The 57,671-nt window shown below is 44.3% G+C and carries 53 protein-coding genes, 2 tRNA genes and 1 pseudogene (1 of these 56 running past the window's edge); 35 read left to right on the top strand and 21 right to left on the bottom strand.

Features of this window, described 5'->3' with window-relative positions:
* Window positions 1-439 precede the first annotated feature (439 nt).
* The 3 genes from B4K11_RS01790 to B4K11_RS01800 all read right to left on the bottom strand — a co-directional run bounded on the left by B4K11_RS01790 (window position 440) and on the right by B4K11_RS01800 (window position 1,327).
* Entirely contained in the window at window positions 440-613 is a 174-nt protein-coding gene (locus B4K11_RS01790) for a hypothetical protein (protein ID WP_292959203.1), read from the bottom strand.
* The gene (locus B4K11_RS01795; RefSeq protein WP_292951537.1) at window positions 588-1,070 is read right to left on the bottom strand and encodes a GGDEF domain-containing protein; all 483 of its coding nucleotides are present in this window, start codon (window positions 1,068-1,070) and stop codon (window positions 588-590) included. Before B4K11_RS01795 ends, B4K11_RS01790 begins: the two co-directional genes overlap by 26 nt.
* A gap of 74 nt (window positions 1,071-1,144) precedes the next feature.
* Entirely contained in the window at window positions 1,145-1,327 is a 183-nt protein-coding gene (locus B4K11_RS01800; RefSeq protein ID WP_292951534.1) for a CopG family transcriptional regulator, read from the bottom strand.
* A gap of 96 nt (window positions 1,328-1,423) precedes the next feature.
* On the opposite strand from B4K11_RS01800, the gene dauA reads away from it, so the two are divergent.
* The 3 genes from dauA to nhaD all read left to right on the top strand — a co-directional run bounded on the left by dauA (window position 1,424) and on the right by nhaD (window position 4,778).
* The gene (dauA, locus tag B4K11_RS01805; protein WP_292951531.1) at window positions 1,424-3,193 is read left to right on the top strand and encodes a C4-dicarboxylic acid transporter DauA; all 1,770 of its coding nucleotides are present in this window, start codon (window positions 1,424-1,426) and stop codon (window positions 3,191-3,193) included.
* A complete protein-coding gene (locus B4K11_RS01810; protein ID WP_292951528.1) occupies window positions 3,190-3,420 on the top strand; it encodes a hypothetical protein in 231 nt (76 codons plus the stop codon). Before dauA ends, B4K11_RS01810 begins: the two co-directional genes overlap by 4 nt.
* Before the next feature lie 128 nt (window positions 3,421-3,548).
* Window positions 3,549-4,778, top strand: coding sequence for a sodium:proton antiporter NhaD (gene nhaD, locus B4K11_RS01815; protein WP_292951525.1), 1,230 nt, complete (start codon window positions 3,549-3,551; stop codon window positions 4,776-4,778).
* Between the two features lie 205 nt (window positions 4,779-4,983).
* Here the strand turns inward: nhaD and B4K11_RS01820 are convergent, their stop codons facing one another.
* Window positions 4,984-6,429, bottom strand: coding sequence for a GGDEF domain-containing protein (locus B4K11_RS01820; RefSeq protein ID WP_292951522.1), 1,446 nt, complete (start codon window positions 6,427-6,429; stop codon window positions 4,984-4,986).
* 206 nt (window positions 6,430-6,635) lie between these two features.
* On the opposite strand from B4K11_RS01820, the gene B4K11_RS01825 reads away from it, so the two are divergent.
* On the top strand, window positions 6,636-7,781 hold the full coding sequence (locus B4K11_RS01825) for a DUF3095 family protein (RefSeq protein WP_292951519.1): 1,146 nt from the start codon (window positions 6,636-6,638) through the stop codon (window positions 7,779-7,781).
* 48 nt (window positions 7,782-7,829) lie between these two features.
* Entirely contained in the window at window positions 7,830-8,225 is a 396-nt protein-coding gene (locus B4K11_RS01830) for a DUF2391 family protein (RefSeq protein ID WP_292951516.1), read from the top strand.
* Window positions 8,226-8,398: 173 nt separating this feature from the next.
* Here the strand turns inward: B4K11_RS01830 and B4K11_RS01835 are convergent.
* Window positions 8,399-9,362, bottom strand: a pseudogene (locus B4K11_RS01835) (IS5 family transposase).
* Between B4K11_RS01835 and B4K11_RS18565 the strand changes: the two are divergent.
* The gene (locus B4K11_RS18565; protein WP_414689277.1) at window positions 9,354-9,521 is read left to right on the top strand and encodes a diguanylate cyclase domain-containing protein; all 168 of its coding nucleotides are present in this window, start codon (window positions 9,354-9,356) and stop codon (window positions 9,519-9,521) included. The pseudogene B4K11_RS01835 and the gene B4K11_RS18565 overlap by 9 nt on opposite strands.
* 761 nt (window positions 9,522-10,282) lie before the next feature.
* Here the strand turns inward: B4K11_RS18565 and B4K11_RS01840 are convergent.
* From B4K11_RS01840 to B4K11_RS01865, 6 genes are all read right to left on the bottom strand, one after another.
* Window positions 10,283-10,358 (bottom strand) — tRNA-Phe (locus B4K11_RS01840).
* 65 nt (window positions 10,359-10,423) lie between these two features.
* A tRNA-Phe gene (locus tag B4K11_RS01845) sits at window positions 10,424-10,499 on the bottom strand.
* Window positions 10,500-10,562: 63 nt separating this feature from the next.
* Window positions 10,563-10,835, bottom strand: a complete 273-nt coding sequence (locus B4K11_RS01850; protein ID WP_292951514.1) for an oxidative damage protection protein — start codon at window positions 10,833-10,835, stop codon at window positions 10,563-10,565.
* Between the two features lie 35 nt (window positions 10,836-10,870).
* A complete protein-coding gene (gene mutY / locus B4K11_RS01855; RefSeq protein ID WP_292951511.1) occupies window positions 10,871-11,917 on the bottom strand; it encodes an A/G-specific adenine glycosylase in 1,047 nt (348 codons plus the stop codon).
* 5 nt (window positions 11,918-11,922) lie between these two features.
* Entirely contained in the window at window positions 11,923-14,112 is a 2,190-nt protein-coding gene (locus B4K11_RS01860; RefSeq protein ID WP_292951508.1) for an AsmA family protein, read from the bottom strand.
* 91 nt (window positions 14,113-14,203) lie between these two features.
* Window positions 14,204-15,109, bottom strand: coding sequence for a GGDEF domain-containing protein (locus tag B4K11_RS01865; RefSeq protein ID WP_292951505.1), 906 nt, complete (start codon window positions 15,107-15,109; stop codon window positions 14,204-14,206).
* 180 nt (window positions 15,110-15,289) lie between these two features.
* Here B4K11_RS01865 and hisB point away from each other — a divergent pair, with 180 nt between their 5' ends.
* From hisB to B4K11_RS01890, 5 genes are all read left to right on the top strand, one after another.
* A complete protein-coding gene (gene hisB / locus B4K11_RS01870) occupies window positions 15,290-15,883 on the top strand; it encodes an imidazoleglycerol-phosphate dehydratase HisB (protein WP_292951502.1) in 594 nt (197 codons plus the stop codon).
* A gap of 4 nt (window positions 15,884-15,887) precedes the next feature.
* Entirely contained in the window at window positions 15,888-16,574 is a 687-nt protein-coding gene (gene hisH, locus B4K11_RS01875) for an imidazole glycerol phosphate synthase subunit HisH (RefSeq protein WP_292951499.1), read from the top strand.
* Between the two features lie 72 nt (window positions 16,575-16,646).
* Window positions 16,647-17,420, top strand: coding sequence for an imidazole glycerol phosphate synthase subunit HisF (gene hisF, locus B4K11_RS01880; RefSeq protein ID WP_292951496.1), 774 nt, complete (start codon window positions 16,647-16,649; stop codon window positions 17,418-17,420).
* Between the two features lie 472 nt (window positions 17,421-17,892).
* A complete protein-coding gene (locus B4K11_RS01885; RefSeq protein WP_292951493.1) occupies window positions 17,893-18,924 on the top strand; it encodes an efflux RND transporter periplasmic adaptor subunit in 1,032 nt (343 codons plus the stop codon).
* Between the two features lie 12 nt (window positions 18,925-18,936).
* Window positions 18,937-22,014, top strand: a complete 3,078-nt coding sequence (locus B4K11_RS01890) for an efflux RND transporter permease subunit (protein ID WP_292951490.1) — start codon at window positions 18,937-18,939, stop codon at window positions 22,012-22,014.
* Window positions 22,015-22,167: 153 nt separating this feature from the next.
* Here the strand turns inward: B4K11_RS01890 and elbB are convergent, their stop codons facing one another.
* The gene (gene elbB / locus B4K11_RS01895; RefSeq protein WP_292951487.1) at window positions 22,168-22,821 is read right to left on the bottom strand and encodes an isoprenoid biosynthesis glyoxalase ElbB; all 654 of its coding nucleotides are present in this window, start codon (window positions 22,819-22,821) and stop codon (window positions 22,168-22,170) included.
* Between the two features lie 197 nt (window positions 22,822-23,018).
* On the opposite strand from elbB, the gene hemB reads away from it, so the two are divergent.
* Both hemB and ppk1 read left to right on the top strand, forming a co-directional pair.
* Complete coding sequence (hemB, locus tag B4K11_RS01900; RefSeq protein ID WP_292951484.1) at window positions 23,019-24,029, top strand: porphobilinogen synthase; 1,011 nt, start codon at window positions 23,019-23,021, stop codon at window positions 24,027-24,029.
* A gap of 54 nt (window positions 24,030-24,083) precedes the next feature.
* Entirely contained in the window at window positions 24,084-26,234 is a 2,151-nt protein-coding gene (gene ppk1 / locus B4K11_RS01905) for a polyphosphate kinase 1 (protein ID WP_292951481.1), read from the top strand.
* Window position 26,235: 1 nt separating this feature from the next.
* Here the strand turns inward: ppk1 and B4K11_RS01910 are convergent, their stop codons facing one another.
* Window positions 26,236-27,093: an SDR family oxidoreductase gene (locus B4K11_RS01910; protein WP_292951478.1), complete on the bottom strand. Its 858-nt coding sequence runs from the start codon at window positions 27,091-27,093 to the stop codon at window positions 26,236-26,238.
* Window positions 27,094-27,143: 50 nt separating this feature from the next.
* On the opposite strand from B4K11_RS01910, the gene B4K11_RS01915 reads away from it, so the two are divergent.
* From B4K11_RS01915 to B4K11_RS01950, 8 genes are all read left to right on the top strand, one after another.
* Complete coding sequence (locus B4K11_RS01915) at window positions 27,144-28,049, top strand: hydrogen peroxide-inducible genes activator (RefSeq protein ID WP_292951475.1); 906 nt, start codon at window positions 27,144-27,146, stop codon at window positions 28,047-28,049.
* Entirely contained in the window at window positions 28,046-30,124 is a 2,079-nt protein-coding gene (recG, locus tag B4K11_RS01920) for an ATP-dependent DNA helicase RecG (protein ID WP_292951472.1), read from the top strand. Before B4K11_RS01915 ends, recG begins: the two co-directional genes overlap by 4 nt.
* 122 nt (window positions 30,125-30,246) lie before the next feature.
* Entirely contained in the window at window positions 30,247-30,765 is a 519-nt protein-coding gene (locus B4K11_RS01925; RefSeq protein WP_348703980.1) for a DUF501 domain-containing protein, read from the top strand.
* Between the two features lie 88 nt (window positions 30,766-30,853).
* On the top strand, window positions 30,854-36,010 hold the full coding sequence (locus tag B4K11_RS01930) for a LamG domain-containing protein (protein ID WP_292951469.1): 5,157 nt from the start codon (window positions 30,854-30,856) through the stop codon (window positions 36,008-36,010).
* 77 nt (window positions 36,011-36,087) lie between these two features.
* Window positions 36,088-36,483, top strand: coding sequence for a PAAR domain-containing protein (locus B4K11_RS01935; RefSeq protein WP_292951467.1), 396 nt, complete (start codon window positions 36,088-36,090; stop codon window positions 36,481-36,483).
* A gap of 176 nt (window positions 36,484-36,659) precedes the next feature.
* Window positions 36,660-37,580, top strand: a complete 921-nt coding sequence (locus B4K11_RS01940) for a DUF2515 family protein (protein ID WP_292951464.1) — start codon at window positions 36,660-36,662, stop codon at window positions 37,578-37,580.
* Window positions 37,549-37,695, top strand: coding sequence for a hypothetical protein (locus tag B4K11_RS01945; RefSeq protein ID WP_292951461.1), 147 nt, complete (start codon window positions 37,549-37,551; stop codon window positions 37,693-37,695). The genes B4K11_RS01940 and B4K11_RS01945 overlap by 32 nt, the downstream gene beginning before the upstream one ends.
* A complete protein-coding gene (locus B4K11_RS01950) occupies window positions 37,695-38,573 on the top strand; it encodes a hypothetical protein (protein ID WP_292951458.1) in 879 nt (292 codons plus the stop codon). The genes B4K11_RS01945 and B4K11_RS01950 overlap by 1 nt, the downstream gene beginning before the upstream one ends.
* A gap of 91 nt (window positions 38,574-38,664) precedes the next feature.
* On the opposite strand, the gene B4K11_RS01955 is transcribed toward B4K11_RS01950, so the two are convergent.
* Both B4K11_RS01955 and coaD read right to left on the bottom strand, forming a co-directional pair.
* Window positions 38,665-38,910, bottom strand: a complete 246-nt coding sequence (locus tag B4K11_RS01955) for a YfhL family 4Fe-4S dicluster ferredoxin (RefSeq protein WP_292951454.1) — start codon at window positions 38,908-38,910, stop codon at window positions 38,665-38,667.
* 33 nt (window positions 38,911-38,943) lie between these two features.
* Window positions 38,944-39,423, bottom strand: coding sequence for a pantetheine-phosphate adenylyltransferase (gene coaD, locus B4K11_RS01960; RefSeq protein ID WP_292951451.1), 480 nt, complete (start codon window positions 39,421-39,423; stop codon window positions 38,944-38,946).
* Between the two features lie 195 nt (window positions 39,424-39,618).
* Here coaD and B4K11_RS01965 point away from each other — a divergent pair, with 195 nt between their 5' ends.
* Window positions 39,619-40,872 (top strand): M48 family metallopeptidase, encoded by a 1,254-nt coding sequence (locus B4K11_RS01965; protein WP_292951448.1) that lies wholly within the window; start codon window positions 39,619-39,621, stop codon window positions 40,870-40,872.
* Between the two features lie 139 nt (window positions 40,873-41,011).
* Complete coding sequence (locus tag B4K11_RS01970) at window positions 41,012-41,635, top strand: TetR family transcriptional regulator (RefSeq protein WP_292951445.1); 624 nt, start codon at window positions 41,012-41,014, stop codon at window positions 41,633-41,635.
* Here the strand turns inward: B4K11_RS01970 and rsmD are convergent.
* Window positions 41,632-42,255: a 16S rRNA (guanine(966)-N(2))-methyltransferase RsmD gene (rsmD, locus tag B4K11_RS01975; protein ID WP_292951442.1), complete on the bottom strand. Its 624-nt coding sequence runs from the start codon at window positions 42,253-42,255 to the stop codon at window positions 41,632-41,634. The genes B4K11_RS01970 and rsmD overlap by 4 nt on opposite strands.
* Window positions 42,256-42,331: 76 nt before the next feature.
* Entirely contained in the window at window positions 42,332-43,543 is a 1,212-nt protein-coding gene (locus tag B4K11_RS01980; RefSeq protein WP_292951439.1) for a hypothetical protein, read from the bottom strand.
* A 218-nt stretch (window positions 43,544-43,761) separates the two neighbouring features.
* Between B4K11_RS01980 and B4K11_RS01985 the strand changes: the two genes are divergently transcribed.
* The 9 genes from B4K11_RS01985 to trmB all read left to right on the top strand — a co-directional run bounded on the left by B4K11_RS01985 (window position 43,762) and on the right by trmB (window position 50,536).
* The gene (locus tag B4K11_RS01985) at window positions 43,762-43,896 is read left to right on the top strand and encodes a hypothetical protein (protein WP_292951436.1); all 135 of its coding nucleotides are present in this window, start codon (window positions 43,762-43,764) and stop codon (window positions 43,894-43,896) included.
* Window positions 43,897-43,965: 69 nt separating this feature from the next.
* Window positions 43,966-45,384, top strand: a complete 1,419-nt coding sequence (gene ftsY, locus B4K11_RS01990) for a signal recognition particle-docking protein FtsY (RefSeq protein WP_292951433.1) — start codon at window positions 43,966-43,968, stop codon at window positions 45,382-45,384.
* 33 nt (window positions 45,385-45,417) lie between these two features.
* A complete protein-coding gene (gene ftsE, locus B4K11_RS01995; protein ID WP_292951430.1) occupies window positions 45,418-46,074 on the top strand; it encodes a cell division ATP-binding protein FtsE in 657 nt (218 codons plus the stop codon).
* Window positions 46,067-47,104 (top strand): permease-like cell division protein FtsX, encoded by a 1,038-nt coding sequence (gene ftsX, locus B4K11_RS02000; RefSeq protein WP_292951427.1) that lies wholly within the window; start codon window positions 46,067-46,069, stop codon window positions 47,102-47,104. Before ftsE ends, ftsX begins: the two co-directional genes overlap by 8 nt.
* A 156-nt stretch (window positions 47,105-47,260) precedes the next feature.
* Entirely contained in the window at window positions 47,261-48,115 is an 855-nt protein-coding gene (gene rpoH, locus B4K11_RS02005) for an RNA polymerase sigma factor RpoH (protein WP_292951424.1), read from the top strand.
* Window positions 48,116-48,242: 127 nt separating this feature from the next.
* Entirely contained in the window at window positions 48,243-48,623 is a 381-nt protein-coding gene (locus B4K11_RS02010) for a DUF423 domain-containing protein (protein WP_292951421.1), read from the top strand.
* A gap of 4 nt (window positions 48,624-48,627) precedes the next feature.
* Complete coding sequence (gene thiS, locus B4K11_RS02015) at window positions 48,628-48,828, top strand: sulfur carrier protein ThiS (RefSeq protein ID WP_292951418.1); 201 nt, start codon at window positions 48,628-48,630, stop codon at window positions 48,826-48,828.
* Between the two features lie 58 nt (window positions 48,829-48,886).
* A complete protein-coding gene (locus B4K11_RS02020; protein ID WP_292951415.1) occupies window positions 48,887-49,678 on the top strand; it encodes a thiazole synthase in 792 nt (263 codons plus the stop codon).
* A gap of 126 nt (window positions 49,679-49,804) precedes the next feature.
* Window positions 49,805-50,536, top strand: coding sequence for a tRNA (guanosine(46)-N7)-methyltransferase TrmB (gene trmB, locus B4K11_RS02025; protein ID WP_292951412.1), 732 nt, complete (start codon window positions 49,805-49,807; stop codon window positions 50,534-50,536).
* A 393-nt stretch (window positions 50,537-50,929) separates the two neighbouring features.
* On the opposite strand, the gene B4K11_RS02030 is transcribed toward trmB, so the two are convergent.
* The 3 genes from B4K11_RS02030 to B4K11_RS02035 are packed head-to-tail and all read right to left on the bottom strand — an operon-like array spanning window position 50,930 to window position 51,641.
* A complete protein-coding gene (locus B4K11_RS02030; protein WP_292951409.1) occupies window positions 50,930-51,325 on the bottom strand; it encodes a type II toxin-antitoxin system MqsA family antitoxin in 396 nt (131 codons plus the stop codon).
* A gap of 11 nt (window positions 51,326-51,336) precedes the next feature.
* A complete protein-coding gene (locus B4K11_RS18570) occupies window positions 51,337-51,405 on the bottom strand; it encodes a hypothetical protein (RefSeq protein ID WP_414689231.1) in 69 nt (22 codons plus the stop codon).
* Entirely contained in the window at window positions 51,390-51,641 is a 252-nt protein-coding gene (locus tag B4K11_RS02035; protein WP_292951407.1) for a type II toxin-antitoxin system MqsR family toxin, read from the bottom strand. Before B4K11_RS02035 ends, B4K11_RS18570 begins: the two co-directional genes overlap by 16 nt.
* A 403-nt stretch (window positions 51,642-52,044) precedes the next feature.
* Between B4K11_RS02035 and B4K11_RS02040 the strand changes: the two genes are divergently transcribed.
* The 3 genes from B4K11_RS02040 (at window position 52,045) to B4K11_RS02050 (ending at window position 54,017) form a co-directional block, all read left to right on the top strand.
* Window positions 52,045-52,971 carry a hypothetical protein gene (locus B4K11_RS02040; protein ID WP_292959204.1) on the top strand — a complete coding sequence of 309 codons (927 nt, stop codon included), beginning with the start codon at window positions 52,045-52,047 and terminating at the stop codon, window positions 52,969-52,971.
* 98 nt (window positions 52,972-53,069) lie between these two features.
* Window positions 53,070-53,384: a hypothetical protein gene (locus tag B4K11_RS02045; RefSeq protein ID WP_292959205.1), complete on the top strand. Its 315-nt coding sequence runs from the start codon at window positions 53,070-53,072 to the stop codon at window positions 53,382-53,384.
* A gap of 462 nt (window positions 53,385-53,846) precedes the next feature.
* Window positions 53,847-54,017, top strand: a complete 171-nt coding sequence (locus tag B4K11_RS02050; RefSeq protein ID WP_292959206.1) for a hypothetical protein — start codon at window positions 53,847-53,849, stop codon at window positions 54,015-54,017.
* Window positions 54,018-54,206: 189 nt separating this feature from the next.
* Here the strand turns inward: B4K11_RS02050 and putA are convergent, their stop codons facing one another.
* A protein-coding gene (gene putA / locus B4K11_RS02055; protein ID WP_292959207.1) for a bifunctional proline dehydrogenase/L-glutamate gamma-semialdehyde dehydrogenase PutA crosses the window boundary here: on the bottom strand, window positions 54,207-57,671 show its 3' portion. The gene runs 201 nt beyond the window's last position; only the last 3,465 of its 3,666 coding nucleotides appear in the window; the start codon falls outside the window, past its right edge — the gene reads right to left on this strand; the stop codon is at window positions 54,207-54,209.

Genomic DNA, 57,671 nt, shown 5'->3' on the forward strand with positions numbered 1-57,671 from the left:
ATATCTGAGGGTACTCGGTTAGCTGATTCTTTTAGATGTCTGATAAAGTCAGGGAAGTCGAATATGAAAGATCAGAAGAAACTCAACTGAAATTGATTTTGCTGGTAAGTTTGAAAATGATCGGGCTTCTTTTCAAGATTATTACACGGAATTTCAAGAAGGGGCGAACCGTATAAAGGCTGAAACAGCGCAGCAGCTTATTGAGCGAGTCGAGCGCCTATCATCTGAAAAATGATAAGAGCACCTATGGAGTTTAGGGCAGTTTTCTGTCTGCTTACGACCTGCAAGCCTGAAGGGGTCGATGAGTCTACCCCGTGCCAGAAGAGGGCGTTAATCCTCATGCTTTATATAGTTGTGGAGGTAGCGCTCTTGGTGTTGCCAGCTGTAGTGATGCGATTTCGGCCAGCTCTTTTAGCTCGATACAGGGCTTGGTCAGCAGTTATGATAACGTCTTGAGCTCTTGTACTTCTAGCTGGCTACTGTGGTACACCCCAATACTAATCGTAATATTGATAGGCTTGCCTTCGAAAAGAAACTCATGAGATTCGACTAGAAAACGAATTTTTTCAAAAATAGAAGAAGCTTCATCAAGCTTTACTCGGTTTAAGAGCAAGAAAAATTCCTCCCCCACCTGCGCGGTATAGTTGATCACTTTCTCGTGTTGCCTTCGTCATGAGGTCTGACAACTCTTTTAATACATAATCACCCGCAGGATGACCTAATGTATCATTTACTCTTTTAAAGAAATCAATGTCCATTACCCCTAATGCAAACGGGATATGATTTTGCTCACTAGCTTTGATCAGTCTCTCTATATCACTTTCAAGAGTGAGTCTGTTCTTTAGTTTTGTTAGAGGATCGTGCGTAGCGATTTCTTTGAGTTTTCTATTTGCAGCTTCAAGCTTTAGGGTACGTAGCTCGACTATTTCTTCTAAATTTTCGAGACTGCGCTTTTTAGCTTTTTGAGAGGTTACAACCAATCCTGCCATTGGTCTGAAAATAAACAAAACCTCTAGGATTAACGCCATATAAGTTTTAACCCGTAGGAGGAGGCTTTGTGTATTACCCACATTAAATTCCTACATGAGAAAGATCAGAGAGTGGTGGAAGACTGCTCCGGCCATATACAGCAGGCTTTAAGCTACTATTTTTTCTCTTTAAAAACCTCAACTTTCCAATCAGCTCCTAACTCTTTTTCAATATATTCACGAATAAATTGCCTTACCTTCTGAGAGGCGGTGACGTCTTCTGCTGAGCAAAGTTTTTCAAAGACCGATTTCTTTTTAGGGTCGATGAGCAGAGTTAATCGAGCGGTTCTATTTTCCATTGTATACCTCTATGTTAATCAAATTAACATTGCATTATTTCCTAATAATAATAAGAATAACATTAAATATTTAATAATAAATCAAGAAGAATCATAATGCCTCATCGAGCTCACCTCTTTTCTTTACGTATAGGGCATGCTTTACGTGAATGTGTTTTTGAGTCTGATTACAAACTAGAAAGTTTGTTTAAAGATTTAATGGCAGGCATTTCTGTTGGGATTATTGCTATCCCCTTATCAATGGCTTTAGCTATTGCTAGTGGAGTGGCGCCTCAATATGGCTTGTACACAGCGTTTATAGCAGGCTGTTTGATTCCTCTTTCTGGTGGTTCTCGCTACAGTATTTCTGGGCCAACAGCGGCTTTTGTTGTCATTTTATATCCTGTGGTACAGCAGTTTGGGCTTTCGGGATTGTTAGTTTCCAGCATCATGGCTGGGATTATGTTGATTTTGATGGCGATACTAAGGCTAGGACGTTACATAGAATATATCCCATCAGCCGTTACTCTAGGTTTTACCGCGGGCATCGCTGTAGTGATTGCTATTTTGCAAGTAGAAAACTTCTTTGGCTTAAATGTTGACCCGATGCCAGAACATTTCACCGAGAAAGTGCTGGCTCTATTTGAAGCTCTGCCGAATTACACTGGAAATGAGTTATGGATTGGATCATTGACTCTATTAGTTTTGCTATTGTGGCCAAAATTGAAAACACCTGTACCTGCCCACTTACCTGCTGTCATCACTGGAAGCATTGCAGCCTTTATAATGAATGAAAGTGGTGCAGGTATAGAAACCATTGGATCAACATTTAGCTTTATTTTACCTGATGGCAGCATTGGAAAGGGCATACCCGCAATGTTGCCAGACTTTCAATGGCCATGGTTGCGAACACAGGGTGGGGAGGATGGATTAGTATGGAACTGGAAGGTAGTGCAAGAGTTATTATCAGCAGCATTCGCCATAGCCATGCTGGGAGCTATCGAATCCTTATTATGCGCTGTAGTGCTTGATGAAATGAGCGGTAAGAAACATAGTGCCAATAGTGAACTTTTAGGTCAAGGAATCGGTAACGTCATAACACCATTCTTTGGTGGGATTACTGCTACGGCTGCAATTGCGCGTTCCGCTGCAAATTTCAAAGCAGGAGCTCAATCTCCTCTGGCAGGAATTATCCACGCATTTGTTGTTTTGTTGGCTCTGGTTTCACTGTCGTCATTCTTGTCTTTTTTACCTATGGCCAGCATGGCTGCACTTCTGTTAATTGTGGCATGGAATATGAGCGAAGCACCAAAAGCAGTGCAACTCTTTCGCAATGCTCCAATCAGTGATATTGCGGTATTCACTACCTGTTTTGTGCTTACAGTGTTATTCGACATGGTGATTGCCATCACGGCGGGCATTGTTTTGGCATCATTACTGTTTATGAAGCAGATTGCTGACATGACCTTAGTCAGGGATATGACTCTAAACAAGAAACTTGTAGATGTTGAGCTTCCAAAAGGTTGGCGAGTTTATAAGGTCAATGGACCCCTCTTTTTTGCCGCAGCGGAAAGAGTTTTTGGGGAGTTATTACATCATTGCCATGAAGTGCGAGGGATTGTTATTTATCTGGATGCGGTATCGATTATGGATGCCGGTGGTGTGACTGCGCTTAATCGTTTTATCGATTTGTGTGCTCAAAATAATACACGATTAATATTAGCTGATTTTCAGTTTCAGCCACTTAAAACACTCGCGCGATCAAACTTTATGCCTGATTCTGAGGTTTGCAAAATAAGTCCAACGCTTAAAGAAGCTTTGCAAGACTTATCGAGTAAAGATTGTTTTGGAACGTCTGATCATAACGATAGAGGAACAAGGAAATGAAAATAAAAAAAGCTTTGAAGTTGAAGCAGAGTGGTAAGTTATTGGGGGCTCAGATTTGGAAAAATCCTAATGATATGCAACAGTGGTTTATCATGATAAATAAAAAAAACGGTAAATCTTTCATGCTAGTAGATGAAGACGAAAACGTTATAGTTGACCAGAATTTGAATGAATTAATTAAAACCCTCAGTAAAATAGGGTTAAAGCAGGCTGAGATGTTTTTTTAAAACCTTAATAGAATATCGAGCCTTCTATGCAATTTTTTTGCTCCTTTAGTATCGGCTCAAAAAGACCATTTCTTTAATAAATGGTATGCGTAAAATTCCAGTCACATTTTTTATTAGCGGCCTCTATCATGTCTGTTTTGCTCTTGTCACTGATCGCATTGGCGTTCGTACTCATCATTATTGAGGATGTCATACACCTCAACAAAGCTAAATCGACGTTGTTTATCGGTACGTTAGTTTGGATATTGGCTTTTATCTTCCCGGAACATGGAACAGAGCATCTAAAGGAGGGGTTGAATGAAAACCTTCTGGAGATTGCGACCCTATGGCTTTTTCTAATGGCAGCCATGACTTTCGTTGCCTATCTTAATGCGAAGGGCTTGATTACTCAGATGGTATATCGATTACTGCCTGAAAAGTTACATATGCGCTCATTGATGATTCTAATGGCTTTACTTGCTCTGTTGTTCTCATCTCTTGCGGACAACATTACAGCTTCACTCATTATGTTGTCCCTCTTGGCATCATTAAAACTTGATACGAAGCAAACGTTAAAGTTTGCAGCCTTGATTGTGTTTGCTGTGAATTCCGGAGGAGTTTCTCTTATCACCGGTGATGTGACCACTCTCATGATCTTTCTTGCAGATAAAGTCACTATTACAAACCTATTTTTACTGATAGGGCCGGCGGTAGCAGGCGTTGTTATTCTTGCTCTGTTACTTATGTGGGGCAATAACGATCAGGTTGAGTTGCCCAAATTTAAGCGCCCCATTGCATTAGTTGATAAGGCCATTGCTGCCCTCTTCCTCGTAACAATTATTAGTACGTTATTGTTCAGTGTGCTCTTTTCGGTTCCGCCGGTACTGACTTTTCTGTTTGGTTTATCCTTGATGTTCATGGTGCATAGGGTGATCTATAAAAGCGAATCAAAGCCGAACGTGCTGGAGTTCGTTAGAGAAATTGAGTTTGATACCCTGCTGTTCTTCTTGGGTGTGTTATTGCTCGTAGGGATGCTTAAGGAGCTATCTGTTCTGGATACATTGTTACAGCTCTATCAGCTCTTGCCTGCATATCAAGCCAACTATTTCGTTGGAATACTGTCGGCCTTAGTTGATAACGTTCCTTTAACGGCAGCAATTCTAAAATCCGGAATAGAGATGGATAAGGCCGATTGGTTGGGGCTGACTTATGCAGTAGGTGTCGGTGGATCCATATTGATTATCGGTTCTGCTGCTGGAGTCATTGCACTGAGTAAGCTTTCAGAGCTGACTTTCATTACCTACCTTAAGTTTTTTCACTGGCTGTTGGTGGCCTACACAATAGGTTATTTGGGTGTGATGGCAGTGGCTAGGTTGTAGGCCTCAAATAGTGGCGCTTCGATCCTGCTCGTCGTGGCGCGCCATTTTTTTGCTCCACCTATTCCTTGTTTCCTTACGAATACTGCTGGCTCATTCACTTGAGCCAAAGGCGCACCTAAGAACCGATTGCGGGGCGTATATCTTCGCTGGTCACAATCTGAATTCAGTGCTGGAGATATATGCAGTATTAAATGCGTAGAAATATCTATACTTGATAACTAACTTGATTCTTGCCTGATTGTTTCGATTTATACATGGCTTCATCTGCAGTTTTCAAAGCGGAATTTAAATTGTTGCTCTCATTTAACAGCGATGTTCCTATTGAAACAGTAACGGGTCCATGAGCTTCAGTGAAGCTAGGGATCATTAGTGCTTCTACTGAAGCTAAAACCTTTTCACAGACTCGTTTAATCCCACTTTCAGAACTATCAAATAAGAGAATGGTAAATTCTTCTCCGCCAAAACGACAAACTAAATCAGTGTCTCTTACACAGTTCGTGAGTGTTTCTGCAATTCTAATAAGCACTTCATCACCGGTGCTGTGACCGGATGTGTCGTTTATCTTTTTAAAGTCATCTACGTCAACCATGAGTAAGGTGAGATCTCTTTGTGCGCGCACTGCTTTTTTGTACTCTGATTCTGTCAGTTCAAAAAACTTTCTTCGGTTTAGTAAGCCGGTAAGATGATCTGTATTCGCCGCTTTAATTAGCTGATCAGTAGCTTCTTGTCTGATTAATTCAATCTGCTCATGAACCATTGAGGAAACGCAGATCATCAACACCATAAACCATGTCAGAAAGATCACGAATACAGCGATTACCGCAATATCTGACTGCTGTATGTAGGGCAGCAGGAAAAGACCTACAAGGAAAGGCAGGAACATGCCTATTAGTATTTGAATACGGACGATTTTGCCACTGGTATAAGGGCCTAAAACTGCTCGAAATCCTGCTTGGTTGGCGGTTCGTGATAGTGAAGACCATCCTAATAGAAAACCTAGCAGTGCTGTAGACAAAGACATGTGACTATAGAAGCTCTCAATACCATAGAAATAGCCAATGAATGAGAGGCAAGGAATCGCAATGGCAAAGAAAGCAAACAGTTGTGAAACAAGATACCGTCGTATGCATTCAAATAGTTGGGAGCAGGCGATGAGCAATAGCATTATATCAGTATTAAAGCTCAGATAGTTACTCAGGCCTCTGTCTAATTCTTGGTGAACAATATCGTCAAAAAAAAGTGTCGACGGTATTAATTGAACGCCGAATAGATATCCTATAAAGCCAAAAATGGTAACCAAAAAAACTGTGAAAATAAAAAATCGCCTAATAACAGAAGAGGTATTATTCTGCCCCGATATTAGGAGCAGTAGACTTAAGCTCAAGCAGAGATAAGCTGTAATCGGGTTCGTGGCAGGCCCTTCTGGAATTGGACGATACAGGTATTCGACGCCGTAGTTGTATCCGATCAAAGCAAGAACAGAGATGCAGCAGGCAGCAAGAGCTAATTGTATAGAGAGTAGGCGAAAGGTAATTGGCAATGTATTTTCTTGCCGTTGGTGCTGGACAGCATCCAGATGTAACTCCCCTACATCAATTAAGTTGGAAGTTACGAAAGCACTAAAGGCTGAGCCGTTCTTCGTTTTAGCCATATTCCGATTTATTCACTGAATTCATCGCTATTCTTCCATTTACGCTGCGCTGCACAATTAAAAGTAGTGAGTAAATTCCTCATTGTCAAATGACAAAATGATGTCAATGAAAGGTGAAAAGTTGCATAATTTTGCGTTTATCTTGATGATTAGTGTGACGAAAATCTTCTTCAATTGTTCAGCGTTCTCCTGAGAGGGAAGTGGATATGGATTCCTTTTACAATGCGTTACCTGCATTTTCTGAGTTAAAGATATTATTCAATGACGCCAACTATCAGAACATCCCTGACGATTGGATAGTTGTTGTTGCAGACGTCAGGGGGTCGACACTTGCAATTGAACAGGGGCGGTACCGAGATGTTAATTTTATCGGCGCTGCTATAATTACCTCCTTTCTCTCTCACGTCTCTCCAAACCTTCCATACTGTTTTGGGGGTGATGGCGCGACCTTGTTGATTAAAGTTGAGATGCTCAATCGTGCGGAAGAACTGCTTAAATCTCTATGCTACTGGTCTCAGGCCAGCTTTGATCTGGAGTTGCATGCGGGCTTTGTCTCAGCTAAGGAGCTTAAAGCCTTAGGTTCAGGGGTGAAAATAGCTAAATACCAGCTTAATAGTAATGTTTGCCAATCAATGTTTAGAGGAGGAGGTCTCACTCTGGCTGAAAAGCTAGTTAAAGAAGATCCATCCCGGCGAGTTATCCCCTCTCCTATTATGGATCAGGCAGCGGTTTTTTCTGGGCTCACTTGCCGATGGCGCCCTGTACCCGCAACCAAAGGAATTACCCTTTCTATGTTAGTTGATCCACTGACCGATGATAGTAATGTATTGACATCTGTTGTTACAGAATTGGAGGTGATTCTCGGGGGGGCTATTCAGCACAGTAACCCTATTAGTATGGAAGGTGCTAGTTATCATTCCTTTTTTTCAAATGTCAGAAGGCAGGTGCAGGTATCTGGCTGGCGATTTAACAAGCAATTTATAGGTGAAATTTCGGAACTTCTAATTACTTTTCTGGTGTTTAATCTGCGTTTATTTCGATTTTTCTCCACTCTGGATGATTATGTTAAGAAACTACCGCAGCATTGCGATTTTCAGAAATACGATGATACGCTGAGAATGGTGCTGGACTGTTCACCGCAGCAGTATGAGCAGATTTTAAGGTTATTGGACGCTCATGTTGCACAAAAACAAATTGTATATGGCGTGCACTGTTCTGATGCAGCTCAAATGACTTGCTATGTTGATAGTGTCAGCGATGGTGAGCATCTTCATTTTGTCGATGGAGATGGAGGGGGGTATGCACTCGCTTCGAAAATGCTTAAAGAAAACATGCGTAGGCAAAAAAGTTAAAATTGGTTATGTGGCTCTTTGCTTAAAAGCTAAGGGAAGGTCTCGGTTTTGAAAATACATTTTAATTTGGAAGATGCGAGCCAAGTCACTATTGGGGCTTTTGCAATGGCAGTGCCGATTTCATTTTCTGAAGAAGCATGGAAATTGGGTGAAACGCTTCCTGGTAGCAACTTGGTCATGTTGTTTCTTCTTTCCGTATTCTTTTTGGGGTTTTATGCCTACCAGAGCGTTTTTCAGGGGAATATCCGCTATCGTATACCCGTATTTATCTTTCGTATCTTTATCGCTTACCTGATTGCCGGACTGGTTGTTGCTCTTGTGCTTATCTCATTAAATAAGTTTCCCCTGCAAACGGATCCTAGCGGTGCGCTATCACGTTTACTTGTCATAACTATGCCCGCATCAATGGGTGCAATTATCGTGGATAGTTTTGATAAGGAATAAACAGGAAGTGAAATTGACTTCTGTGGACAGAGTAAAACTAACAAGGTAACCTTCGATTGAGTCCCGTATTTTAGGTGGTTGAACTGTCTGAATGGATTTCGGCTATTTTAAGACGTTTTTACCCCGTTCTGGAGCGTCTATGTGCAGTTTTACAGCATATAGACGGACTTACCCTAAGCCCTCATCATCTGATCCACCCGAACCCTATTAGCCAGAGCTAAAAGCATCGCTAATTTACTATCATTCTTCTTCAGCCCTCGATACCGAGCTTTAGTAAATCCAAATTGGCATTTAATTATCCTGAACGGGTGCTCTACTTTTGCCCTGATACTGGCTTTCATATACTCAATGCTTATCGGTACTTTATTGATACAAGGATGGCGTTTTAATGCGCTAACTTTTCTGGGGCGTTAGGCGATATACCAATTAGCCTCAACGTCTTGCAGCTCTGACCTCTTATCTGCATCTCGATAACCCGCATCAGCAAATATAAAGTGTTCTTCACCATACAACAGTCTGCTGGCTTGGTTTAGGTCATGCTCATTGGCAGAAGTGGTTGTAAAGCTATGTGTCAGACCTGTTCTTGCATCAACCCCTATGTGAGTTTTCAAGCCAAAATGCACTGATTCCCTTTCTTGGTTCGGTGCATCTCTGGATCACGCTCACCTGCCTTGTTCTTGGTGGAACTTGGGGCTTCGATAATAGTGGAGTCCATCAACGTACCCTCCTTAACGATGATCCCAGCCTCCGTCAGCCAAGCGTTAACGCCTTCAAAAATATGACGTGCTAAATCATGAGGCTCCAGAAAATACCTGAAATTCATGATGGTTGTGTGGTCAGGTATGGGCTTGTTTAATGATAGTCCTGTGAAAAGCCTCATCGAGGCTATTTCATACAAAGCAACTTCCATGGCAGTATCACTCAAGCTATACCATTGCTGAATGCAATGAATAGGAGCATCGTGGGTAAAGGATAAGGTCGACGACCGTTACCTGCTTTTGGATAGTGGGGTTCAATGATCGCTTCAAGGCGTTTCCATGGAATCCGCTTATCCATCCTGCCTAGAAACTTCTCTTTACGCGTCTGGCGGTGTTTGTGCTGATACTCACTATCGGCAAAGGATAACTGCTGTTCCATGTTCGATCTTTTTCAGAGTCTTACCCTGATTATTCGTTAAGTATAGGTGTGGCATCGACGGGGCCTGATCAATACATAAGTTTGGATGAGCTGTTAGCTGAAGCGGATAGAAAAATGTATCAAGCGAAAGATACTGTGGGTTCTTATATCCAATGCTAATTATAGGCCGTTCTAATAAGTATGCTGTGCAATCTTGTGGATAATAGGCCTATTCATATTTACATTTAGAGGATTACGAAGGTGACTGCTTGGCGTCGGTAAGCGACCTAATCGTTTCTGAGTCGTGCCAGATCAATCGTTCGCATCATCTCAGCACTAGACAGTACGCCCGTATCGTAAACGCTGGGTTATGAGCATTGGTCTTGATATTTCTTCCTATGCCACTCATTCAATGAGAAGAACCAAGCCCGCACTAATATACAAGCGGACTAAAAACCTGAGAGGGGTTCAACTTTTGCTAGGCCATACCAGCTGGAGAGCACTGTATGATATTTGGGAATAGATGCTGATGATGCATTGGAGATGGCAGGAGAAACTGAAGTCTAAAGTAAAATTTAAGCGACCACCCTGGTCGCTTATCGACACGAAGCAGAAGTCGAAGTGATTTCTGAAGTGGGTTGGTAGCTGACTGTGTTATTCTTTGACCAATGTTGGAGCTCCCAGTGTTTTAGTCGCAATCAGACCAGAAAGCTTACCGGAAGGTACAGTCCATAGTTTTTTCTAAAACTAAGAAACTATTCTCCGGTCCTGAGCTAGCAGCTAGATTGATGAGCTTACTTGAATTAAAAAACTCAAAATTACATAGTTGGATTGTAAACTGATAGACAGAATTTCCTGTCGTTAGACGCCGATCCGACCAGCTAGAGACCAGAGCTTAGAAACAAAAAAGGCCTGCATCTGAGTGCAAGCCTTTAAAGTAGTGGTGCCCGGAGACGGAATCGAACCGCCGACACGAGGATTTTCAATCCTCTGCTCTACCGACTGAGCTATCCGGGCAATCGTTTGAGTAGTTTTAGAGACAAGAAAGGCCTGCGATTTGATGTGCAAGCCTTAAAAGTAAGTGGTGCCCGGAGACGGAATCGAACCGCCGACACGAGGATTTTCAATCCTCTGCTCTACCGACTGAGCTATCCGGGCTACTCAAGTGGCGCGTATTAAACCGTCTTCACGTAAAACTGTCAACCACTTGTTACAAAAAAACTATTTAGAAGGTGGGACGTAGCCTTCTGCCTTCTCGTAATCACCGCCTGTCATGAACTTTTCCATCTCTGTTTGTAGGAATTCACGTGTAGATGGGTCCATTAAGCTAAGGTGTTTTTCGTTAATGATCATCGTTTGATGGTCAGTCCACTCTTTCCATGCTTTCTTCGAGATGTTGTCATAGATATCTTGGCCTTTTGGGCCTGGGTAAGGAGCTCGGTCTAGGCCTTCAAGTTCCTCTTGGTATTTACGACATAAAACAGTGCGGCTCATTTTTGGCTCCGAAACAATCAGTTCTGGTTAAATTCTTAGTTGGATAGGGTTTTCAGCAGCTTCTTTACTGGAGCTGCAAGGCCAACGTTTTCCGGCTTGTGTATGTTATACCAGAGCAGGGCCTTTCCTTCCATGACACAGTCTGTAGGGGTATTTACTTGGGCTATCACAGGAGTGATATCTAAATGGAAATGGCTAAAGGTGTGACGCATAGGTTCAAGTGTTTTAATCGATCCTTCATCAAGCTCCAGGCCTGTTTCATTTAATGTGTCTCGCAGATCATTTACTTGAGGTAAGCTCCATAAACCGCCCCATAGCCCACTCGGTGGTCGTTTATATAATAGAACTTCGTGTGGATTTTCCTGTTGAAGCAGAAGCATGTAAGTCTGCTTAACAGCAATCACCTTTTTAGGTTTAGGGATTGGTAGTTGATCTGCTTTACCTAATTCAAAAGCGGTACATTGTTTTTGCAAAGGGCAGAGTAAGCAAGAGGGCTTGCTTCGGGTGCATACAGTGGCACCTAGGTCCATCATGGCTTGCGTATATTCCCCCACGCGCTCACGTGGTGTGTTATTTTCTGCGTGTTGCCACAATATTTTTTGATTAGCGGTAGTGCCTGGCCATCCATCGAGTGCATAAAAGCGCGCTAGAACACGTTTTACATTGCCATCTAGGATAGGAGCCCATTTGCCCGTGCTAATGGAAAGGACCGCTCCGGCGGTTGAGCGCCCAATACCCGGTAGCATTTCTAATTCTGCAACAGTTTCAGGGAAGTTCCCTTGGAGGTCTTGGGATATGATTTGCGCTGTTTTATGCAAATTTCTGGCGCGTGCGTAATAACCTAGGCCGGTCCATAAGTGCAGAACCTCATCTTGGTCTGCTAAAGCGAGTGTTTCCACTGTGGGAAAACGTTGCATAAAGCGTTCGTAATAGGGAATAACGGTACTCACTTGAGTCTGCTGGAGCATGATTTCAGAGACCCAAGTGTTGTATGCCGTTTTGTCTTCTTGCCAAGGAAGGTTGTGACGTCCGTGCTGGTCAAACCAGTCCAGCACGGCGTGAGCGAATAAGTTAGATGACATCGCGCTTAGAATAAACCTTTCAGTTTGTCACCTAGCTTATCTTTGATCTTTTCTTCCACTTTTGCTTTCGCCTTAGCTTTTTCTTTTTTTACTTTATCTTTAACTTGTTTTTTCATTGCGTCGCCAATGAAACTAAAATCAGGCTTACATAGTTGAGCAGGGTCCGTATTAAAACTGCCTTTACAGTCAATAGGGATCTCCACGCCTTCGAGCTTATTAGGGAACGAGCAGGTTTCTTTAAAAAGGTTTTTTTCGACCATAAAGCCTAAACGGTAATCAAGGTTCTGTTTTGGTAGATTTACTTTACCTTTACCGCTTAAGACCATGGCGTCTAGTGCAGCTTTAAGATCTCGGCTGTCTACTATGCCGTTCTTGATTTTGACGGATGCTCCCATATTGGCAAAAGGCGTTGAGCGGTCAACTTCTTGTGTATCAATACCAAGAGATCCTACATTGTTCATGCCTTGGCAAACGGTTTGAGCCATATCGATGCCGTGAAGTTCACCATCTTTCATATTGACCTTAGCTTTACCTGTCATGCTATTAACGAATGCATGTACAGAATTACCCGTAACCGTAATGTTTGATGATGAGTGAAGAGCACCTGTTAATTGGTCGAAATCAGCCATCTCTTTAAGCATATCGCCAATCTGAATGCCTGAAACCGTTTTTTGTGAGCTAATTACCGGTGTTTTCTTGCGTACATCAACAGTGATTTTGTTTTTAACGCTTCCACTATATAGGTTGGCATCAAGTTGGCTGATCTTAATAAGTCCGCCGTGAGCACTTACTTTAACCGCTATATTGTTAACGTCCATTTTAGAAACGTGCAGGGCTTTTAAGCCAACGCTTGCATCTAATTCAAGTGTCTTAAGGGTATCTATTGGTAAAATCGGGTCTTTAGAATAGACGATTGCTGGCGCTTTTGAGCCTTTACCTGATGATGTTGATGCGTTTTTAGCTGAGCCTGTCGCCTTGCTATCTTTTGTCGTTGGAGGCATATAGCTATCAGCATTCAATTTATCGCCTTGAAGATTCAAAGTGATATTGCCGTTTGCCATGTTGAAGGCTGCGGAACCATCGAAGTTAGTTTTATCTAATTTAAGGCTTAACGTTTTTGCGGTAACCGTATTAGCTGGCCCTGAAAGTTCAGTATTAAAGCTAATAGCTGAAAGTGCTTTAGGATCAGTAGTTTTGACAGCGGGTTGCCCTACTGCTTTAAGTAGTTGATTGAGATCGAAAGCAGCCACTGAAAGTTTGCCGTTTATAACAGGGTTAGCAAAGTCGTTAACGCTGACGTTACCTTCTGCTTTAAGGTTGGCAATATTCATCTGTAGGCTATTAAGCGTAAGCAGTTGTTTAGTTAAGTCTGCTTCAATATCTGCTTGTGTGGATAGCTCTAAAGATTTCCCCGCAATTGGTTCTCCACTTAGATTAAGCGTGCTCTGTAGGCCTTTTATTTTGTATAGCTGATTGTCTAAATCTAGGAAGAAATCTGCTGATAACGAAGCGATTACTTTTATTTGTTCCTTGCCATTCGCCTTTTGAACAGCATTAAAGTTTAATTTTGCTGGGAAAAATGCGTTAGTGACAACCTGTCCAGAAGTCATGTTGAAATCACTAAGCGTTGTTTGAGTGCCCGCGCTATGGTCCAGTAGATCAACAATAGCGTTAGTAATTTGAATGCTATCGATATTAATATTCAGTGGAGCATTATTTGGCGATTCTGCGGTTGTTTCTTTTACTTCAGCAGTTTCTGGCGTTGAGTCAGCTGATTGCTTAGTAGACTTTGATTGGCCACTAGGTGCTGAAGCCGTCCAATTGGTTGCACCCTCTTTAGTTTTAACTAGATTTAACTTCAGCCCATCAATAACGATGCTTTGCATCTCTACGTTACCAGACATTAACGCGGGTAAACGTACTGAAAGTTTTGCTTGATTCAAACTGGCTAGGTCTTCTTTGCCAGGGAATTTAACATCGATTTTGTTGACCTCAAGCCCTAACCAAGGAAAAACGGACCAACCTATATCTCCGTTGATCTTAAGTTCTACTCCTCCCTTTTCTAACGCTACTTTTTCTATTTCCGGCTTATATTCATTTGGATCAAAGAACATACCTAGAATAGCGCCACCGGCAGCGATTAAAACGATAATTAATACGCCTAATCCGGCAATAAATTTGAGCAAACCTTTCATTATTCTCTCCTTGGCGAGGGTTCTGAAGTGTGAGGATAAACTGTATTAATGAAGTTTCAATGCTTTAGGCTGAAGTAGAGATGAATAATTACTAATCGCAGACTTGGTTTTTACCATTAGCTTTGGCTTTGTAGAGGGCAACGTCTGCTTGTTTTAACATTTTTCCACTATCAGAAATCTCATTATCTAGTTGGCTGACGCCCATACTCGCTGTGATAGTAATATTTTCCCCATCGCTGGAGAGCACGTTAACACTATGTAGCTCTTCCAGATAGCGCCTAGCGATATTCAAAGCTTCTTGGGCGCAGGTCTCCGGTAATATGATCAAGAATTCTTCGCCACCATAGCGGCAGACAAGGTCATGTGCTCTTGAATAACGGTCTAAACACTGAGCTGCATTTTTGAGGATAAGGTCCCCAAAGCTGTGACCGTAGGTGTCATTTATACTTTTGAAATCATCTAAGTCTAATAAAATAACGGAAAGAGGCCTATTCTTACGTACCGCATCTTTACATAAAATTCCGAGCTGTTTACGTCCTTCTCTTCGGTTATAGATACCTGTGAGGTCATCATATGTGGCGAGACGTTGGAATTTTTTCTCGAGAATTTTTTGTTCTGTAATATCAATGATCGCCCCGATGAGCCCTGCTACAGATCCGTCCTGATTATGTACAGTGGCTTTATGAAATTTCACATAGGAAGTTGTTTGGTTGGAGCGTTGGACGGGTGTTTCAAATATTTGAATGCCAGGATTATTTAGTAACTCTTGGTCTGACGTGGCGAAAATACTCGCGGGGTTTTTTTCAAATACCTCATATACAGTTTTACCGATTAGTTGCTCTCGACTGATTTCAACATATTCTGCATAAGCTTTGTTACAACCAAGATATTTACCTTCCGTATCTTTGTAATAGATAGGGAAGGGAAGTGCGTCTATGACTAATAGCAACGCTCGGTGGTTAGCTTGCAAAAGTTGCTGGAGGTCAACATCATTCATTTAACTAGGAAGCCTGATTGGATAAGGAGTAATTAAAAGATAGCCTACTCAATCTATATTTGCCTGAAAGTCTTTATATAGTAGGACGCGTTATATTTATCCGAAACCTGTGATCAACGGTGCATGGATGAAGGGATGGTTGTATAATCGGCGCTCTGATTTAACTTGCGGGAGATAACCATGGCGGAACGTACAGCCAAGGTAAGCCGAAATACTCTAGAGACACAAATAACTGTGTCGGTAAATATTGATGGATCTGGCCAGTTCAAGGCAGATACCGGGGTGCCTTTTTTAGAGCACATGATGGAGCAGATCTCCCGTCATGGTCTTATTGATTTAGATATCTATGCCAAAGGTGATAACCATATTGATGATCATCATACGGTAGAAGATATCGGTATCACTTTGGGCCAAGCGTTTAAAGATGCTGTAGGTGATCGTAAAGGGATCATGCGTTACGGTCATGCTTATTGCCCTCTAGATGAAGCGTTATCACGTGTTGTTATCGACTTTTCTGGCCGCCCAGGTCTTGAGATGAACGTTGAGTTTACACGTGGCAATATTGGTCGTTTTGATACTCAGCTTTTCTGGGAATTTTTCCAGGGTTTTGTTAACCATGCGGGTGTGACTCTGCATGTGGATAACTTAAAAGGCTTTAATGCCCACCATCAGGCAGAAACGATCTTTAAAGCGTTTGGCCGTTCATTACGTAATGCATTAGAAATTGATGCGCGTGCGGCTGATGTGATGCCATCTACTAAAGGATGTTTATAGAATTATGTCGAGCGTAGCTGTCATCGACTACGGAATGGGGAACCTCCATTCCGTTGCCAAAGCATTAGAGTTTGTTGAACCGGGTGTGGAAGTACGTGTTACTGCTGACCCGGCGCTAGTTGCGAGTGCCGATCGGGTTATTCTACCGGGTGTTGGTGCTATACGGGATTGTATCGCAGAGATGTTGCGCCTTGGTGTAGATAAAGAGGTGGCTGATGCGATTAATTCAGGTAAGCCATTCTTAGGTATTTGCGTTGGTATGCAGGCGTTAATGCAGCATTCTGAGGAGAACTCAGGCGTAGAATGCTTGTCGCATTTTAGCGGTAATGTTGAATACTTTGGTGATGATCTAGAAGAATACGGAGATCGCCTTAAAGTACCTCATATGGGTTGGAATGAAGTTGCTCAAATGACAGACCATCCATTGTGGAAAGATATTGAAGATGGCAGCCGTTTCTATTTTGTTCATAGCTACTACGTTAAAGCTGAGCAAAATGAAGTGGTTTCAGGCGTTTGCCGTTACGGTAAAACGTTTGATGTGGCATTAGCTCGAGATAATGTCTTTGCTGTTCAGTTCCATCCGGAGAAAAGCTCAAAAGCGGGTTTGCAGCTTTTAAAGAACTTTCTTAATTGGGATGGTCAGCCTGAACCGGCTGTTTTGACTGAAAATACGTTGAAACCATCATCTTAAATAGCACTTTTTGGTCTTAAGTTATTGTCTTAAAAGTGTGATGTAGAAAATTTAGATTAAAGGTAGATACTGATGGCATTGGCAAAACGCATTATTCCTTGTCTCGATGTAGAAAATGGCCGTGTAGTTAAGGGTGTTCAATTTGTAGATATCCGCGATGCGGGTGACCCTGTTGAAGTGGCAAAGCGTTATGATGAGCAAGGTGCGGATGAGATCACCTTTCTTGATATAACGGCTACTCATGAAGGCCGCGATACGATGGTGCATACGGTTGAACGTATGGCCTCTCAAGTCTTTATCCCACTCACTGTGGGTGGCGGTATTCGTACCTGTGACGATATTCGCACTATGTTGAATGCTGGTGCAGATAAAGTTTCTATCAACTCTGCAGCTGTTTTTAACCCTGAGTTTGTTAAAGAAGCAGCAGATCGTTTTGGTTCGCAATGTATCGTTGTTGCTATTGATGCTAAAAAAGTCTCAAAAGAGGGTGAAGAAAACTGTTGGGAGATTTTCACCCACGGTGGTCGTAAACCTACAGGCATTGATGCTGTAGAGTGGGCTAAGAAAATGGTTGAGCTTGGTGCCGGTGAGATTTTACTTACATCAATGGACCAAGATGGCGTTAAAAATGGCTATGATCTTGAAGTGACGCGCGCGATTAGTGAAGCGGTCAGTGTGCCGATTATTGCTTCTGGCGGTGTTGGTAATTTAGATCATCTTGTTGAAGGCTGTATTGAAGGTAAAGCGGATGCTGTACTCGCGGCGTCGATTTTCCATTTTAATGAATACACGATCCCTCAAGCAAAAGAACATATGCGTGATAAAGGAATTGAAGTTCGCTTGTAAGCTTACTTCATAACTAAATAACGCGTTAAAGGCCCTTCCGTTACCGGTGGGGCTTTTTTTATGGCTGAAATAGGGAAATACAGAAGCTGATACTGGTGAGCTAATGAAGCAATCCTTAGTGAGTGGTTGGGATAGCTGCGAAGTGAATTTAATCTGCAACATGCTGTTGCAGAGAAAAGCATGCAAATCGTTTGATTTACATGTTTTTTATAATCATTATCAATCGCATGTGGTGGCTATTAAGACGAAGGTAGTGCATTATTTTGTAGCTAAATATAAGGTTTAAGCATCACTTGAGCACCGATTTTAAAAGGTAGTTTAGGAATTAGCCTTACGCGTTTTTGTAGGAAAAGGCCCTGTGCGTTTTCTAGGAAAGAGCCTTGCGCGTTTAGTTGAAAGTACGCTCTAGCGCTATGTAAGAAAACGCCGAAAGCGCTTCATAGGGAAAAGTTTAGAAAAAGCTTAGGGAATAATGATGAAGCAAGTAGTCGGTTGTCTGTTTTTTTGTGTTAGCTCCATCTCTTTTGCAGCAACTTCGGTAGTGGTTAAGCCTCTATCTGAATTGTTGGCTGCTTCCTATCAGAGCGCCCCAGCTCAAGTGATTAATGATGATCATGCGGTCATAAGTGCGCGGTTAGCAGCTAATGTTGACAAAGTATTGGTAAAAACAGGTGATATTGTTGAAAAGGGCCAAGCTTTAATTCAGCTTGAATGTCGTGACTATCATTTAGCAGAGCAGCAATCACAAAGCGAACTCAAAGCGCTTCAAGCTCAGGCACGCTTAGCGCGACAACAGCTTTCCCGGGCCGAAAGGTTACTTAAACAGAAAAATGCTTCATTAGAACTACGTGATCAGCGCCGTGCTGAACTCGCCAGTTTATTAGCCCAGGAACAGGGGGCTAAGGCTGGGCTAGCTACATCGGAACTCATAGTTGAACGTTGCTCTCCTAAAGCGCCATTTTCAGGTGTTATCACTACACGCATGGTGAGCGAAGGCAGCTTAGTCACGCCCGGAACTCCCTTGGTTAAAGTGTTAGGCCATGAGAGCCGTGAAGTGGCAGTGCATTTAACGGAAGCACAGTTAGAAAGCCTGCAAGCGCTTGATCTGAATTCGCAGGATTCAGTTCATTATCAGTTTGCAGGACAGCGCTACCCTGTAGAGCTTCGTTCTGTTGTTCCATTGATCGATACCCGGGCGCGTACTCAAGAGGCACGCTTCTCGTTTATGGGGGATTCAGTTGCTTTAACGGGTAGCAGTGGGCGTGTTATTTGGAAGGAATCTACAGGTCGCTTACCTATCCAATATGTTGTTTCACGCAAAGGCGAGTTAGGTTTAATGCAGGTTGTAGAGGGTAACGCTGATTTTATTCGCTTACCTAATGCAATCGAAGGGCAAGCCGCGCAGGTAGAATTACCATCAGAAACGTTAATCATCGTTGAAGGCCAACATGGCATTAAAGTCGGTGAGGCGGTTGTCGTTGCTGCTGAAGTTGTCGCTGAATAAGGATAGTCGACTATGTTGAGTCGTTTGTTTAAGAACCATGTACTTGCGAATCTAACCTTTGTTTTAGTGCTGCTGATAGGTTTTCTTTGCTATAACTTGCTACCCCGTCAACAAGACCCAACTATCAATTTCAATTGGGTTATAGTGACTACTGTTTTGCCCGGTGCGAGCGCTGAAGACATTGAAAAACGGGTCACTGACCCGTTGGAAGATGTGATCCGTAATATTTCTGATATTAAGTTTGCTTCCTCTAATAGCCGTGAGGCGGTTTCCAGTTTATTAATTCGCTTTGAAGATATTGATGAACGCACTTTTGATAAGCGTATTAATGATCTACGCCGTGAAATCCAAAATGTAGAAGACGAGCTTCCAGCGAATACAGTTGATCCGGTTATTTTAGAGATCACCAGTGCGAATGCGTTTCCAAGTGTCACGTTAGCGGTGACTGCATTGGACGATGATGACAACCTTCGCGTTCAGGCACGTAATGTCGAGGAGGATCTTGAGCGGATGGCTGGGATTGATCGTGTTGATCCCGTTGGCCTAGATGATCCCGAACTCCAAGTAAATTTTGATCCCGCTGCTTTAGAGGCATTGTCTCTTTCTCCCACCGTCTTAGCCGATACTGTATCCGTCTGGTTTAGAGATATCTCTGCCGGTAGTGTTGATGTGGGTGGGCAATCTTGGTTGGTGCGAATGGTAGGGCGAAGTGCGGACCCTGATAAAGTAAAACAGCTTCCTTTAGTTGGCTTACAGGGCGATGAGATTTCCCTCGGGCGGGTTGCCAATGTGCTACAAACGCGAGAGAAAGCGGCTCAAGACGCCATAATTGATGGCAAGCCCGCTGTTGTTTTAGCTGTGATGAAAAAGTCGAAGGCAAATACGATTGATCTTGTTGAAGAGGTCAAAGCCTACATGGCACAGCGAAATGAACTGCAACATGCAACAGGGGTTGAGTTAGTACTGGTTGATGATCAAACCATACCGACCCGAGAAGCGATCGATCTGATGCAAACTAATGCCTTGATCGGTTTGCTATTAGTTTTGCTTGTGGCCTGGTTGTTCTTAGGGGCGCACATAGCGTTTCTGACTGCGATAGGTATCCCATTTATTCTGGCTGGAACCTTTTGGGTGCTGTGGGGGATGGGTGAAACCCTGAACGTGACTGTGCTGTTGGGTGTGGTGATTGTGCTGGGGATGTTGGTAGATGATGCAGTCGTGGTGGTCGAAGCAATCTACCATCGATTGCAGCAGGGAACCCCTGTTTATGAAGCCACAATGGAGTCGCTTCGTGAGGTTGGAAGGCCTGTCACCAGCGCAGTATTAACAACGATGGCAGCGTTTATGCCGTTAATGTTATTGCCAGGGATTCTTGGGGATTTCATGCGTGTCATTCCTATGGTGGTAACTATTGCATTGGCAATCTCCTTAGTGGAAGCCTTTTGGATGCTGCCTGTACATGTCAGCGTATCTAAAGTGAAGTTTAGTAATCCCGGACGTATGCAGCGTTTCAGAAAAAGAATGACGCATAAGATCCAGATCACTTATGTGCGTACCTTGATTAAGGCGATGCGTCGTCCGGTCCTGACGTTTAGTACGATAGGTGTTCTGTTTATCGGCTCAATGGGAGCGCTGGGGGCTGGCATGATTAAGATGGATTTCTTTGCCTCTGACCCGCTACGTTTATTTTACGTCAATATTGAGATGGCGCCGCAAACCTCGTTATCCGCTACCTTAGACAAAGTTAAGCAGATGGAAACGGTTGTTCGTAAACATCTGAAAGATGAGGATGTGCGCGCTATTGTTGGTTACGCTGGGCAGCAATTTACGGAAACCTCTCCTATGTTTGGTGAGCACTATGGGCAAGTTCTTGTGGGCTTGAAACCTAAAAGTGATGATAACCGTACAGTTGATGAGCTGCTCGCTGCTGTACGTGATGATCTGCTTGCCGTTCCTGGACCAACGAATATTACCTTTTTACGTTTAGCGGGTGGTCCGCCGGTCTCTAAGCCTATCAGCATTAAAGTACGCGGGGATGAATACGCTGAGATTCGTGCAGCTGCTGATGCACTTCAAACCTATATGTCATCGGTTGAAGCGATTACCGATATCACCGATGATGCTGGTGGCGGGCGCATGACGTTAACGCTATTGCCTAACTACGATGCAATTACTCAGGCTGGCTTGAATCCAATGGAGGTTATCCGGACCGCTCAATTACTAGTGGATGGTGAAATTGTTGCGGATATGCAGCATGAGGGTGAAAAACTCGAGGTTCGGGTCAGAGCTCAGCCACAAAGCTTTACCGATATTGACCAGCTACTTCAATTTAAGTTACCACTGCTTGATGGCGAAATGATTCCGTTGTCTAACTTGGTGACTTATGAACGGCAGCAGGCCTTAGGTAATATCCGTCATTACAATTTCCGCAGGGCGATTACGGTTGAAGCGGACCTTGTTCCTGATTCAATTGATACTGTGACCGCGAATGGAATGGTGGTTGAACATTGGAATACACAGCTGCAAGAGCAATTTCCTAATCTTGATTTGGATTTCTCTGGGGAGCTAGATGATATCCAAGAAAGTATGGATGCGATTGGTATTCTGTTCCTTTTCGGCATCGGCTTGATGTACCTGATTCTAGGCACGCAGTTTTCGAGTTATGTGCAGCCTCTTATGATCTTAATGACAATTCCTATGGCGTTTACGGGTGTGGTTATGGGGCTTTTGATTACCCAGAATCCACTGAGTTTGTTTACTATGTATGGGGTGGTGGCGTTGGCAGGCATTGCAGTAAATGCAGCAATAGTATTGATCTCTGCGGGTAACCAGCGTTTAGATAAAGGGATGTCGGTGAAACATGCGACGCTTTATGCCGCTAGACGTAGGGTCATTCCTATTATCATTACATCATTAACCACCATAGCGGGTTTGTTCTCATTGGCAACGGGTCTAGGTGGACACTCTCTTATATGGGGGCCTGTGGCGACAGCAATCGTAAGTGGTTTAGCTTTTTCGACTGTACTGACCCTGTTTTTAATTCCCATGCTCTATCGCATCTTTATGCAGTGGTCTTGGCGGAGCAAATAACTTTTTAGATGGGTTATCGTTAATGTCGGTTGAAACATAAACGTTGCGAGGTCGCTTCCGAAATTGTTTTTTGGGAATGGATTCCCGGTAGCTTAGTCGATACTGCGCTGGGCAGTTAGCTTCGCGCAGTTAATGCTTTATAGTTTCAGAGGTTTAAGCCATCTTGACGACTTGGTCGACAAGTTTACGAATACCCGCTGCGACTTCCGTAATAGAGCCCGCAAGCATGTACGCGGGAGTTGTCACCACTTTCAGTGTTTCATCAATGACAATTTGATCAACACTACAATTGTTGTGGGTGCCGCCCATCGATTCAATTGCGCCAGCTGTTTCTGGGTCTGTACCGATTGTGAAGTTTACGCTGTCACCAAAAAGCAGAGGCGTCATCGCTGGAGCAATACACATTAGACCGACAGGCTTGCCTGCGTTGTGAATTGCTTGAGTGAATGCAACAACATCAGGGTTAACCTGACAGTTTGAGCCATTCAGGGCAAAGTCGGATAGGTTTTTAGCGGCGCCAAATCCACCTGGGATAATCAGTGCATCATAATCAGCAGGGTTCGCTGTAGTGAGGTCGATTATTTCACCTCTGGCTAGGCGAGCAGATTCAACCAGCACGTTACGGCTTTCACCTTCTGAAGGCTCTCCTGTGAGGTGATTAACCACATGCATTTGCTCAATATTAGGAGCCATACACTGAGATTCCGCACCGTTTTCAGCAATGCTCAGTAGTGTTAAAACGGATTCATAAATCTCTGCGCCATCATAAACACCACACCCGGAGAGAATAACTGCCACTTTCTTCATGTTGATAAGCTCCTAAACTAGTCTGATATGCGTTCGGTCATACCCTTTTGGGTAAAGATTACGATAAGATCTACATTATTACTATGATGATATTGACGATGTGCAAAGTCGTAAATTACAAAGGTTAGCTATCTTTGTCATACGTTTGTCATCTTTTTTATGTCCAATTCACCTTTGCATCTTATAAGGAAGTTGCCGTGTCCTTTAATAACAGTCAACGCTTTTACCCTGAAACCCGTATGCGCCGTATGCGCGCAGGTAATTTTTCTCGACGCTTAATGCGGGAAAATGTTTTAACACCTGATGATCTTATCTATCCCGTTTTTGTTATCGAGGGGCAGGGTGAGACTGAACAGGTGGCTTCTATGCCGGGCGTTGAGCGTATGAGCATCGACCTGTTGGTAAAAGAAGCAAAAGAGCTGAACTCTTTAGGTGTGCCAGCGATGGCCCTGTTTCCTGTTACCCCAATGGATGCAAAAACTGAGTTTGCTGAAGAAGCATATAACCCAGATGGGCTTGCTCAGCGTGCGGTTAAGGCGATAAAAGATGCGTGCCCAGAGATGGGGATCATGACCGATGTAGCGTTAGATCCTTTTACGACGCATGGTCAGGACGGCATTATCGATGAAACGGGTTATGTTCTGAATGATCGTACGGTAGATACGTTGATTCAACAGGCCGTCTCTCATGCGGAAGCCGGTGCAGATATTATCGCCCCAAGTGACATGATGGATGGCCGTATTGGCGGCATTCGTGATGAGCTTGAGAGTAACGGCTTTGTTAATACACTCATCATGGCTTATTCAGCCAAGTATGCAAGTGCTTACTATGGTCCGTTTCGTGATGCGGTAGGTTCTGCAGGTAATATTGGTAAAGGTAATAAATTCAGTTACCAGATGGACCCGGCCAACAGCGATGAAGCCTTACATGAAGTGGCATTGGATCTGGCGGAAGGTGCCGATATGGTGATGGTTAAACCGGGTATGCCATACTTAGATATTGTTCGCCGTGTAAAAGACGAATTGAAAGCACCGACTTATGTTTATCAGGTGAGCGGTGAGTATGCGATGCATATGGCTGCTTTCCAAAACGGTTGGTTGGATGAACGTAGTGTTATGCTGGAATCGCTACTTGCGTTTAAACGCGCGGGCGCAGATGGCGTACTGACTTATTTCGCTAAACGTGTTGCACAGATGTTGAACGAATAGTTCTACGAATTGATCGTAGGATAAATGCTAATAAGGAAAGAAGGCTGAGTAGTTATGGTTGATGTTATTGAACAGAGTGAAGCGGCAGCGGCGTTATTAGAAAGTCGAGAAAGTGTGGCGATCACTGAGCAAGAAGTAGAGGAAACCCCGGTTGACCTCAAAGCACCGGAACTCTATATCAACCGTGAACTCAGCCATTTACAGTTTAATATACGCGTACTTGAGCAAGCGTTAGATGAGAAACATCCCCTACTTGAGCGGTTAATGTTTCTCTTAATCTTCTCTAGTAACTTGGATGAGTTTTTCGAAATCCGTGTTGCTGAACAGATGACTCAGTTGAAATACGGACGTGAGGCCGTAGGTCCTGACGCGATGCATCCGAAAACGGTGTTAGAGCGCATTAGTGAGATCTGTCACCTTACGGTAGAGCGCCAGTATAAAATCCTGAATGAGATGCTGTTTTTGGAGATGGAGAAAGAAAATATCCATTTCATTCGTCGTCATCTGTGGACTGCTGAGCAGCGTGAATGGGTAGAAACTTATTTCCAAGAAAAGGTTGTGCCGGTTATCAGTCCAGTAGGGTTAGATCCCTCGCACCCATTCCCGCGCCTCGTTAACAAAAGCCTTAACTTTATAGTTCAACTCGATGGTAAAGATGCCTTTGGGCGTGAAACGGGGATGGCAATTATACCGGCCCCTCGTTCATTACCGCGCTTAATTCGCCTGCCCGATGAGCTGTGTGAAGGTGGTGATAATCTTATTTTCCTCTCTTCCATTATCCATGAGTTCGCGGATGAACTGTTCCCCGGCATGAAGGTTGAAGGGTGCTTCCAGTTCCGTATCACACGTAATGCGGATATGACCTTTGATGTGGAAGATGTAGAGGATTTAGCAAACACCTTACGTGGTGAGCTGCATTCACGTAAGTACGGTGATGCGGTTCGTTTAGAGGTGGATCAGCGAACACCTGAAGAGCTAATTGAATTCCTGCAAAAAGAATATACGTTGGATGAATCTCAAACCTATCGTGTGGATGGCCCCGTCAACCTTACGCGTTTGATGGCCGTTCGGGATCTGCTGGAGCGTAATGATCTACGTTGGAAACCTTTTTCACCTGGTATTCCGGGTAAATTGAAAGGTGATAACGTATTTGAAGCTCTGAAGTCTGGTGACCAGCTTTTATTGCATCCGTTTCAGTCTTTTACCCCTGTCGTGGATCTTTTACGTCAAGCGGCTAAAGATCCCGATGTCGTTGCGATTAAGCAAACGTTATACCGTACCGGTGTGAAATCAGACATTGTAAATGCGCTGGTTGAAGCGGCCCGAAGTGGTAAAGAGGTCACGGTAGTGATTGAATTGCGCGCCCGCTTTGATGAGGAGAGTAACCTGCATTTAGCGGCAAGGTTGCAAGAAGCGGGCTGTCTCGTGGTATATGGCGTAGTTGGTTATAAATGCCACGCAAAAGCGATGCTTATAATACGAGAGGAAGGCTCTAAACTGATTCGTTATTCCCATTTAGGTACAGGTAATTATCATTCGGGTACTGCACGTTTGTATTCTGACTATAGTTTCCTCACAGCTGACCAAGCGGTGGGTGAAGATGTACATAAGGTCTTCCAGCAGCTGACTGGAATGGGCAAGATTCAAAAACTGAAGAAGTTGTATAACGCGCCGTTTACTCTGCATGCCAAAATGCTCGATGCGATTAAAAACGAAACCCGTTTAGCTAAATCCGGTAAACCGGGCCATATCATGGTTAAAGTGAATGGGTTAACTGAGCCTAAATTGATCAGAGCTTTATATGAAGCATCCGCAGCTGGCGTGAAAATAGAGTTGATCATCCGCGGGATGTGCCGATTACGTCCAGGCATTGAAGGGTTGTCAGATAATATTAAAGTGCGTTCGATTATTGGCCGATTCCTAGAGCACACTCGTGTGTATTATTTTGGCAATAATGGTAAACCTGAGGTGATCTGCGCCAGTGCCGATTGGATGGAACGCAACATGCTTAACCGTGTTGAAACAGGTTTCCAAGTGTTTGGTAAGCATGCGGAGCGTCTTAAGCGAGAGCTGGACTATTGCATGCGTGATAACTGCCAAAGCTGGGAGCTACAAGCCGATGGCAGTTATGTTCAAAATCAGCCTGCAGAAGGCGAAGAGATATTTTCTTCTCAGCAAACCCTATTAGAAGAGTTTGCCAAGTAAATTATTCTGCTTTTAATAGCGCTTTATAGCCTTCTTGGTAATTGGGGTATTTGAATACATACCCTGATTTTCTTAGGAGGCTATTATCACATCGCTTGCTGCCGGTAGCTCGAGATACTGATTCTACTGTAGCTGTTACGTTTAGCTGTTCTGCAAGCCACGAGGTCACATCGTGCAAAGAGACCGGCTGATTATCAGAAGCTAAATAACACTGCTCAAGCTTATCACCATTAAATTGCTTGTTAATAAGATGATAAAGCACGCCCGCACAGTCATCCCTGTGGATTCTATTGGTATAGAGACAGGGCTCTAATGGGGCGATCTCTCCTTTCCTCACTTTGTTGATTAGGTGATTACGGCCAGGTCCGTATATGCCACTAAATCTAACCACGGTGCTAGGAATCTCTCCTTTAATGACGTTTTGCTCAGCCTCAAGCATTAATTTACCGTTGAATCGAGTTGGCTCACATGGGCTTTTTTCGTCGATAAGGCTCTGATCTGCTTGATGGTAAACGCCTGTACTGGATGTAAAGAATAAATACTTAGGGCGGCAGGGTAGTGCTTGGAGTAGATTGCAAAGCCCATCAATATAAGCGGCTTGATAGCCTTCTTCGCTATGATTTGTGGCCGCTGCGCTATAAACCAGTACATCGCAATCAGAAATATCCTTTAGGGCTGATGTTAATGTGTCTATTTGGCATAGATCTGCGCTTATTCCTTGGATGCCTTGCGGTAGCTGGTTTATATTACGTCGTAGGCCAAGTACCTTTTCTCCTTGTTTTAGAAGCAATTGGCCAAGGGTCGAACCAACATCGCCGCAGCCTGCGATTAAAATCGTGCGTTGTTTTGTATCAGGCATAGGGCCTCCGATTTAAGAATGAATGGCATCATAGCAAAAGGTAAAGCTGCATGACCTTAACAGAATTACGCTACATTGTTACCTTGGCCCGAGAGCAGCATTTTGGCCATGCGGCTGAAAAATGCTTTGTCAGCCAGCCTACCTTGTCCATTGCGGTTAAAAAATTAGAGGATGAGTTAGGTGTTCCTCTGTTTGAGAGAAGTAAAAATTCAGTACAAGTGACCCCTGTTGGGGAAAAAGTGGTCCAACAAGCGCAAAAGGTGCTTGAGCAAGCAGATAGGATTAAAGATCTTGCCCTAGAAGGCAAAGATCAACTTAAAAGCCCTTTAAGAGTCGGTGCAATTTATACGATTGGCCCTTATCTGTTTCCGCACCTTGTTTCACAAGTTCAGCAGTTGGCACCTGAGATGCCGCTCTATATTGAAGAGAACTTTACTGAAAACCTTAGGCTGAAAATTCGTAATGGTGAACTTGATGCCATTATTCTAGCTTTACCTTTCAATGAGCCAGATATTTTAACGCGGCCTTTATACGATGAAGGCTTTGAAATGTTGATGCCAAAAGGACATCCCTGGGCACAGCAGAAAAAAATTAACAGTGAAGATCTGCCACAAACTCCTTTGTTGTTACTGGGGGAAGGTCACTGCTTCCGTGATCAGGTTCTGGAGTCTTGTCCTACGCTGACTCAGGCGCTACATGACCAACACACTATTACGGAAGGAAGCTCTTTAGAAACTATCCGTATGATGGTGGGCTCAGGTTTAGGCTGTTCTGTACTTCCTCAATCTGCGGTTTATGGTTCCATTGCATCTGACATGGTGGTAACTCGCCCATTTAAAGAGCCTGTACCTCAGCGGACCGTGGGTGTGGCATGGCGTGCTAGTTACCCAAGACCACAAGCTATTGATGTATTGGTCGAAGCTATAAGCAGCTTCGACCCAGCGAGTAAGCGATGAGTGTATCTCTAGCCGATATATCGGTTGGTGAGTTAAAGGGGGTAGGGGCAGCACTTGAGCTCAAACTTCATAATTTAGGTGTTCGTAATTTACAAGATCTCTTGTTTCACCTGCCTCTACGCTATCAAGATCGAACCCGCATTGTACCTATGGGCTCTCTCCGGCCGGGTGATGAATGTGTTGTCGAAGGTGAGGTCAAACTGGCTGATGTCAGTCGAGGAAAACGGAGAAGCTTGCTCTGCCGTATTCAAGATGGCACCGGTATGATCACACTTCGTTTTTTCCATTTCTCCGCGTCACAGAAGAATAATTTAAAGCTAGGTGTGCGAATTCGCTGTTTTGGTGAAGTCAGAACCGGTGCAAACGGTTTAGAGATTGTTCACCCGGAATATAAGCGTGTTGAGAGTGATGACTTAGTGCCCGTTGAGGAGCATTTAACACCTGTTTATCCCACGACTGAAGGATTGCATCAAGGGCGTTTAAGAGCGCTGACTGAACAAGCACTGCAATATCTAAAAGATGGAGCACTGCAAGAACTGGTACCTGAATCTCTTCGGCAGGGGTGGCAGTTTCCAGGATTAGATAATGCTGTGGCGTATCTGCATCGTCCACCCGTTGATGTGGACCAACACCTATTATTAGAAGGGATGCATCCTGCACAGCGGAGGTTAGCTTTTGAGGAGCTGCTTGCTCATCATCTTTCATTACTAAAGCTGCGTCAGAAAACACGTAAAAAGGGAGCGCCTGAGCTGCCCGGAAACGGTGAGTTAAAAAACGCATTCCTCGCTCAGCTACCTTTTCCCTTAACGGGGGCTCAAAGTCGCGTCGGGGATGAGGTGGCTAAAGACTTAGCGCAAGGCTTCCCAATGCTACGTTTAGTTCAGGGGGATGTAGGTTCCGGTAAAACCGTTGTTGCTGCTTTAGCTGCGATCCAAACGGTTGAGAGCGGTTTGCAAGCAGCGATTATGGCGCCAACAGAGATTCTTGCTGAACAGCATTACATCAATTTTACCCAATGGCTGGAACCGCTCGATGTAAAAGTCGCTTGGTTAGCAGGGAAACTAAAAGGCAAAGCACGTAAAGAGCAGTTAGAACTGATTCGCAGTGGTGAGGCCCGTGTTGTTGTGGGTACCCATGCGCTGTTTCAAGAGGAGGTTGTTTTCTCTGATCTGGGATTGGCCGTAATTGATGAGCAGCATCGTTTTGGTGTGCATCAGCGTTTATCTTTACGCGAAAAAGGGCGTAATGGTGAGTTAGCACCGCACCAGTTGATTATGACCGCTACCCCAATCCCACGAACGTTAACGATGAGTGCGTATGCCGATTTAGATTGCTCTATTATCGACGAGCTTCCGCCGGGACGAACGCCCGTGAATACCGTTGTGATCGCAGATACACGGCGTGATGAGGTGATTCAACGGGTGCGTAATGCTTGTAAAGACAAGCGTCAGGTGTATTGGGTTTGTACGCTAATTGAAGAATCTGAAGCGCTTCAATGCCAAGCGGCGGAAGTCACCGAGCAAGCGTTGCGGGAAACCTTACCCGAGTTAAATATTGGGCTGGTACATGGGCGAATGAAACCTGCAGAAAAAGCGGAGCTGATGCGTCAGTTTAAAGCAGCCGAATTGGACCTTCTGGTGGCCACTACCGTGATTGAGGTCGGTGTTGATGTGCCCAATGCCAGTGTGATGATCATTGAAAACCCGGAACGATTAGGATTAGCACAGCTTCACCAGCTACGTGGCCGTGTAGGGCGAGGTTCGGTGGAGAGCTTTTGTGTGTTGATGTATCAAGCGCCTCTATCGAAACAAGGCCGAGAACGTTTAAGCGTAATGCGAGAAACAACGGACGGCTTTCGTATCGCCGAAAAAGATTTAGAGTTGCGCGGCCCCGGAGAAGTATTAGGTACACGCCAAACAGGGGTTATGCAGTTCAAAATGGCAGACCTTCAACGTGATTCAGATCTGTTAACACGGGTTAAAAGTGTTGCCTCACAGATGCAAGAGTGGCCGGACTTTGCTGACTCATTGGTAGAGCGTTGGTTAGGACGTGGTGAGGATTATGGCAACGTTTAGTCGCTATTTTGGTTTGTTTTATGAACCACTGAAAGCCTGCATTTTTCATTCGTAAGAGCCTTCAGGCTATAATTGACTCTTATCTTTTATTCACACCCTTAAATTTTAAATTGAGATCCACATTGAAACTGAATAAGCCAACAGAGCAACAGCTAGAAATTATCCGTCAACAGTTAGGCCGAGAGCCAAGAGGGTTAGCCGGTATTGCTGTGCAGAGTGAAGAAGGTGTTCCGCTGGTGTTACAGATGGATGGTTTGGTTGATGATAAACCTTTTCCTACCCTGTTTTGGCTATCAAGCAAGGATATCTATCAGGCGATTGCTGAGATAGAAACCGCAGGTGCGGTTAAACTGCTTGAGCAAGAGTTGCAAGATGATGAAGAGTTACGCGCTGCCCATTTAGCCGATCAGCAGCGTTATGTTGATCTACGTTGGTCAGCTATTTCGGATCAACAAAAGGCACGTATAGAGGCGCTTGGCTTTACTCCGTTATATAGTAAATACGGGATTGGTGGTATTTCTCAGTGGGATAAGATTCGTTGCCTGCATATGCAGTACGCTTACCATTTAGCACAAGGTAGCGCGATTGGAAAGATTTTGGATGAGCGGTTTGGTTTAGCCTCTCTTTCGGTCAAGCAATAAAATGATATCAACATCTACTTAAGGTAAGCCGGTAACATCTTGTTTATACTGAAAAGATAAGCTGTAAATAATCGCAGTAGGAGAGATGATGAAGCGTTGGTTGTTTTGGTTCTGTTTCTTACTGATTGCTCCCCTGCAATCGGTCTTTGCTGCGATTGCGATCGATAATACCTCCAGTAACCTTTTCAGTAATAGTTCCTCACTCACTGTTTCACATACCACCGGGAGTGGTTCCGACCGCTTTATGCTGGTGGGCATCTCTTTCTGGAATGAAGATCTAGAAACTGTTTCTAGTGTTACTTATGGCGGTGTTGCGTTAACCCGTATTGGTACCGCTCAAAACTCTGACGATGGTCGGGTAGAGATATGGAAGTTAGTCAATCCATCTTCAGGTACTGCCAATGTAAGCATATCTTTCTCTTCTCGTGTTCAGAAGGGGGCAGGTGCAGGGGTCATGACATTTACAGGTGTTGACCAATCGGACCCCCATGATTCGTTTCAGAGCGATACGGGAGTGAGCGGGCAAGCATCTATAACCATCTCTTCTGTAGCCGATGATCTGGTGTTTGCTGTTGCTGCGTCTGAGAATCAGGATGATCCCTATGATATTTCTGAAGGAACTGAACGCTGGAATGTCAAAGTTAACGGCAACAATAAGTTTGCTGGGGCTGGGGCAACACTAGCGGGCTCCAACTCAACAGAGATCGCTTGGGATCTAGATTCTTCAGATGATTGGGCAATTGCGGGCGTTTCTATTAATCCGTCAGCGGGTAGTGGGCCTATTCCTGATCCAATTCTTGAATATCGTATGGATGAGCTTCTTTGGCAGGATCTAGCGAATGAAGTGGTCGATAATACGGGTAATAGTCACGACGGTCAGGCCAAAGGCGGGGCAAGTACAGTTGAAAATGGTGCGATCTGTCGAGCAGGAAGTTTTGATGGTACTGATGATTATGTGTCTGCAATTGATCTATCTGTATTACGGGGAACGGCGAGCTTGAGCTATTGGGTAAAAACCTCTCAAGTGGGTGATAGTATTACTTACCTATCACCCGGAATCACGGGTGTTGAAGTTGTTAGTAGCACAAATGATATTTTTTGGGGCTGGCTAGACAGTTCAGGGCGTGTAGGGCTGAGTGTAGGCGATGACGCTAGTACTAAATCTTCTAGCGCGATTAACAGTGATACCTGGCGACATATTGTTTTGACCCGTAATGCCTCAACGGGAGCTTATCAAATCTTTATTGACGGTTCTTTAAGCGCAAGCGGCGGCGTGGCCGCCGGCACGATAAGCACAAGTTTTAGTAGTATTGGGCGTATTGAAGATGGTGGCGGAACACCTGAATATTTTCAGGGTCAGTTGGATGAGGTTCTTGTGTTTGACGAAACACTGACACAAGATCATGTCACTGAAATATATACAAATCAGGCCGCAGGTAGAAATTGGGATGAAGCGGTTGATCTTCGTTCGTGCCCAACTGCATCAGTGCCCATAGCCATTGCTGAATATCGAATGGATGAGACCAGTTGGAATGGCACTACTGGTGAAGTTCTTGACAATATTGGTACTAGTGATGGCTCTGTTGTGGATACCGGCAGTGGTAATGTTACTAATATCGCAGATGGTAAAATTTGCCGTGCTGGAAGTATTGGGCAAAATACTACGGCTAGTGCTCAATATGCAATCGATACTGGCGTTGATGTTGATGATGATATTGGTGACACCGGAACGATTAGTTTCTGGTATCGATCATCTACAACCTGGGGTACTGATGGTCGAAAGATATTGTTGAGTGCTTCAACAGCAAATCCTAATAATAAATACTTTTTTCTAACAGAAGAAACAAATGGGCGCTTAAGGTTTGGCTTAGAGAATACATCTGATGCAGATTATCGTTATTCCTCATCGAGCGTATTTAGCTATGGCAGCTCTGATTGGGCACATATAGTCGTAACTTGGGATATGCCTAATAGGCAGATGCAACTGTTCGTCGATGGTGACCAAGAAATTAATGCGACGTTTGGCTCAGACCGCTCAATCGGTGAGATGCTGTCACTGTATGTGGGTGATAACCGTAGTAGTTATACCGCAGGGGAAGGTGCGAATTCTGCGAATGGTGATGTCGATGAGGTTTTGATATTTGATTCAGTCCTGACAAGTACCGAAGTGAGCACCATATATACTAACCAGGAAGCTGGGGACAATTATGATGGTACAAGTCGAGGTGATTGTACTGAAGTTACGTTACCCCCAGTTGCTGATTGGCGTTTCGATGAAAGCAGTTGGGGAGGGACAAATGATGTCCTAGATTCTAGCGGTAATGATTATCATGGTACTGCTGTCGTTGCGTCACCGGACAGTAGTGATGCTCAATTGTGTAATTCTTTAGACCTTTCTGCCGCAGGCACCACTGATTATCTGTCGATGAATAAAGATGCGATGGATGGTTTGTCTGACTTCACTGTTATTGTGTGGGCGAAAACAACGGCTACTCAGGACTCTACCATTTTATCTGTGGCTAGTGCCGACAGCGGGTTAGGTGCAAATGAAGCCGTGTTATATTTTGAAGACAATAACCGCTTTTGGCCGACGATTACCTCGACATCCTTTCAGAATAATACGAAGTTAGCTTCAACGACTCCCACAATGCGCGATGGAGACTGGCATCAATTGGCCTGGACGAGAAAGGCGTCATCTGCGGAAAGCTGTTTTCTGATTGATGGGGCAAGTCAGGGTTGTGTTACCCATACGGATGGGGATGATACAAGCCCTCTAAGTGTATTAACCGGTGGTTTAATTATTGGACAGGATCAAGATGGCTTAGGCGATGGCTTCGATGGTTCACAGGATTGGGAAGGGCATCTTGACGAGTTTTTGATTTTTGATTCTGTACTGAGCGAAACACAGATCAGTACTATCCGTACAAACATTATGAATTCTAATAACTGGGATGGTACACCGAGGGTTTGCGGAGCGGCGATTGATCATTATTCAATTTCTCATGATGGGGCAGGTGTGACTTGCTTGCTAGAAGAGATTACGATTTCAGCGCATGACAGTGCTCATTCTGTTGTGGATGCTCTGAGCAGTAGTGTTAACTTATCCACAACCTCCAACAAAGGGGATTGGATCGGAATTGTGAGTGGTGGCACGGCTCTTAACAACGGTACGGCTGGCGATGGCGAAGCAAGTTTTACCTTTAGCTCCGGCGCGACAAGTGCTGTATTAACTTTTGCTCATCCAGTATTGTCGGCTGATACTGAAACATTTGGCTTTAATGTGACTGATGGCACTATCACTGAGGAAAGTGGCAGTGCGATTGCGCTGGATGATCCCGATATTGAATATTCGTTATCTGGCTTCCGCTTCATTGATTCGGCGGGGGATGAGCTAATCGGCACGCAGATCTCAGGAAAATCATCCTTTGATGCTCCTGATGGAGATACTTATTATCTCCAAGCCGTGCAGGCTGGTGAGGATAACCCTTCTCTTTGTTTAGCTGCTTTTTCGGGACAGAAAACTATCAAAATGGCGGCTCAGTGTGATGATCCCGCGACTTGTGTTACAGGGCAAACGTTCAATATTAAGAGCGGTAGTCATGCTGCTGTCGATTTAGCATTAAATAATACAGCTCCTTCAACCCCGAGCTCTTATTCAGATGTGGTCATGACATTTGATGGTGAAGCGAAAGCTCCTTTTGTCTTCACCTATTCTGATGCCGGGCTGATGGATTTGCATGCCTCCTTTGTGGATACCGGTGCAGAGCCTGCTGCTGAATTTGTAGGCAGCTCTCAATTTGTGGTTCGCCCTTTTGCTTTTGGTTTTACACAAATATCGGCAGATGGTGAGGACAATCTAGGGGGGGATGAAACCGGGGGAGCTGGGTTTACGTCTGCTGGCAGCGATTTTGATGTGAGTGTGAATGCGTATCGTTATTTGGCGACACACGATACGGATAGTGATGGCGTGCCAGATGACGGTGTTGATGTGACGGGTAATGGAGTCACACCTAATTTTGAAGGGGATGTTGAGTTAGCGGTTGATGCTTATACACCTTCAAGTGGCACTGAGGGAGCTTTTTCGGGTGGCACAACATTAGCCTTCACTGCGTATTCAGTACGTGCTGGCGCTCCTGTAACCACAACACTTCAATATGATGAAGTAGGAAGTTTTAATATAGAGGCGTCGCATTCTCAGTATCTGGGGGATATCGCAGGTGATATTTTCAGTGCCCCAGAAAAAGTGGGGAGATTCTATCCAGACCACTTCGTGCGGGTTAATTCCAGTGTTACTGCGGCATGTACACCTTTTACATATATGCAGCAGCCATTCTCCAATCTTAGCTATGAACTAGAGGCTAGGCCGAAAGGTGCTACTGATGCTACGGCTGAGGCGCAGCGTATAACTCAGAACTATTCAGAAAGTTTGTCATATGCATCTACTGCGGTTATGCAGGGAGAGGCAGAAAATAATAATTCAGGTGATAATTTGAGTAATCGCTTTAGTGGTTATTTATCGAGTGATGAATGGGTACTTGGTGTTTATTCTGTTGATCGAACGGATTCTATTTTTCTTCGAGACCCTAGTGCTACGGGCTTAGAAGATGGCCCCTTTGATAATTTACAGCTTGGTATCAGCATTAGTAGTGAGTTAGATAATAGAGGATTCGAGAGTAGTCAGCTTAATATGAAACCCGATGATAATAATGATTGTGTCTCAGATGGTGATTGTACAGCGGTGTCTATTGGTGATGAGCAAGTTCTGCGTTATGGCCGGTTAGAAATTAAGTCTGCGCATGGTCCTGAAACAGAAGATATTTCGGTACCTTTTACGACCCAGTATTGGGACGGGGTTGCCTTCGTTACAAATATTGATGATAGCTGTACCCTTTTCCCGTTAAACCGTATTTCGTTTGATGGCACGCCTATTAGTGCTGCGGTTGCCGATCGAACAGTGACAGTCGGCGATGGCACAACCGTGGGTAGTATTAATACGTCTGGAACGAATACGGAAGCGGTTTCAGGAAATTTTAATCTTCTGTTTACAGCTTCTGGCGCGGCAGCGGCAGGAAGTGATAATACGGGCTATTTCCCTGTGAGTGTGATTAACCTTGATGAATGGCTACGTTACGATTGGGATCAAGATGGCGATGCCAGTGATTCGAGTGTGCCGGATGCGATTATTACGTTTGGCCGTGCCCGGGGGAATGATCGAATGATTTTTTGGCAAGAACGTTATCAGTGACGACTAAATAATGAACGGTTGGTCAATTTATACCCAGACTATATACTGGCTGAAAATTGAGAACTTAGGACAAGGATATGTCAAAAGGTGCTGCCAGACTTGGCGATACAGCTAGTGGGCATGGATGCTTTCCACCTCCCCCTATTATTTCTGCTAGCCCCAATGTTTTTACAAATGGGCTTCCTGCTGCCAGAGTGAGTGATCCTGCCGCTGCTCATGGGTGTTCTTCATGTTCGCCCCATAGTCGGGCAATTTCTGCTGGTTCCAGTACTGTCTTTATCAATGGGTTACCTGCTGCCCGTTTAGGGGATGCCATTAGCTGTGGTGGTGTGATTATCAGTGGTTCGGGTAATGTACTGATCGGTGATCAAGTTTATTCCGGTAGTTCGATGCCTTTTGGGGATGTGTCCTCTGTTGTACGTCAAGCCAGCCTCAAATACCGATATGTAACGCAATCGGGGAAAGAGTTATAAGACGTGCCATTTTTAACCGAACAAGCAGGACAAATAACTAAGCAAGTTCACGTGAAAGATAATCGTAGTTTTACCGATGGACACACTAATATTGTCTCGCGGGTATTAAACGAAGCAATTGATCTAAATACATCGTGGTCGAAATTTAATTTCAAAAAATAGAGAAGGATCTCTGAATGGCTTTAGATGAACCGATTAGGGCGGTAAATGATACGCCTGACAAAGTGGTTGATATCGTATGTGATTGTGACTTTCTCTGGTCAATGGCCCACGTGTTTTGCTATAAGCGCCTCTCGGAAGAAGTGAATGATAATGAGTATAACTTCCTTGATCTATACAGTGCCCGTGCAAAACGAATAGCCGCGACTTATGCACGTTTCTATTTAGAAACAGAAGAAAACGGTGAACCGGCTAAGAGAGGGCGTTATTACTGGATGGCGCTTGGAGCCTTCGCCAGTAAAACGGTTGCTTGTTTACTGGACGATCCAAGGGTCCAAACCTCTTATTTTGTCGGTTATGTTGGTGGCGAAGAGTATTTGGATCATGAGGATGTCGCCAATGGTTTAACTAAAGGTAATGTATGGCTTTTTCTAGATATTGCCGCAAGCCACTGGTTTTACAATACTTATCCAGATGAATTCCGCCAAGGTATGTACTGCGAAACTAAGCGTAACGCTGACACTCTAGAAAAGCCGATTAAAGAAGTCACGAACCAAATACCTTGGGCACAAGAGGTGTTACCTAAAATTAACAACTTCCAACCCTCCGCCAAGATTATGCAAGGTTTTACCCATATACAGAATATAGAGGGGCTACTTGAAGGCTCGGCTAAGAAGGAGAAAATTCAAAGCGAACAGTGGGAGAGCCTGCTAAAAATTGCGGAGCATGAACAATATGCTATTTTGCAAAAAGTGATCTATAACGATCCAGAGTTTAGCTATTGGGCCGAGTTCGAACGCCACCCGCTTGTGCCTAGTTTTATGTCGCCAACCTACCAGTTAGTGTTTAACCACCAATGCACTATAGATGATTCCGAATTAAAATCAGTCGCTCCGGATGATTTAATTGTCGAAGATTATCGTAACCGGATGGATTGAAAATGCGGCAGGAAAGTTCCATGGTTTAATGGATGAGAGCACCGATTATATGGAACAAGAACTTGAAACAATCGCTAGTTGGGTCAATGAGCCCGATGCACAGTGGGTGTATTAATGAAATATTGGATATTTATTGGGTTGTTCTGCCTATTAAGTGCTTGTGACAATGAAAGAGATAAAAAACAGGGAAGTCAGATGCCATCACCTATCTTAGTAGTCGGCAAATCAGGGGACGAGTTTGCTCAACTTAATGGACTAGACCTTAAAAGCAATGTTGATAGACAGCCTGCGGGCTTAAATTTTTATGAAAACAGATTTAAGTCAGGTCAATTACCAATAGCGCATTTTGAGCATGGGAAATACAGTTTTGATATACCGAATTTATTGAGTTTTTCTGCTACGGAAAATATAGAATATTTAGAACGGGGGGTTGCCAAACTTCGTGCTAATTGGGGCTTCACCAATAAATCAGAAAAAATAAATAATGAAGAGGCCAAAAACCGTTTACTTCAGTTTATGCGCTATTTGCTGACCCTAGGCTGGCGGCAAGTTCATTATTTAGACGACCCTCGACTCTTAGGTGATGAGTCGTGGGAGTATAAACTGAATACCTATCATGGCTACCAGTCTGATATCTCTGTTACCCCAACCTTAGAGACTTGGTTAAAGCTAAGTACTGCCCGTACTTTATGGCGCTTTTATGCGGAGGGTGTTTTTATTGAGGTGGGTTTTATGCGTAACAGCCGCATACCAGCGGATGATCCCATGGGTGAATATCTCTTAGTCTTTTCAGCTTACACTCAAGATGAATTTGCGAGAAAGCAATTTAGCGGTAAAGACCGTGAACGTTGGCAAGAGCTTTGGGTGGAAGAGATCAAAGATTCTAAGCGGATACGCTACAAAGCCGAAGAAGAGCTAAAAGCGAAGGGCTATACCATTGATACTGAGTATCAAGACCCTAAAGTTCATCCAGCTGATCCGGTGGAACCGTAAGTTGAGAGTAGTTTGAGTACTTTGTTGTTAGTTCAGGCCCAAAAACAAAAAAAGCAGGCATCAGCCTGCTTTTCTATTTTGCTAAGGAAGATTAACCAGTAAGTTTCTGGTATTTCTCCATTAGCTGAGCTTCGTTTTCCTCGTGATCTGGATCCTTAGGGATGCAGTCTACAGGGCAAACTTCAACGCACTGTGGAGTATCGTAGTGACCTACACACTCAGTACATTTTGAAGGCTCAATTTCATAAATCTCATCACCTGGAGTGATTGCCTCGTTAGGGCATTCCGGCTCACATACATCACAGTTGATGCATTCATCAGTAATGATCAACGCCATGGTGGCTACCTCACTGTCATTTATATCAATTAATTAATGGCCTAGGTGCTCAGTCAGGGCCTTTGACACCGCAGGATGTACAAACTTACTTACATCACCACCTAAGATAGAGATCTCTCGGATCAGGGTGGATGACACAAAAAATAGGTTTTCTGCCGGTGTTAAAAAAATACTCTCTACGTTGGGAGCTAAATGTCGGTTCATCGTTGCGAGCTGAAACTCGTATTCGAAATCCGATACCGCACGTAATCCACGTAGGATAATATTCGCATTCTGTTGCTCGAGTAGTTCAGCCAACAGGCAATCGAAGCCTGTGATTGAGACGTTATCAAGATGAGAAGTCACTTCGTGAACCAGTGCAACGCGAGTTTCTAGCGGTAGCATAGGCTTCTTTTTAGGACTTTCAGCAACTGAGACAACCACTTTGTCGAAAAGTTTGGCTGCGCGCTCAATCAGATCCATATGACCATGGGTAATAGGATCAAATGTTCCTGGATATACAGCAATATTCATATATGGTTCACAGGAGTTAGTGTCTACTCAAAACTTATATAAAATGGATCTTTTGGATTATAAGTTTGCAAGTGCGGAATACTATCTGAATTGTACGGGTGGTACAAATATTATAATGGAATGTATTGATTTCCATCGGTTATAAAAAAGTTAATTTTTATTACTAATGACTATAAGTGTTGCAGGGGTATTGTAGTGACGTATACGTTGAGGATGGGCGCGGTTATCGCCTTATTAGCGATTTTATCGGGTTGTCAGGCGCTTCAAAAGGTTGACCAGAGTTTATACCAAGTTGCCGAATCTGTGAGTGAGCGTGATCGGGTGACGGGGCAGCGTAGCTTGAGTATGGCTAACCGGAGTGCGCAGATTCAGCAGGGTAACGCCTATGTTGAAAAAATTATTGCTCAGGAAAAACAGAAAAAGCGTCCAGTTAATGCTGAAATTAGCCGTAGCCAATACCAACGCTTAGTCCGTATTTTTGACCGTGTACATAAGATATCCCACCTAAAAAATGAACGTTGGCAGCCACTTCTGATTAAACGTGATTCTTTTAATGCGTTTACGACAGGGGGTACCTATATCGTTGTTCACTCTAAATTGATGACTGATTTGAAAAGTGACGCAGAGTTAGCCGCTGTTATAGGGCATGAGATCGCGCATACCGTGGCTAACCATGTATATGAACGCCAAACTCATGCACAGATAAGCGCATTGGCCGGTTCCAATTCTGCCAGACGTAGTGGGTATCAAGCCGCTTTTACACATGAAGGTGAACGTGAGGCCGATCGGATCGGTATATTGTATTCCGCATTGTCTGGTTATGACCCGATGGCGGCAAGTCGGATCTGGCAACGCAAGTATGCTGCTGAAGGTAATGCCCGTGCTTTGTTTCATCATGATCACCCTGTTAACGAAGAGCGCTATAAAGAAGCGAAAGCGGTAGGTAAAGCGGTGTTGCCTTACTATAAAAAGGGACAGATCAATCCGCGCTCTGCTGAACTCTTAGACAATAATGTACTGTGGCGAAAGAACTCGAATGAGGTTGCTGCTGGAGAGGGTGGTGGTGTAGCCGCTTTGTTATCAACCGCATTGGGTGCCTATGTTCAGCATGAGCAGGCCAAGGGAGAAGAGCGCCGTCAGTTAGAGCAAGCCCGTTTTGTTAAGGCTGTGGAGCAGGTATTAAAAGTTGAGTCCACACGTAAAGCAGGCACACATAAGTTAGAAACACGTTGGCGTTACGCGGGACAGGGGCCGATGTTGAAAAATGTAGTGATTGGGCTGTATTTGAAGCGTAACGGCAAGGTTGAGCGTTATGTTGATCATGTTAAGGGTTACATCAAACCCGGTCAGGTGTTTGCGGCTCGCTTTACGCTACCGTCGAATCTTAAAGTCGATGATCTAAAGAAATATGGCGCAAAACTATATTTGGATGATGCTCAAGCGAGATAAACTGGTTTTATCGTTGTGTTAACTGCTTATGTCATTATTTTTATTGAGATTTTAGCGAGACTTAATCTTTCTGTAACTCATTTCTGGCGCTGAGTTTATATACTGACAGGCTTTATTAGTATCAGGGTACAGAATATCAATGCCAAGAAAGACGAAAGAAGAAGCGGAAAAAACCCGTCAGCTGTTATTGGATACTGCGCTCACGCTGTTTGCTGAACGAGGAATCTCTACAACAAGTTTAAAAGATATCGCGGCAGCGGCGGGGTTAACGCACGGTGCGCTTTATTGGCATTTCAAAAATCGTACAGATTTAGTTGCTGAACTTTATGAAAGCAGTCGACTGCCGTTGGACGATCTTTTTTTAGATCAACTGCAGTCGGCACGACAAGACGCTTTGGCCTCTTTAGGCGATTTTATGGTTCAGTGGAGTCAGCGAGTTTTGACTGAAGACAGGCCTGCCAAAATTTGGAAAGTCTTTCATCAAGGTGTAACCCATACCCCTGAGTTACAAGCAATATCAGCAGATATTCAAGAAGAGCATCGAGACTGGCTTACACTATTAGCGAAAATGGTTAAAAAGGCGAGAAAGCAGAAGCAGATAGCGCCCAAAACGACTAAGCATGATGATCCTATCCCTGCTGCGGCCCTCGGTGTTGTGATGGGGGCAACGACAAGCGTTCTTAATATGTCATCAGACCTGGTGAAGAGTAAGCGACAGATTAAGTGCCTTACTCATCACTTTCTTTATGGCTTGGATAGCTAGCCTAGAGGATCTTCTCGTGTGTACACACGGTAAGTAACTTGGCCTGCCGTTTTGCTTCGATGCTCATGCCAGTGTGGAGGAACGTCAGGGTCAGTAAGTTCTGATTCTGTCTCTACATAGATCAGAGCACCCTCTTTTAATAGATTCTTGCTTTCAAGCAGTAGACAGCATGGCGCGACTAAGTTTTTTCTAAAGGGTGGGTCCATAAAGACAAGATCGTACTTACTTTCTAGATCGGTCTGTCTCGTTTTTAGCCATTCAACGGCATCCGCTTGAATGACCTCAGCATTTTGCGATTTGAGGTGCTGAATATTACTATTTAGCTGACGTGCTGATGCGATATCTCGTTCAATAAAGGTAGCACGTTCGGCCCCTCTTGATAGGGCTTCAAAGCCTAAAGCCCCACTTCCGCTAAATAGATCTAAGCACTGGGCGCCGGGGACATCAGCCTGTATCCAGTTGAATAATGTTTCTCGGACTCTATCAGGGGTTGGGCGTAGGCCATCTATCGTCAAAAAATCCAGTTTACGCCCTCGCCACTCTCCTCCAATAATACGTAATTGAGAACGAGAGGGAGTGCTTTTAACATTTTGGCGGCGTGGGGGATGCTTACGACCCATGTGTATTCCTTAAGTGCCCTCTTTCAAAAGGGCTGACGAAAATAAGTGATGTGTAATTAATATAGTCGCACGCGGTTTAACGCTGCGGAGCTTTCAATATGCTTATAGGTTGAGTGATCTGCATCGTTTGTTTAACGGTTTGAATCACCTCATCTGGATCTTGGTCCAGAATCATATCGATATACTCTTCCATTGTATCAGTTGGCAGTTGATAGAAGGCGATCAAATTAAGCGCTTGAATTTGGTTATCATCTTCGCGCATACGTTCCTCCCAAGTTGCTGCTAAGCGGTTCTGGCTTTGCTCTATGACTTCATCCGTAATACGTTGCTGTAACTGGGGCAGAATCGGTTCTGGGTTATGCCTGCCTTTAAGAATCAGTGCCTGATAGCCCGTCGTTTTTAAAGCAGACCAAAGAATTCGGAAGTCTAGCTGATGTTGGTATTTATACTCTGCCAAAACATCTTGTAACACTTGTGCGGTAATACGTTCAGTAATAAAGCGCTCAGAGTTTCGTTCCGAAATTGCTTGTCCCATTAGTATGTGAAAATCCTGATTGTTGCTTACTTCTCTTTGTATCGGCTGTTTTGCAATCTCTAATTGAACCGCGTTGTCGATATTGGGCGACTGATGAGTGGCTATATCTTTCGCGAAAAGTTCCTCGACCATTTCTGCATAATCTTCCGCATCTTCTCCGCTTATGGCGATGCTAGGCATTGTGAAAAGGTCGGCGTAGGCACGCTCTAATTTGCTTAAAGGTGAAGAAGGGTCATTGGGCTGTAATTGATGATAAAAACGGTTTATCAGTTGCTGCTCTTCAGATTGAGCATCTAAATAATGGCGTGCTTGAATGTTTTTAAGGGTATCTTCCCAGCGAGAGGTCTCAACCGGTGCGCTTAATATTTGCCAAATCGTTTTTAGATCAGGAAGTTCTTGATCACTCGCCCACTGTATAGCGATTTCAATACGATCTTGTCTCGGTGTTACATTAAAACTATAAGAGGTGCTGGCAAGCGACCGTAAGCGTTGTTGCAACACCTGACTTTTGAGTTGCTGTAATTGCTGTCGCTGGGTGTTTAGCGCGGGAGGTGTTTGCAGCAGTAATACCAACTGCATGGGCTGATCATCCAGCTCCATCCAATAGATGTTTTTGCTCTTATTTGTTTCAACTTCATGGTACTCAACAGACCCTGGCCCCATAGACGAGAGAATTAAAATGGCGATGAGGCTGAACCACATTAGGCCCGTAATATAATTCCGGTTAAAAAGGGGGCGATATTCGTTCGTCATTTAAATTGATCTCAGGCGAATAAAAGGCTGTTAAATCTTAAATATTTACGCGCAATAGGTAAAACTTTTGAGCTATGTTCACTTTTGCACGTGCTTGCTTATCTTATCTGGGTTATGCGGTTGTTTTACTGTGATAAGATACCAGACTTTCTGGATGAACTGCGGATTTTTCCGGTAGTAATCATCGTGTTTTGTTGGATTTTGATAACGAGTAACGGATGATAAGTTTACAAGAGATGTTTATTAATAATGGTTGGGATACCAGTTACATCGGTTATGCGGGCGGATTCGTTACATTGATCGTTTTAGGGGTTATCTACCGTTACATTAGTGATGACAATTCATCAGATTAAAAGATCCAAAGCAAAATAGAATTTTATAGGTCAGTGGCTCAGCATTACGCCATTGTATGGGGAAGGTAAATGTTTAAAAAACTCAAATCCATGTTCGGTGGTGGTTCAGCTGAAGAGAGCAAACAGCCGAGTCATGAACAGGAAGAGCAACTCAGTACTGAACAGCAATCAGTAGAACCGAGTGAATCAGCTTTGGTTGTTGACGAGACTCAAGCTGAAAAGGCTGCTAGCCCTGTTGCGGAGAGTATCACTACTGTTGAACAGGCGAATGATAATGCAGAAGCTGAATTAGCTCCTGTAGTTGATGAGTCGGCAGCATTCGAAGCGAGTGAAGCCAATGGTACAAGCAGGGAAGAGAAACCTGCTGATGAAGTCGCTGAGATAGATGCGAATATCAGTGCGAAAGAGTCTGTTGAAACTGCTGAGTCAATCGATGAAGTGGCTAGTGATGTCGCTGATGAAACTGTTGATAAGACGGCAGATGACATTGTAGATGCCATCGTCGAGGAAGAGCCTGCTCCAGTAGCTGCGCCAGCAACTGTTGCAGAACCCGCTCCTCCAGTTGAAGAGAAGAAGGGTTTCTTTGCTCGTATTAAGTCGGGTTTAAGTAAAACCAAAGCAAATCTTACCGAACAGCTAAGCAATATTTTCTTGGGTGCAAAAGAGATCGACGACGATCTTCTAGAAGATATTGAAACGCTACTGCTGACCGCTGATGTGGGTGTGGCCGCAACGTCGGACATTATTAGTCGTTTAACCGACAAAGTTGCGCGTAAGCAGCTTAATGATCCGCAAGCGTTGCAAACAGCGCTTAAAGAGGAGTTAGCCGCTCTACTTCACCAGTCTGAACAGCCTTTAGATACCTCATGTAATGATGGCCCTTATGTTATTTTGATGGTGGGTGTGAATGGTGTAGGTAAAACCACCACTATTGGTAAACTGGCGAAGAAATTCCAGAGCGAAGGTAAATCCGTCATGCTAGCGGCTGGTGATACGTTCCGTGCGGCGGCAGTTGAGCAGCTTCAAGTGTGGGGCGAACGTAATGATGTTCCTGTTGTTGCTCAGCATACAGGGGCTGATTCTGCATCGGTTATCTTTGATGCGGTTCAATCTGCTCAAGCGAAAAATATTGATATCCTTATTGCTGATACGGCAGGTCGTCTACAGAACAAAGACAACCTAATGCAGGAATTAGAAAAAGTAGTGCGCGTCACTAAGAAACTTGCCCCAGAGGCTCCGCATGAAGTGATGTTAGTGCTGGATGCAGGCACAGGCCAGAACGCTTTAAGCCAAGCGAAGATCTTTAAAGAAAGTGTAGGTGTAACCGGCATCTCTTTAACCAAGCTTGATGGCACAGCAAAAGGTGGCGTTATTTTTGCCATCGCTAAGCAGATGGATCTACCTATTCGTTTTATTGGTGTTGGTGAACAGATCGATGATCTGAGACCATTTAAATCGCAAGAGTTTGTTGACGCACTTTTTGACTAAGTGCATATCCCAGGATGGGTGTGATCTGTAGCGATGATTAAGTTTGAGAATGTAAGCAAACGATATCCTGAAGGGCATGATGCTTTGCGGGATGTCGACTTTACTCTGAAACGGGGTGAAATGGCGTTCCTTACGGGGCATTCTGGCGCGGGTAAAAGTACCTTGCTTAAGCTCATTATGCTGATGGCACGTCCTACCCGTGGTCAAGTTTCTATTGCTGATCAAAATCTCGCTCAGTTTAGCCGTGATGATATCCCTTATCACCGCCGCCGTATTGGCGTTGTATTTCAAAACCATCAGTTGTTATTTGATCGCACGGTTTTTGATAATGTTGCGTTGCCTTTACATATCTCCGGCTATGATGAGGACGATATCGGTAAACGTGTTCGTGCGGCCTTAGATAAAGTGGGTTTGCTGCATAAAGAGAAACTCAATCCTATTACCTTGTCTACAGGTGAGCAGCAACGTATCGGTATTGCTCGTGCGATTGTGCATAAACCGCAAGTACTATTAGCGGATGAGCCGACAGGTAACTTAGATCCCGCGCTTTCAGAAGAGATCATGCGTCTGTTTATGGAATTTAACCTTCACGGAACGACTGTGTTGATCGCAACCCATGATTTGGCGCTTGTTTCTCGCATGCCTTACCGTAACCTTCAGTTAGATCAAGGACGGTTAATCCATGACTAACCGTGAGCCGGTAAAACGTGGAGCTGAACGACAGCGCCCACCTGTTGAAAACGCCTCTACAGAAAGTGCTGTACCGGCGAGTAAAGGCGCGGCTAAACATAAAATAGATTTAGCCTCACAAAGTAAAAGTTGGTTACGCCACCATAAAAGCACGGCTCGTGAGTCTTTATTGCGCTTATTGTTAACGCCTCTACCGAGTTTAATGACGCTTGCTGTACTGGCGATAGCATTGGCACTGCCTGGTCTTATGTTTGTCGGGCTGAAGAATATTCACCAGTTGAGCGGTGAATGGCAAGGCGACCCGCGTATTTCGTTATATCTACAAAAGACGCTGCCCGTTGAAGAAGTCGATCGCTTTAGCCAGAAAATGCTACTACGTACAGATTTGGCTGCGGTTGAGTTAGTTACAAAAGAGCAGGGCTTACACGAATTTCAGCGTATATCTGGCTTTTCAGATGTATTAGAATTTTTAGATAAAAACCCACTCCCTGCGGTCGTGGTGGTGCAGCCGTTAGATAATCAGAAAGCCTCATTAGTAAAACTACAGCAACAGCTCAGTGAACTGCCTGAAGTCGAAGAGGCGGTACTGGATATGGTTTGGGTAGAGCGCCTTGCGTCATTTGTTCAATTGGCTAACCGATTGGTGTTAGTACTCGGTGCGCTACTCGCACTCTCTGTACTGTTAGTCGTGGGTAATACGATCCGCCTTTCAATTGAAAGCAGAAAAGATGAAATCCAAGTGGCCAAGCTGGTTGGCGCGACGGATGCTTGGGTTAAAAGACCCTTCATCTATACGGGTTTTTGGTTTGGTCTGATCGGGTCTGCTATCGCTTGGTTGTGTGTACAGGTAAGCCTTTTATTAATTAATACTCCCGTAGGAGATCTAGCTGCCTTGTATCAGACTGATTTTGAGCTACAAGGGCTTGGTTTTATTGATAGTTTATCCCTTATTGGAGTAGGTATTTTGCTGGGTTTATTTGGTGCAAGATTGGCTGTAGGCCGTCATCTACGTGAAATTGAACCCCAATAATTGATTTAATCGTCCTGTCATATTTGCGTTTTATCCTTAACCTCGCTATATTTTCCGGTCCGTTATATTTTTAGCGGAAATTAGATTGAACTTTTGTATTAAATATTGAGTCATACTTGCGAACTTTTTAAGATGCAGAATGATGAGAGGTCATTAATGGGCACTAGCTTACAAGTTGTTGAAACACTTTCTCCTGGGCGCAATCTTGATGCGTATATGCAGTCTGTTACTGCTATACCGGTATTGAGCGTCGAAGAGGAGCGTTCCTTGGGTGAGCGTTTGCATTTTGATGGTGATGTTGAAGCAGCACGTCGCATGGTTATGTCTCATCTACGTTTTGTCGTACATGTTGCCAAAACCTATTCTGGATACGGTTTGCCATTAGGCGATCTAATACAGGAAGGTAACGTAGGTCTGATGAAAGCGGTTAAACGCTTTGATCCAACTATGGGTGTTCGCTTAGTCTCCTTTGCCGTGCATTGGGTTAAGGCTGAGATGCATGAGTTTATTCTAAAAAACTGGCGTATCGTAAAAGTTGCGACCACTAAGGCTCAGCGCAAATTGTTCTTTAATCTTCGCTCTAAGAAAAAGGGCCTAGGTTGGATGAACAATGATGAAGTTAATTTGATTGCTGAAGACTTAGGTGTAGACGCTAAAACAGTACGTCAAATGGAAGGCCGTATGGCATCCATTGATACCGCGTTTGATGCACCTGAAGGTGTGGATGATGAACAAGGGGCTTGGGCACCGGCACATTTCTTAGAAGATAAAAGTGCAGACCCATCTCTACTGGTTGAAGACTCTAATTGGGAACAAGACTCACAGCGCCGTCTGATGAGCGCAATGTCAGAGCTGGACGAGCGAAGCAAAGATATCTTGGCGCGCCGCTGGTTAACAGATGATAAAGCGACTCTGCATGAATTGGCTGCTGAATACGGTGTGTCTGCTGAGCGTATCCGCCAGTTAGAGAAAAATGCGATGAAGAAGATACGTGTTTCGATGGAAGCTTGATCTTCTTAGCGCTTTAAAGAAGCCGCTCTTGAGCGGCTTTTTTGTTTCTGTAATAAGCATGATGAGATTGCAGTATCAGCGACGTAAATTCGGTATAATCTCTCATTCTTTTTAATCGGTATTCCTAATGAATAAGGAACCTATCATACTGGTTTCAGCCCTGAGCGGTTTTTTAGCGGTTGCTTTGGGTGCATTTGGTGCGCATGGGTTAAAAGATATACTAGAACCCAACTTATACACGGTTTACCAGACCGGTGTGGAGTACCAGTTTTACCATACGTTAGCGTTGTTATTTATAGCGGTAGCGCCAACTCGCTTTTGTGAAAAGCGCCTAGGTTGGGCGGCTATTGCTTTTATCGTAGGTATGCTGCTGTTTTCTGGCAGTTTGTATCTATTAGCGTTAACCGGTATTCGAGCCTTAGGGGTGATTACTCCCATAGGCGGCGTCGCATTTTTATGCGGTTGGTTACTGATTGCCTACACGGCATATTACTCGAACAGGAGATAAATCAATGCAGATTCAGGTAAATGGTGAGATGCTAAAGGTGCAGGAAAATATTAGCCTGACTGATTTGGTTTCACAGCTTGAACTGGGCGAAAAGCGTATCGCAATCGAGTTGAATTTAGAAATCATTCCTCGTAGTCAGCATGCAGAAACAGTTTTAAAAGATTCAGACCGAGTGGAAATTGTTCATGCCATCGGTGGCGGTTAGCACAGCGAACTTACACACTGTAATTGACTCATAATCATAATAATTTTGGATACAGATCATGTCTCAGCAAAATGACCCATTAATCATTGCAGGTCAAAGTTATAACTCCCGTTTACTCATCGGTACGGGTAAATATAGAGACCTTGAAGAAACACGTTTAGCGATCGAAACAAGCGGTGCGGAAATAGTCACTGTCGCTGTTCGCCGCACAAACATTGGCCAAAACCCAGATGAGCCAAATTTACTGGATGTGATCTCTCCAGATAAATACACAATTTTGCCAAACACTGCTGGCTGCTTTAATGCAGAAGATGCAGTACGTACCTGCATGCTGGCGCGTGAACTGATGGACGGTCATGATCTCGTTAAACTAGAAGTACTAGGCGATCAGAAAACCCTTTACCCGAACGTTGTTGATACGATTAAAGCGGCGGATCGTTTGGTGCAAGATGGCTTTAAAGTCATGGTATACACTAGCGATGACCCAATCGTTGCTAAAGAGTTAGAAAGCTTAGGTTGTGTTTCTATCATGCCACTAGGTTCAATGATTGGTTCAGGTCTAGGTATTTTGAACCCGCATAACATCAACGTAATCATGGAAGACTGTAAAGTTCCTGTATTAGTTGATGCTGGTGTAGGTACAGCTTCAGAAGCGGCTGTCGCGATGGAGATGGGCTGTGAAGCGGTATTGATGAACTCCGCTATTGCCGGTGCTCGTAACCCAATTCTAATGGCTTCTGCGATGCGTAAAGCGGTTGAAGCGGGTCGCGAAGCGTACCTTGCAGGCCGTATGCCACGTAAAAAATACGCAAGCGCTTCCTCTCCGATGGAAGGGACTATTGTTAGTTAAAGAAGAGTTGGTTAAACAAGTGTAGGCTAAGTATTTACCGCTAAAAAGCGGTTAAGCGTTACTTTTTTATTTGAAATATTTTATAGCCTGATCCTCAGATCAGGCTTTGCTTTTTAGGTTAGATTGATGTCAGAAGAAAACAACATCAAACAGCAGGACATAGAAAACACTGCTGAAGAGAAACACATGCGTACGGTCAAAAGCTTTGTTCTACGCGCTGGCCGCATGACCGAAGGTCAGCAAAAAGCGATGGACGATGTTTGGCCAGAGATGGGCCTAGAGGTGACTCAAGGCCTACTTGATCTAAATGCAGTGTTTGGACGTGAAGCGCCTGTTGTTTTAGAGATCGGTTTTGGTATGGGCGATTCATTGGTTGAGATGGCCAAAGACCAGCCTGAAAAAAACTACATCGGTGTTGAAGTACACCGTCCGGGTGTAGGCCGCTTACTCAGCAATGCTGAAAAGCAGGGCCTTAAAAACATCCGTGTCTTCTGTGAAGATGCGATCGAAGTACTCGCACAATCTATCCCAGATGGCAGCCTTGATTGCATTCAACTGTTCTTCGCTGACCCGTGGCACAAAAAGCGTCACCATAAACGCCGTATCGTACAGCCAGAATTTGCACAAACACTGCGTAAAAAGCTAAAAGACGGTGGCGTATTCCACATGGCCACAGACTGGGAAAACTACGCAGAACATATGATGGAAGTGATGAGTGCTGCAGAAGGCTATAACAACGTAGCTGGAGAGGGGCAATACTCACCTCAGCCAGAATGGCGTCCAGTGACTAAATTCCAGAAACGTGGTGAACGTTTAGGTCATGGGGTTTGGGATCTCATGTTTGAGAAAACTAACTAAGTTATTCTCGTTTTAGATTGATATTTGGAAAGGCTGATACGGTGTATCGGCCTTTTTTTTGCTCAGTTCCTGAGCGCCGTTTTAAATTCTTTTATAGACCTTCGGCCCTTAAGGGAAAACAACAGCTCTTTCCCTTAAAAGTACATTCTCGTAAAACAGCCGCCTGTTCCTTGTTTCGCTCCGCTCAATCCCCTGCGGTTCTCTAACTCAATGGGACGGATATAAACTCGCCTTTTATCTCTAAAGAAGGCTCAGACAAATATCCATCTATTCCAATGAGTTATGCGATACTCGGCTGCGTCAAAGGGGGGAGGGTTTGCGCCAGTTTGAATATCCTCACTTTGTTTGAGGTAGGAAATGACCCTCAGACTTGATAGATACTATCAAACGGCCTTATAAAATCTCATCGGCTAGTTCTGGGTGGTGATCCAGAACAAAGAGTAGCTTAGAGACCGCTTTAGGGACTTGAACCTCACCTTGCTCATAACGTGAGAAAGCATTTTTTCCCCCTCCGAACTCATCACCTGCTCTGGCTTGATTAAGCTTTAGCTTTCGTCGGATACGTTTAATCTCAAGCGGGGTAAGCAATCCATCAATTTTAGATTTCTCAGTTTGAAGCTGTAGTCGGGTTGCCTTCAAACCTTCGGGTTCTAATACGGCTTCACCGCAGCTATCGCAGTAAATGCCCGGTTGCAAAAGGCTGAAAGAGCGTCCTTTGTAATCGTAATCTACCAACCGCTCTTCTCGAACGGCCTGAGCGCCACAAAGTTCGCATATATGCTGACTCATTGCTGTTCTCCTTATCGTTCTTTAAAAGAAACAACAACTTGACCATTAGCTCCAAGTTGAAATTTCACATAAAGCTGAATGCCTTTATAGTACGGTCTATAAACATCCTGCCATTGAATAAACCCCGCTTTTGGGGCTCCATCGACTTGTAGAAATCGATAGGGGTTAACGCTTGTATGACTTGAATAGCATCATCTTCGTCGAAGCCTAAACTAAACATCGTTTGGCGAGCACTCAGAGTCATTCTAAGTTTTGTTACAGAATTCAGCGCGTGCTTTATTTCATCCAAATCATAAGTGGGCTTTTTCTGTTCCATCAGTAAATAAGCTCCTTTTAGATTATTATTACCCTTAAAGGGGTATTTGTAAAATGGAATTTAATGTTGGAGCTCAGCCTCAGTGCGAGTTTTTGATTTTTATTCTTTAGGCTTTCAGCCTTTAAGGGGGAACAACAGCTCTCCCCCTTAAAAATCCCGTAGCTGCCTATTCCTTGTTTCGCTCCGCTCAATCCCCTGCGTTTCTCTAACTCAATGGGACGGATATAAACTCGCTCCGCTCAGACAAATATCCATCTACTTCCATTGAGTTATGCGATACTCGGCTGCGTCAAAGGTGGAGGGTTTGTGCCACTTTCTACATCTAAAGAAGCTGTCAGGTTTCTTGTTTTGTTATTCGGACTGCGTTAAAACAATAAGTGAATTAGACAGGTGGATGTCTAGCATGGGCGGGTATGCGGAGCCTTTGACTGGAAAACAAATAGGGGCTAAATATCGGGATTTAATTAAGAATATTGAAAGATTAAAGCCCAAGTGCTCTGAACTTGAAACTGAGAAAGAAAAACTGAATGAGGAAGTAGCGAAAAGGGAGACTCTACTTGCTGATTTATCGGAAAAAAAGACGAATAGAGCTAATGCGTTTGAAAAAGGCATTAAAAAACTGAATAGGAAGTTGAAAGGTAATTTAAAAGTAAATTATTCAGCTGAAAAAAATAGACTTGGATTGATAAAACTTATCGTTAGTTATCGCTTATCTGATGTTGCTGAGGGGAGACTTTCATGGATGAACGATGTAGAAGAGTTTTCGGCACCTTTATTCGCAGAGACTATTAAGAAAGGGCAAGAGGCGTTATTAGGCAGAAATTGGGGAATGACTCCCACAACCGCTGATAGATTGTCTAAACTCAGCCATACACAAATAATGGAAATCGAAGAATTTAAAATCGATGATTTGGTTAGTATTGAGCTAAATGTTTCTAGTAGTGAAGAGCCGTTGTATAAAAAGCTAGATTCTTTATCTACAGGGCAGCAATGCACAGCTTTGCTGCATATGCTCTTACTTGATAACCAAGATCCACTACTACTAGATCAGCCTGAAGACAACCTAGATAATGCATTTATTGCAGAGCGTATTGTCACTCAAGTCAGAGACGCGAAGCTAACTAGACAATTTGTTTTCGCTACACATAACGCAAATATACCTGTATTTGGTGATGCGGAATGGATTGGTGTTCTGGAATCTACAAATGAAAACGCAACATTACCTATTCAAAACCAAGGTTCAATCGATCAGCAAAATATTCAAAGTCTTGCTGCCAAAATTCTTGAAGGTGGTAAGGACGCTTTTAACCGAAGAAAAATATGGTTTTGAGTAATGGTTACGTAGCAATTTACTCAAGAGAAGGAAAAGTTCGGCCTAGTATTTTACACACATTAGTAACGGTGTTATGTATCAATTAGGGACTGAGTATGGATAGCAATATTTGGGAAGGCATTGTTGTTGGTGCATCAGGAGGGGCGATAGCTGGCTTAACTGTTTATATCGTTCAATATCTCCATGAGAAAATTCGTGACGCTAGGGAAATGAAGCGGGTGAATAAATGGCTTGAAGTAAACTCAATGGGTGGAAAATGGCGAAGCACAAGGGCCATTGCTAGCTGGACCAATCTCACTGAAGATAGGGTTCAATATCTATGTAGTAAAAGCGAAGCAGTTCAACTTTCAACTGGTGAAAATGAAGGCTTGTGGGGGCACCGTGATTCCATAAATCGTACGGACTGCTAGCAATATAACATGCCAATTTACGACGCGCGTTCGACACCTGGGGGCAGTGAAACTACGTCGGTTATTGAAACGTTCTGATCTTGATAAGTATCTTGCGGGTAAGTCTTACAGTGTGCAAAACCTCAAATTGGCACGGCTTCATCACCTTTGACGCAGCCGAGTATCGCATAACTCAATGGAAGTAGATGGATATTTGTCTGAGCGGAGCGAGTTTATATCCGTCCCATTGAGTTAGAGAAACACAGGGGATTGAGCGGAGCGAAACAAGGAATAGGCGGCTCAGGGATTCTTAAGGGAAAGAGCTGTTGTTTTCCCTTAAGGGCCGAAGGTCTAAAAAGAAAAGTAAATCCCTGCTCAGAGGCTAAACGCCAATAACGCAAAACCTTGTAGAACCCCTCCTCATATGCGATTTTGTTTCCCCACTCTGCATCAAGCAAATAAAAACTAATCAGGAACTGATGAATGTCTAAAAAAAACGTTACTTTTGAATACGAGAAAGAAACCAAAAACAGTGTTCGCTACAAGGAGGTTCCTGAAGAGGGAACGGCACCTATTGTGGGTTCTCTGTATGTGCAGAAATGGTTTGCGGGTGATAGCAAAACGATTGAAGTAACGATCGATAAAAAAGATTAGTTTAGCGGATAAAAAAATCCCCAGTTGTGTGGCGCACAACTGGGGCGAAGGACTTTATGATCTACTCATGAGCATATCTACACATGACGAATAGGCTCGTGACCAATAGGTTACTGAGAGACCACAAAGCAAGTGGACGGTTATAAATAAACGTTAAGCTTTGAATTGGGTTGTTAGCAGGTGTTCGCTCTATTCGCTTGCTGCGATCAAGCTAGCATTACCCCCTGCGGCCGTTGTGTCGATGCACAAGTGACGTTCAATAACAAACCTTTCCGGTTGTTCTATCTCGGTGATCAGTGGTAGCAGCGCACCTTCACGTTTGGAAAGGGCAATACGAACCTCACGTAGCTGTGCTGGATCGGCGTTATAGCAAACCGCTGCAAACCCTTGGACGGATTGGATAGCGTCTACGGCTAGGCTGCCTTCAGCGCCAAGAAGGGGCAGTTTGTGCTGTGCTGCGGTCGCTAACAACGTTTCAATTCCTGATGCGATAACAATCACTTTATTGCCTTGGCTTAGCGCTATCGCGGCTTGTTGGCGAGCGCTGTGCAGGTCGGGACCTAAACATAAAACTACGCCGCGGCCTTTTTCAGACAGCAAATTCAGTTCGCCTGTCGGTCCAGGTAGCTCGGTGGCTTGTTCTGGGCTAAGTGGCAGTGATGCTAGCTCTTTGGTAAACAGCGTAGATAGTTGTGCTTCAAGTTCCAGACGCGGTGCTATCTGCGTGTTTTGTAGTTTCTCGATAAGGCTGGTGAGTTCATTACCTTTAATGAAATAACGGTGTTGATCTAACGCCGTGTATCTGTTTTTTGGAAGGGTGAAGCGTTTGGCATAGTGTGGCCCGCCTGCTTTTGGACCTGTGCCGGATAAGCCTTCACCGCCAAAGGGCTGTGAGCCAACAATCGCGCCGATTTGGTTACGGTTAACGTAGATATTACCGACTGCTATCTGGCTTGTGATCTGCTCTACACGGTTATCAACACGGGTGTGTAAACCAAAAGTAAGGCCGTAACCTTTGGCGTTAATGTTGCTGACGACTTGATCGATCTCATCGGCTACAAACGTTGCGATATGCAGAACGGGGCCGAAGATCTCCTCTTCAAGTTCCTCGATACCTTTAACTTCTATCACGCTGGGTGCAACGAAATGGCCTTGCTCAGGGGCTTTAAGCTGCTCTGGAACTTCAAGCTGCTTAAGGAGTTTGCCTTTTGCTGCAAACAGGGCGCAATGTGTGTCGATCTTGTGTTTTGCATCGGCATCAATCACGGGGCCAAGATCTGAGTGAAGCTGCCAAGGGTTGTCGATACGTAGTTCATCCATCGCGCCAAAGAGCATCTCTTTGAGTTGTACGGCAATATCTTCTTGCACATAAAGCATACGCAGGGCGGAGCAACGCTGCCCTGCACTTTGGAATGCGGACATAACCACATCACGTATAACTTGTTCCGGAAGTGCGGTTGAGTCTACGATCATCGCGTTCATTCCGCCGGTCTCTGCAACAAGAGGGGCAGAAGGAGCCAGTTTTTCAGCCATGATTTTGTTAATTGATTGCGCAGTCTGTGTTGAACCCGTAAAGCAAACCGCTGCAATACGTGGATCAGAGGTTAAAGGCAGGCCTACGTCTAAACCAGAGCCGGGAAGTAGCTGAATAACATCTTTAGGAATACCTGCTTCATGCATCAGTTCAACCGCTCTGTTTGCCATCAGTGGCGTTTGATCTGCAGGTTTTGCAATTACTGCGTTACCTGAGGCGATCGCTGCGAGTACTTGGCCGGTAAAGATGGCTAAGGGGAAGTTCCAAGGCGAGATGCAAGTCACAACACCAAGCGCTTGTTGGCTGGCCAGTTTTTCCGCTTCGTTGGCATAATAACGGGCAAAATCGATCGCTTCGCGTATTTCGCCTACGCTGTCGAGCAGTGTTTTACCCGCTTCACGGCAGGCAATAGCAAAAAGTTCTGGGGCGTGTTGTTCAAATAGGTAAGCCACGCGACGTAAGCAGTCTGCACGTTTAGGTGCGTCCGTTTTTGACCAGCTTTGGAAGCCGTGCTCTGCTGCGGCGATGGCTGTACTTATATCTGATGGATTAGCAGGAGTTACGCTGCCAACTTGGTCATTGAGATCTGCGGGATTAGAGATCTCTTCTTTGGTGTCACTTCTGCTTAGGGTATCTGCGTTTACCGATGATGTAGCGCCCGCAATTAGTGGCTTCGCATGCCATTGCTGAGATTGGAATTTGATACGTTGAGCATCTAAACGCTCTAAAGTCACTTTGTCAGTCAGATCCCAGCCTTTTGCATTTAAGCGTTTTTCCCCAAAAATCGCCACAGGCCTTTTAATTGCTTGACTAGATAAACTGCCGCCTATGCTCGCAATTTGAGCAAAGGGGTCAGCTGCTATCTCTTCAGGGGTGATACGTGTATCAACAATCTGGTTCACGAATGAGCTATTTGCGCCATTTTCAAGTAAACGGCGTACTAAATAGGCCAGTAGATCCTGATGAGCACCTACTGGGGCATAGATACGGCAGCGTGTATTGTTCGCTTTCAGTACTGTGTCGTGTAGGGATTCACCCATGCCGTGTAAGCGTTGGAACTCATAGTTATCCACATCGTATTTCTGCGCCATATATAAAATAGACGCGACAGAGTGAGCGTTGTGCGTGGCGAACTGTGGATAAATACGATCACTCATGTTGAGTAGTTTTTCAGCACAGCACATATAGGATAAATCTGAATTTACTTTACGCGTAAAGACAGGGAATCCATCAAGGCCAAGTACTTGCGCACGTTTGATCTCGGCATCCCAATAAGCACCTTTAACAAGACGTACCATGATCTGGCGATCAAGTTTCGTCGCGGTGGCATAAAGCCAATCCAGCACGTAGCTTGCACGTTGGCCGAAGGCTTGGACGACAACGCCAAATCCATTCCAGCCACTCAGGCGCTTATCGGCTAGCACGGCTTCGATCACATCTAATGAAAGATCTAGGCGATCGGCTTCTTCCGCATCAATATTGAAACCCATATTGGCGTCTTTTGCTTGCAGAGCTAGGGCTAATGTACGCTCAACAAGTTCATCCATCACTCGGTCTTGCTGGCTGACTTCATAGCGGGCATGTAGGGCTGATAGCTTTACGGAGATGCCTGGGTTTTGGCGTATATCATCACTTGTGCAGCTAGGGGCAAGTTCTCTAATCGCTGTAGAGTAGGCCTGATGATACTTAAGGGCGTCGGTATTGGTACGCGCGGCTTCACCCAGCATATCGTAGGAGTATGAGTAGCCTTGTTTTTCCAGTTTTTTAGCTCGCTGAGTCGCTTCTTCGATGGTACGACCCAGTACAAATTGGCGGCCTAGCTCTTTCATTGCTTGAGCAACGGCGGTGCGGACTAGAGGTTCGCCTAAACGTTTAAGCATGCCTTTAAGCGTAGTGCTTAGGCTTTTATCCTCATCGTTTTTAAGTAGCTTACCGGTGATGAGCAGCGCCCAAGTGGAGCTGTTAACTAAAGAGGAGGCTGAATGACCTAAATGGCCTTTCCAGTTACCGGTAGCAATTTTGTCTTCGATCAGCGCATCGATCGTGATGCTATCTGGAACGCGAAGTAAGGCTTCTGCTAGGCACATTAGGGCCACGCCTTCTTTGGTCGTTAGCCCGTA

The sequence above is a fragment of the Neptuniibacter sp. UBA6509 genome (genome assembly GCA_002435145.1).
GTDB lineage: Bacteria > Pseudomonadota > Gammaproteobacteria > Pseudomonadales > Balneatricaceae > Neptuniibacter.

What these genes read in the sequence shown, in the direction of transcription:
- B4K11_RS01930 (WP_292951469.1), top strand. Translation starts at nt 30,854, where the DNA reads ATGAAGCGTTGGTTGTTTTGGTTCTGTTTCTTACTGATTGCTCCCCTG.
- B4K11_RS02010 (WP_292951421.1), top strand. Translation starts at nt 48,243, where the DNA reads ATGAATAAGGAACCTATCATACTGGTTTCAGCCCTGAGCGGTTTTTTA.
- B4K11_RS01865 (WP_292951505.1), bottom strand. Translation starts at nt 15,109, where the DNA reads ATGAATGATGTTGACCTCCAGCAACTTTTGCAAGCTAACCACCGAGCG.
- B4K11_RS01950 (WP_292951458.1), top strand. Translation starts at nt 37,695, where the DNA reads ATGAAATATTGGATATTTATTGGGTTGTTCTGCCTATTAAGTGCTTGT.
- B4K11_RS01940 (WP_292951464.1), top strand. Translation starts at nt 36,660, where the DNA reads ATGGCTTTAGATGAACCGATTAGGGCGGTAAATGATACGCCTGACAAA.
- B4K11_RS01820 (WP_292951522.1), bottom strand. Translation starts at nt 6,429, where the DNA reads ATGGCTAAAACGAAGAACGGCTCAGCCTTTAGTGCTTTCGTAACTTCC.
- B4K11_RS01985 (WP_292951436.1), top strand. Translation starts at nt 43,762, where the DNA reads ATGATAAGTTTACAAGAGATGTTTATTAATAATGGTTGGGATACCAGT.
- B4K11_RS01910 (WP_292951478.1), bottom strand. Translation starts at nt 27,093, where the DNA reads ATGCCTGATACAAAACAACGCACGATTTTAATCGCAGGCTGCGGCGAT.
- mutY (WP_292951511.1), bottom strand. Translation starts at nt 11,917, where the DNA reads ATGTCATCTAACTTATTCGCTCACGCCGTGCTGGACTGGTTTGACCAG.
- hisB (WP_292951502.1), top strand. Translation starts at nt 15,290, where the DNA reads ATGGCGGAACGTACAGCCAAGGTAAGCCGAAATACTCTAGAGACACAA.
- elbB (WP_292951487.1), bottom strand. Translation starts at nt 22,821, where the DNA reads ATGAAGAAAGTGGCAGTTATTCTCTCCGGGTGTGGTGTTTATGATGGC.
- B4K11_RS01800 (WP_292951534.1), bottom strand. Translation starts at nt 1,327, where the DNA reads ATGGAAAATAGAACCGCTCGATTAACTCTGCTCATCGACCCTAAAAAG.
- ppk1 (WP_292951481.1), top strand. Translation starts at nt 24,084, where the DNA reads ATGGTTGATGTTATTGAACAGAGTGAAGCGGCAGCGGCGTTATTAGAA.
- hisF (WP_292951496.1), top strand. Translation starts at nt 16,647, where the DNA reads ATGGCATTGGCAAAACGCATTATTCCTTGTCTCGATGTAGAAAATGGC.
- B4K11_RS01825 (WP_292951519.1), top strand. Translation starts at nt 6,636, where the DNA reads ATGGATTCCTTTTACAATGCGTTACCTGCATTTTCTGAGTTAAAGATA.
- thiS (WP_292951418.1), top strand. Translation starts at nt 48,628, where the DNA reads ATGCAGATTCAGGTAAATGGTGAGATGCTAAAGGTGCAGGAAAATATT.
- B4K11_RS02020 (WP_292951415.1), top strand. Translation starts at nt 48,887, where the DNA reads ATGTCTCAGCAAAATGACCCATTAATCATTGCAGGTCAAAGTTATAAC.
- rpoH (WP_292951424.1), top strand. Translation starts at nt 47,261, where the DNA reads ATGGGCACTAGCTTACAAGTTGTTGAAACACTTTCTCCTGGGCGCAAT.
- hisH (WP_292951499.1), top strand. Translation starts at nt 15,888, where the DNA reads ATGTCGAGCGTAGCTGTCATCGACTACGGAATGGGGAACCTCCATTCC.
- B4K11_RS01850 (WP_292951514.1), bottom strand. Translation starts at nt 10,835, where the DNA reads ATGAGCCGCACTGTTTTATGTCGTAAATACCAAGAGGAACTTGAAGGC.
- ftsX (WP_292951427.1), top strand. Translation starts at nt 46,067, where the DNA reads ATGACTAACCGTGAGCCGGTAAAACGTGGAGCTGAACGACAGCGCCCA.
- B4K11_RS01890 (WP_292951490.1), top strand. Translation starts at nt 18,937, where the DNA reads ATGTTGAGTCGTTTGTTTAAGAACCATGTACTTGCGAATCTAACCTTT.
- B4K11_RS02030 (WP_292951409.1), bottom strand. Translation starts at nt 51,325, where the DNA reads ATGAGTCAGCATATATGCGAACTTTGTGGCGCTCAGGCCGTTCGAGAA.
- B4K11_RS01970 (WP_292951445.1), top strand. Translation starts at nt 41,012, where the DNA reads ATGCCAAGAAAGACGAAAGAAGAAGCGGAAAAAACCCGTCAGCTGTTA.
- B4K11_RS02045 (WP_292959205.1), top strand. Translation starts at nt 53,070, where the DNA reads ATGGATAGCAATATTTGGGAAGGCATTGTTGTTGGTGCATCAGGAGGG.
- B4K11_RS01885 (WP_292951493.1), top strand. Translation starts at nt 17,893, where the DNA reads ATGATGAAGCAAGTAGTCGGTTGTCTGTTTTTTTGTGTTAGCTCCATC.
- coaD (WP_292951451.1), bottom strand. Translation starts at nt 39,423, where the DNA reads ATGAATATTGCTGTATATCCAGGAACATTTGATCCTATTACCCATGGT.
- B4K11_RS01935 (WP_292951467.1), top strand. Translation starts at nt 36,088, where the DNA reads ATGTCAAAAGGTGCTGCCAGACTTGGCGATACAGCTAGTGGGCATGGA.
- B4K11_RS02050 (WP_292959206.1), top strand. Translation starts at nt 53,847, where the DNA reads ATGTCTAAAAAAAACGTTACTTTTGAATACGAGAAAGAAACCAAAAAC.
- B4K11_RS01955 (WP_292951454.1), bottom strand. Translation starts at nt 38,910, where the DNA reads ATGGCGTTGATCATTACTGATGAATGCATCAACTGTGATGTATGTGAG.
- B4K11_RS01980 (WP_292951439.1), bottom strand. Translation starts at nt 43,543, where the DNA reads ATGACGAACGAATATCGCCCCCTTTTTAACCGGAATTATATTACGGGC.
- trmB (WP_292951412.1), top strand. Translation starts at nt 49,805, where the DNA reads ATGTCAGAAGAAAACAACATCAAACAGCAGGACATAGAAAACACTGCT.
- B4K11_RS01860 (WP_292951508.1), bottom strand. Translation starts at nt 14,112, where the DNA reads ATGAAAGGTTTGCTCAAATTTATTGCCGGATTAGGCGTATTAATTATC.
- B4K11_RS01915 (WP_292951475.1), top strand. Translation starts at nt 27,144, where the DNA reads ATGACCTTAACAGAATTACGCTACATTGTTACCTTGGCCCGAGAGCAG.
- nhaD (WP_292951525.1), top strand. Translation starts at nt 3,549, where the DNA reads ATGTCTGTTTTGCTCTTGTCACTGATCGCATTGGCGTTCGTACTCATC.
- dauA (WP_292951531.1), top strand. Translation starts at nt 1,424, where the DNA reads ATGCCTCATCGAGCTCACCTCTTTTCTTTACGTATAGGGCATGCTTTA.
- recG (WP_292951472.1), top strand. Translation starts at nt 28,046, where the DNA reads ATGAGTGTATCTCTAGCCGATATATCGGTTGGTGAGTTAAAGGGGGTA.
- B4K11_RS02035 (WP_292951407.1), bottom strand. Translation starts at nt 51,641, where the DNA reads ATGGAACAGAAAAAGCCCACTTATGATTTGGATGAAATAAAGCACGCG.
- rsmD (WP_292951442.1), bottom strand. Translation starts at nt 42,255, where the DNA reads ATGGGTCGTAAGCATCCCCCACGCCGCCAAAATGTTAAAAGCACTCCC.
- ftsE (WP_292951430.1), top strand. Translation starts at nt 45,418, where the DNA reads ATGATTAAGTTTGAGAATGTAAGCAAACGATATCCTGAAGGGCATGAT.
- B4K11_RS02040 (WP_292959204.1), top strand. Translation starts at nt 52,045, where the DNA reads ATGGGCGGGTATGCGGAGCCTTTGACTGGAAAACAAATAGGGGCTAAA.
- B4K11_RS01810 (WP_292951528.1), top strand. Translation starts at nt 3,190, where the DNA reads ATGAAAATAAAAAAAGCTTTGAAGTTGAAGCAGAGTGGTAAGTTATTG.
- ftsY (WP_292951433.1), top strand. Translation starts at nt 43,966, where the DNA reads ATGTTTAAAAAACTCAAATCCATGTTCGGTGGTGGTTCAGCTGAAGAG.